The sequence below is a fragment of the Nostoc sp. T09 genome (genome assembly GCF_002154695.1).
Taxonomy (GTDB): domain Bacteria; phylum Cyanobacteriota; class Cyanobacteriia; order Cyanobacteriales; family Nostocaceae; genus Aulosira.
The window spans coordinates 1-57,671 of sequence record NZ_MTAV01000027.1; the positions used below are offsets into that span (position 1 = coordinate 1).

Annotated in this window: 42 protein-coding genes and 3 pseudogenes (1 of these 45 running past the window's edge); 28 read left to right on the top strand and 17 right to left on the bottom strand. The window is 41.6% G+C overall.

Annotated features, from left to right (window positions below; all coding sequences use genetic code 11):
• A partial coding sequence (locus tag BV372_RS37045; RefSeq protein ID WP_218776692.1) for a hypothetical protein occupies nt 1-210 on the top strand: 210 nt, incomplete at its 5' end.
• Nucleotides 211-573: 363 nt separating this feature from the next.
• Here the strand turns inward: BV372_RS37045 and BV372_RS07700 are convergent.
• A complete protein-coding gene (locus BV372_RS07700) occupies nt 574-2,364 on the bottom strand; it encodes an ABC transporter substrate-binding protein (protein ID WP_086685515.1) in 1,791 nt (596 codons plus the stop codon).
• 520 nt (nt 2,365-2,884) lie between these two features.
• Here BV372_RS07700 and BV372_RS07705 point away from each other — a divergent pair.
• Nucleotides 2,885-3,721, top strand: coding sequence for a PEP-CTERM sorting domain-containing protein (locus BV372_RS07705; protein WP_086685518.1), 837 nt, complete (start codon nt 2,885-2,887; stop codon nt 3,719-3,721).
• 131 nt (nt 3,722-3,852) lie between these two features.
• Entirely contained in the window at nt 3,853-4,038 is a 186-nt protein-coding gene (locus BV372_RS35095) for a hypothetical protein (protein WP_143845018.1), read from the top strand.
• A gap of 70 nt (nt 4,039-4,108) precedes the next feature.
• Here the strand turns inward: BV372_RS35095 and BV372_RS38320 are convergent.
• The 4 genes and pseudogenes from BV372_RS38320 to treZ all read right to left on the bottom strand — a co-directional run.
• Nucleotides 4,109-4,207, bottom strand: a pseudogene (locus tag BV372_RS38320) (transposase); the annotation flags it as partial.
• Between the two features lie 167 nt (nt 4,208-4,374).
• Entirely contained in the window at nt 4,375-5,895 is a 1,521-nt protein-coding gene (locus tag BV372_RS07715; RefSeq protein ID WP_086685520.1) for a trehalase family glycosidase, read from the bottom strand.
• Nucleotides 5,896-6,029: 134 nt separating this feature from the next.
• A complete protein-coding gene (gene treY, locus BV372_RS07720; RefSeq protein WP_086685522.1) occupies nt 6,030-8,822 on the bottom strand; it encodes a malto-oligosyltrehalose synthase in 2,793 nt (930 codons plus the stop codon).
• 122 nt (nt 8,823-8,944) lie between these two features.
• A complete protein-coding gene (treZ, locus tag BV372_RS07725; RefSeq protein ID WP_086685524.1) occupies nt 8,945-10,792 on the bottom strand; it encodes a malto-oligosyltrehalose trehalohydrolase in 1,848 nt (615 codons plus the stop codon).
• Nucleotides 10,793-11,039: 247 nt separating this feature from the next.
• Here treZ and BV372_RS07730 point away from each other — a divergent pair, with 247 nt between their 5' ends.
• Nucleotides 11,040-11,975, top strand: a complete 936-nt coding sequence (locus tag BV372_RS07730) for an SMP-30/gluconolactonase/LRE family protein (protein WP_256973112.1) — start codon at nt 11,040-11,042, stop codon at nt 11,973-11,975.
• Nucleotides 11,976-12,085: 110 nt separating this feature from the next.
• Here BV372_RS07730 and BV372_RS07735 read toward each other — a convergent pair whose 3' ends face one another.
• The 3 genes from BV372_RS07735 to BV372_RS07745 all read right to left on the bottom strand — a co-directional run bounded on the left by BV372_RS07735 (nt 12,086) and on the right by BV372_RS07745 (nt 17,769).
• Entirely contained in the window at nt 12,086-14,842 is a 2,757-nt protein-coding gene (locus tag BV372_RS07735) for a toll/interleukin-1 receptor domain-containing protein (protein ID WP_086685528.1), read from the bottom strand.
• A gap of 82 nt (nt 14,843-14,924) precedes the next feature.
• On the bottom strand, nt 14,925-17,162 hold the full coding sequence (locus tag BV372_RS07740) for a TRAFs-binding domain-containing protein (protein WP_086685530.1): 2,238 nt from the start codon (nt 17,160-17,162) through the stop codon (nt 14,925-14,927).
• A 196-nt stretch (nt 17,163-17,358) separates the two neighbouring features.
• The gene (locus BV372_RS07745) at nt 17,359-17,769 is read right to left on the bottom strand and encodes a thiol-disulfide oxidoreductase DCC family protein (protein WP_086685532.1); all 411 of its coding nucleotides are present in this window, start codon (nt 17,767-17,769) and stop codon (nt 17,359-17,361) included.
• A 160-nt stretch (nt 17,770-17,929) separates the two neighbouring features.
• On the opposite strand from BV372_RS07745, the gene BV372_RS07750 reads away from it, so the two are divergent.
• From BV372_RS07750 to BV372_RS07775, 6 genes are all read left to right on the top strand, one after another.
• Nucleotides 17,930-18,841: a helix-turn-helix domain-containing protein gene (locus BV372_RS07750; RefSeq protein WP_086685534.1), complete on the top strand. Its 912-nt coding sequence runs from the start codon at nt 17,930-17,932 to the stop codon at nt 18,839-18,841.
• Nucleotides 18,842-18,996: 155 nt separating this feature from the next.
• Nucleotides 18,997-19,878, top strand: a complete 882-nt coding sequence (locus BV372_RS07755) for a UTP--glucose-1-phosphate uridylyltransferase (protein WP_086685536.1) — start codon at nt 18,997-18,999, stop codon at nt 19,876-19,878.
• Nucleotides 19,879-19,939: 61 nt separating this feature from the next.
• Nucleotides 19,940-20,089: an aldo/keto reductase gene (locus tag BV372_RS38325; protein WP_373270750.1), complete on the top strand. Its 150-nt coding sequence runs from the start codon at nt 19,940-19,942 to the stop codon at nt 20,087-20,089.
• A 285-nt stretch (nt 20,090-20,374) separates the two neighbouring features.
• Complete coding sequence (dps, locus tag BV372_RS07765; protein ID WP_086685538.1) at nt 20,375-20,944, top strand: DNA starvation/stationary phase protection protein Dps; 570 nt, start codon at nt 20,375-20,377, stop codon at nt 20,942-20,944.
• A gap of 427 nt (nt 20,945-21,371) precedes the next feature.
• On the top strand, nt 21,372-22,088 hold the full coding sequence (locus tag BV372_RS07770; protein WP_086685539.1) for a pirin family protein: 717 nt from the start codon (nt 21,372-21,374) through the stop codon (nt 22,086-22,088).
• 260 nt (nt 22,089-22,348) lie between these two features.
• Entirely contained in the window at nt 22,349-22,585 is a 237-nt protein-coding gene (locus BV372_RS07775; RefSeq protein WP_086685541.1) for a hypothetical protein, read from the top strand.
• 164 nt (nt 22,586-22,749) lie between these two features.
• Here the strand turns inward: BV372_RS07775 and BV372_RS07780 are convergent, their stop codons facing one another.
• Nucleotides 22,750-23,307, bottom strand: coding sequence for a YidH family protein (locus BV372_RS07780; protein ID WP_218776693.1), 558 nt, complete (start codon nt 23,305-23,307; stop codon nt 22,750-22,752).
• A gap of 243 nt (nt 23,308-23,550) precedes the next feature.
• Entirely contained in the window at nt 23,551-24,210 is a 660-nt protein-coding gene (locus BV372_RS07785) for a hypothetical protein (protein WP_086685544.1), read from the bottom strand.
• A gap of 530 nt (nt 24,211-24,740) precedes the next feature.
• Here BV372_RS07785 and BV372_RS07790 point away from each other — a divergent pair.
• From BV372_RS07790 to BV372_RS07815, 5 genes are all read left to right on the top strand, one after another.
• Complete coding sequence (locus tag BV372_RS07790) at nt 24,741-25,715, top strand: LysR substrate-binding domain-containing protein (protein WP_086685546.1); 975 nt, start codon at nt 24,741-24,743, stop codon at nt 25,713-25,715.
• A gap of 463 nt (nt 25,716-26,178) precedes the next feature.
• On the top strand, nt 26,179-27,489 hold the full coding sequence (locus BV372_RS07795; protein ID WP_086685548.1) for an efflux RND transporter periplasmic adaptor subunit: 1,311 nt from the start codon (nt 26,179-26,181) through the stop codon (nt 27,487-27,489).
• 102 nt (nt 27,490-27,591) lie between these two features.
• Nucleotides 27,592-30,768: an efflux RND transporter permease subunit gene (locus BV372_RS07800; protein WP_086685550.1), complete on the top strand. Its 3,177-nt coding sequence runs from the start codon at nt 27,592-27,594 to the stop codon at nt 30,766-30,768.
• Nucleotides 30,769-31,163: 395 nt separating this feature from the next.
• Nucleotides 31,164-31,877 (top strand): rubrerythrin family protein, encoded by a 714-nt coding sequence (locus BV372_RS38185; protein WP_086685553.1) that lies wholly within the window; start codon nt 31,164-31,166, stop codon nt 31,875-31,877.
• Between the two features lie 364 nt (nt 31,878-32,241).
• Nucleotides 32,242-32,499: a hypothetical protein gene (locus BV372_RS07815; RefSeq protein WP_086685555.1), complete on the top strand. Its 258-nt coding sequence runs from the start codon at nt 32,242-32,244 to the stop codon at nt 32,497-32,499.
• A gap of 544 nt (nt 32,500-33,043) precedes the next feature.
• Here the strand turns inward: BV372_RS07815 and bchE are convergent.
• The 3 genes and pseudogenes from bchE to BV372_RS07830 form a co-directional block, all read right to left on the bottom strand.
• Complete coding sequence (gene bchE, locus BV372_RS07820) at nt 33,044-34,657, bottom strand: magnesium-protoporphyrin IX monomethyl ester anaerobic oxidative cyclase (RefSeq protein ID WP_086685557.1); 1,614 nt, start codon at nt 34,655-34,657, stop codon at nt 33,044-33,046.
• A gap of 35 nt (nt 34,658-34,692) precedes the next feature.
• Nucleotides 34,693-35,109, bottom strand: a pseudogene (locus BV372_RS07825) (coproporphyrinogen III oxidase); the annotation flags it as partial.
• Nucleotides 35,110-35,302: 193 nt separating this feature from the next.
• Nucleotides 35,303-36,028, bottom strand: coding sequence for a heme oxygenase (biliverdin-producing) (locus BV372_RS07830; protein WP_086685559.1), 726 nt, complete (start codon nt 36,026-36,028; stop codon nt 35,303-35,305).
• A 419-nt stretch (nt 36,029-36,447) separates the two neighbouring features.
• Between BV372_RS07830 and BV372_RS07835 the strand changes: the two genes are divergently transcribed.
• The gene (locus BV372_RS07835; RefSeq protein WP_086685561.1) at nt 36,448-36,843 is read left to right on the top strand and encodes a VOC family protein; all 396 of its coding nucleotides are present in this window, start codon (nt 36,448-36,450) and stop codon (nt 36,841-36,843) included.
• Between the two features lie 156 nt (nt 36,844-36,999).
• Here BV372_RS07835 and BV372_RS07840 read toward each other — a convergent pair.
• A pseudogene (locus BV372_RS07840) lies at nt 37,000-37,167 on the bottom strand (helix-turn-helix domain-containing protein); the annotation flags it as partial.
• A 284-nt stretch (nt 37,168-37,451) separates the two neighbouring features.
• On the opposite strand from BV372_RS07840, the gene BV372_RS07845 reads away from it, so the two are divergent.
• The 5 genes from BV372_RS07845 to BV372_RS07865 all read left to right on the top strand — a co-directional run bounded on the left by BV372_RS07845 (nt 37,452) and on the right by BV372_RS07865 (nt 46,530).
• The gene (locus tag BV372_RS07845; protein WP_086685659.1) at nt 37,452-38,306 is read left to right on the top strand and encodes a DUF72 domain-containing protein; all 855 of its coding nucleotides are present in this window, start codon (nt 37,452-37,454) and stop codon (nt 38,304-38,306) included.
• 440 nt (nt 38,307-38,746) lie between these two features.
• Nucleotides 38,747-39,187 (top strand): hypothetical protein, encoded by a 441-nt coding sequence (locus BV372_RS07850; RefSeq protein WP_086685565.1) that lies wholly within the window; start codon nt 38,747-38,749, stop codon nt 39,185-39,187.
• Nucleotides 39,188-39,925: 738 nt separating this feature from the next.
• Nucleotides 39,926-43,291, top strand: coding sequence for a PAS domain S-box protein (locus BV372_RS07855; protein WP_086685567.1), 3,366 nt, complete (start codon nt 39,926-39,928; stop codon nt 43,289-43,291).
• A gap of 5 nt (nt 43,292-43,296) precedes the next feature.
• Entirely contained in the window at nt 43,297-44,625 is a 1,329-nt protein-coding gene (locus BV372_RS07860; protein WP_086685569.1) for a sensor histidine kinase, read from the top strand.
• A gap of 966 nt (nt 44,626-45,591) precedes the next feature.
• Complete coding sequence (locus BV372_RS07865; RefSeq protein WP_086685571.1) at nt 45,592-46,530, top strand: geranylgeranylglycerol-phosphate geranylgeranyltransferase; 939 nt, start codon at nt 45,592-45,594, stop codon at nt 46,528-46,530.
• A 308-nt stretch (nt 46,531-46,838) separates the two neighbouring features.
• Here the strand turns inward: BV372_RS07865 and BV372_RS07870 are convergent, their stop codons facing one another.
• Nucleotides 46,839-47,705: a lysophospholipid acyltransferase family protein gene (locus BV372_RS07870; protein ID WP_086685573.1), complete on the bottom strand. Its 867-nt coding sequence runs from the start codon at nt 47,703-47,705 to the stop codon at nt 46,839-46,841.
• A gap of 511 nt (nt 47,706-48,216) precedes the next feature.
• Between BV372_RS07870 and BV372_RS07875 the strand changes: the two genes are divergently transcribed.
• The 3 genes from BV372_RS07875 (at nt 48,217) to BV372_RS07885 (ending at nt 51,440) form a co-directional block, all read left to right on the top strand.
• Nucleotides 48,217-50,280 carry a hypothetical protein gene (locus BV372_RS07875; protein ID WP_256973113.1) on the top strand — a complete coding sequence of 688 codons (2,064 nt, stop codon included), beginning with the start codon at nt 48,217-48,219 and terminating at the stop codon, nt 50,278-50,280.
• A gap of 12 nt (nt 50,281-50,292) precedes the next feature.
• Nucleotides 50,293-50,532, top strand: coding sequence for a hypothetical protein (locus BV372_RS07880; RefSeq protein WP_086685575.1), 240 nt, complete (start codon nt 50,293-50,295; stop codon nt 50,530-50,532).
• A gap of 89 nt (nt 50,533-50,621) precedes the next feature.
• Nucleotides 50,622-51,440: an SDR family oxidoreductase gene (locus BV372_RS07885; protein WP_086685577.1), complete on the top strand. Its 819-nt coding sequence runs from the start codon at nt 50,622-50,624 to the stop codon at nt 51,438-51,440.
• Between the two features lie 134 nt (nt 51,441-51,574).
• On the opposite strand, the gene BV372_RS07890 is transcribed toward BV372_RS07885, so the two are convergent.
• Nucleotides 51,575-51,838 (bottom strand): hypothetical protein, encoded by a 264-nt coding sequence (locus BV372_RS07890; protein WP_086685664.1) that lies wholly within the window; start codon nt 51,836-51,838, stop codon nt 51,575-51,577.
• 25 nt (nt 51,839-51,863) lie between these two features.
• On the bottom strand, nt 51,864-52,100 hold the full coding sequence (locus tag BV372_RS07895) for a hypothetical protein (protein WP_086685578.1): 237 nt from the start codon (nt 52,098-52,100) through the stop codon (nt 51,864-51,866).
• Between the two features lie 167 nt (nt 52,101-52,267).
• Here BV372_RS07895 and BV372_RS07900 point away from each other — a divergent pair, with 167 nt between their 5' ends.
• The 4 genes from BV372_RS07900 to BV372_RS07915 all read left to right on the top strand — a co-directional run.
• Nucleotides 52,268-52,582, top strand: a complete 315-nt coding sequence (locus BV372_RS07900; protein WP_143845020.1) for a hypothetical protein — start codon at nt 52,268-52,270, stop codon at nt 52,580-52,582.
• A 52-nt stretch (nt 52,583-52,634) separates the two neighbouring features.
• On the top strand, nt 52,635-55,955 hold the full coding sequence (gene dpdE / locus BV372_RS07905; protein ID WP_086685582.1) for a protein DpdE: 3,321 nt from the start codon (nt 52,635-52,637) through the stop codon (nt 55,953-55,955).
• 544 nt (nt 55,956-56,499) lie between these two features.
• Complete coding sequence (locus BV372_RS07910; protein WP_256973114.1) at nt 56,500-56,640, top strand: hypothetical protein; 141 nt, start codon at nt 56,500-56,502, stop codon at nt 56,638-56,640.
• A 172-nt stretch (nt 56,641-56,812) separates the two neighbouring features.
• On the top strand, nt 56,813-57,671 hold the beginning of the coding sequence (locus tag BV372_RS07915; protein WP_086685587.1) for a glycoside hydrolase family 2 protein. It continues 1,004 nt past the right edge of the window; 859 of the gene's 1,863 nt are visible here — the first part of the coding sequence; the start codon lies at nt 56,813-56,815; its stop codon lies beyond the right edge, outside the window.

Sequence of the window (57,671 nt, forward strand, 5' to 3'; positions counted from 1 at the left end):
GGAAGAAGGAATAAAACTGTACTGAGTTTTTTTCAAAAATCAAATATGAGTCCTATATATTGCCTCATCTTGAATTTCAGCATTTTACAAGTTAATGCTGTGATTATTAAAACCAAAAAAATGTCTTCTAAAAAAATGAATTTGAATGTTAAATTTCCAAAAAATATTGTGTATTCTTATAATGGTTGTTTGAATCGTTACTCAGCTTGAAATTTAGTTATTTCATTCTGACCCATTTTCTAAAAATAGTAGTTATTTTTACTACATCTTTACGGAAAATTAAAACTTTAGAGCCAATTTGCAATGTGAATATTAAGTAATTAGCGAAAACCTAATTGATATAGACGTAGGGAACACATAGACATAGAGATTGATGTGTTAAAAAATTTTATATTAGTATAATTTTTTACCTATGACATAGAACATTGGTCAATACGGTTGGCAGAAGCCCACAACCTCAAGCCTAGATGGCATTTTAAGTTGGAGAACTTTAAGAACGCACTGCCTCGGCTCTATTATCAGTAATTGTATTCAATAAGTCTTGGGCAATGGAAAAGGGCGATCGCGTTTTGATTATTTGTCTGTAATCTGCCATTCATCAATGTTCCAGAAGACAGAACTTAAGCCAGAGTACTTGATATTTACGACGCGATCGCGTATTGCTTGCAAAGATATAGGATTTACTAAGAAAAATACGGGTAACTGTTCCGCAACTATTTGCTGAAATCGTCCATAAATCGCCTGACGCTTTTTCTCATCGAGTTCTTGGACACCTGCGTTGAACAGACTGTCAATCGCTTTCTCCCAATCAGAAACCACCCATCCCTGAATTGGCGGCGCACCTGGTTGCGGCCCTTGGTTGAATTGATGAAATGAGCCTCGACTAGACCAAAACAGTTTGAGAAGGTGAGGTTCCACGTCTGCGCCAGTAGCACCAAATGCACCAACGTAACAATCCCAATCGCGACGAGACAATAACCTTCGCAGCACAACATTAAAGCTAACTACCTGCAAATTCGCTTTGATTCCAATCTGGCTTAGGTCTTGTTGGATTTGGATAGCTGCATCTATTCTTGACTGATCCTCAGATTTTACCAGCATTTCAAATTCAACTCGCTTGCCATTGCGATCTAGTAGTTCTTTTTGGGAATTATACTGAAAACCTGCCGATAACAGCATTTCCCTAGCTTTATTGGGATTATAGTTGTAAACTTTTAACCCTGCTTGCGGAGATAAATAATAAGGACTTTGAACAGCAATTGGTGAATGTTGTACTTCACCCAATCCTCGATAGATGTTAGTTTTAATTCTGTTACGGTCAATGGCATAGGCGACTGCTTGTCTAAAAGCCAAGTTATTAAACCACTGAGATTTGATTGGGTCTACAAAAGGTTTTCCTTGGGCATTACGAGCTTGATTAAGATTAAAACCAATAAACGAAAATCCACTACTAGTCCCGCCGTTATAGATACTATATTTTCCGCGCTTTTCTTCTCGCTTCAACAGCCCAAAATTTGATGGTGTCACATTCAAGCTATCTAATTCCCCAGAACGAAATCTCAGTAATTGGTTATCCGTAGAGGAAATAATTTGCCAGATAATGCGTTCAATGTAAGGCTGAGAATTACCCTGAGCATCTTTGCGCCAATAGTAAGGGTTGCGTCGGAATGTAACTCGTTGTGCAGGAGTGTAGCTTTCAATCGTGTAAGAACCATTACAGATAATTTTTTGCGGATCTGTATTAGTTCCCCACATAGACAGAAATTGGGGATTGCCATTAGCGTCGTTGGAGAACACAGCAGAACGCAAAGCATGGGCTGGCAGAATTGCTAATCTTTCTGTATATCTCAAAAAAGGGGCAAAGGGTGCTGGTAAAGTGAACTCAACTCTTTGTTCATCGAGTTTTCGCACTGATGGGAAAGTACCCGTATCACCAATACGCAATAAATCTCTATATGTAGTGGGAATTTTTTTGTTGAGGTAAATATCCCGATAGCTAAAGATGACATCATCTGCTGTCAGCGGTTCGCCATCTGACCATTTTAGCCCTTTTCTCAGGGTAAAGATAATGCGCTTTTTATCTGGGAAAATAGACCAAGATTCTGCTAGTCCTGGCTTTAATTTACTAGTGATGCCATCTTCATCAAGTAATCCCTTGTAGATGAAGGGGAATACACTATAAGGCGAGTCATTAATAGCATAGTTAAAAGTAGCTGGTTCACTGAGAGATACTAAAACTAATTGAGATACTTCTTGAGCCGCTCTAGTTTGAAACTTCGTAGGTTGACAACCTACGATAATAAGAAAACAAGCCAGTACTAAAGTAAGTAACCGCTTCGGATGTCGAAGAATAGCAAATATCATCTCTGGGCAGATTGCATAATTTAACTCAGTAACAGGATGATTGGAAATTCCCTTAGGATATTTGTTATCGTCCTGAAACTAAGCTTAGTTTACATATATGTGGTATATCGAAAAAAGTTCATAATTTATCTGTTTTTGTCATATTTAATCAGAATAAAAGAATTCTGTAACCACAGATACACACGGATTAACATAGATGAATATCGGTATTTATTGGTGTTTACAGCCTTTCTCTAAAGAAATGTAAAGAGAGCGAAGTCGGATAATCGCTACAAATGAAAATTGATTGTGAAACAATAGACTAGTGATTTCAACAATGAAACGCGAAGCATATCGCAGTGTCTAATTTGCCAACAGCATTTGTTGATGTAATGGATAGGGGATTTGCTGGTTTAAAACTTATTCGATAATTATTGCAAAAAAAAATAAAGATTTTATTTTGCGATTTAGTTTGCACCCTTTTCAATGGTATTGTGTTCACTGTAACCAGATAAAATCCTTCTTAACTATTTCTTAATTTATGCAAAGATTCATTCGCCATAGTGATAAGTTTAGCGATCGCAATCTCATGCAAAGAGCTCGTCAATTACTGCTCACTCCCTTAGCTATTACCTTAGGCAGCTTCGCTATTCAATCTGCTCCAGTCCAAGCAAGTACGCTTACTTTTGAACCAACGACTTATAATCTATATAATCTATTGGATAGTTCGTTGGATTATGGTCAGTTCTACCCAGGAGTAATTACCACCTATCCGAATAATGGTCCTCAAGAATATCTAAAAATTCTGATTAATCCCCTAATCGATCAAGGTACTCCTAGCCGAACTTTAGATGCACCTTATGGGCTAACAGACTTCTTTGGTTCGGTTTACTTGTACGATGTTTTTGTTCCCGATCCTAATAATCCTGGTAAGTATATTTACGAGTCTTCAACAGGTAATACAGATCCCCAAGCTTTTCCTTACCTCAAGGAAAACTATCCAGAACTACCACCTGGATATTTAACTCTAAAAGGAAGTAATGGTAATAAATTGTTTGGTAGCGAAGTAGCTAATATTACACAGAGGACGGAGAATGGTGTAATATACATAACAAATAAAGGAACTATTAATATTACTGGAGGGGAAGGACTATTTGCAGGGGCGACTGGTACGCTTAGTTATTTGGAAAATGGTATCAGTGGTCTTCCTTATTTAGGTAATATCACAATACAAGGAACTATTAATACCCGTGATGTACCTGAACCTAGTACTATAGCTGGTGTACTTCTGAGCGGAGTTGGTTTGGTTAGTTTTAAAATAAGTAGAAGAAAGAAGGGACTGACGAAAAAAAATAACGGGCTTCCTGCAAGCAGCTAAGCTGTAGAACAAGCTTACTGAGAGCGAGTTTCCAGCCGTGGAAGAGAAATACAAATTGACGGAACGCGGAATTTGCCCTTAGTCACAGCCTCGCTAGTTCTACGCCTTCAAGTCGGTAGAGCCGACGACACTTGCTTCAACGCGACGGCACTTCCTACCATTCTTCTGCAAAGACGCTACGCGTAGCTTGCTTAACCGTAGGCGAACCAGTCGGCAAAGCCGCCCAACGGAGTGCCTTGGGAACCAGCGCAACGCAGTGTCTCCCCAACGAACAGGCTCCCTTTTTTCTGCTGTCTTCACCGATCAACTATCGATGATGGCAGCAGTTGGGTTTTCTGCTTTATTAACTTGTTCACGAACCTGATGTCGCAGTTGCGTATAGATTATTTACCACACTCCCAAACGCTGCCAGTGCCGAAAATAGTTGTAAACTGTTTGCCACGGTGGTAAGTCATGGGGTAGCCCACGCCAAGTACATCCCTGTCGTAATACATTGAGATAAGATGCACAACTTTTACATCGCGCATCTCATCTCAATGTTGTCATAATTGGTTTGATGTTAAAGCTTCTCGCAGAACCTCAGAAGCTGGCTTCATAATCGTTTACAAATAGCTTTTTACCTGTGGTTATTTTTGATGAGGATTTACGCAGTCTCAAACCAAAGTTGCGAGGAGTTCTAGTACAACACCATTAGTCCAGCCGAAGCCGATTTCGTTGGAACTGTATCCAAAGCAGATTTCGTCAGAAACGTTGGCAGAACAGCGTTCTACATCGTATTTTTCGACCAAGATGCCGCGACGCTCAAATTCCTTAATTACCATAGCTAGGAAGTTGCGAGCAATGCGATCGCCTTCTTGATGATAGCCATAACGGTGAAGTCCTTGAACTGCAATCAAGGTTAGCGGTGCCCAACCAAAGGGAGCATCCCACTGGTTACCTGTAACGCGGGTACTGGTAAATATTCCGCCTGGTGCTTCAAACAAAGAGAGATTTTCGGCAACGCTTTTGGCTTGTGCTTCGGAGGCGATTCCCATCCACAAGGGATAGAAGGTGGTAGCAAATTCGTAATAGCGACGTTTTCCAGTTTGGAAATGATAGTCAAGATATAACCCTTGCTTCTCATCCCAGAGATACTGATCGATGCGATCGCGGCGACTATCTGCGCGATCGCGCCATTGCTGCGCTAGTTGTTCGTTTCCTAAAATATCGTTAATCTGCGCCAAATCTTGTTCCATTTGATAAAGCAAACTGTTGAGGCACACAGGCGCATAGTGGATAATATCGATACTAAAAGGGCCAAACCGATTGCTGATATCAAAGCCAGACTCGCGCATCGTGCGATCGCCTTTGTAAAAGAGATTGCTTAGTTCATCATTTTCCCTGTCGTAGTAAAGACTGACATCATAGTCCTCAATCTCAAACCTTTGATAGTATTCCTTGACCCGTTCATAGTGGTTTTTCCCCTCCTCATCTCGTTCGGAGAACAAGACTTCTGGCGCAGGGCCTTCACCCAAGGCATAATAGCGCGATAAACCAGTTGCAGGATTGAGATGGGGCGGTACTACCCAGTAATAGTAAAATTGCTCTAAAAGCGGTACAGATGACCTCAGCCACTCTTCATCCTGGGTATGCTGGAACATTGCCAAAACCATTAGGCTAAGAACTGGCGGTTGCGATCGCGACAGCATATAAGTACGGTTGGAATTGAGGATAGTACCGTAATGCTGCACTTGGTAAAGTAGCTGATCGACTTGACTTAGGGCTAAATCCCATTCCCCATCCCGTAACAAACCTAGCAAAATAAAGTAGCTATCCCAGCCATACATTTCGTTGAAGCGTCCACCAGGAACAACGTAAGACCCTGGTAGGTAGAGCAATCCATGCTCTGTTATTGCTTCGACTTCGGGGGGTAGAGTGCGAATTTCGATTTGTCGCATATCTTCTTTAGACAGCGATCGCTCTAACACAGACTGAATGTTAGGATTATCTTCTCTGGGCGAAATGTAAATAATCCAGGGAGTACCTGGTTTGTGCTCCAACTTGGTATCTTTGATAGATTGCAATAAATGTGCGTGCGATCGCGTTAATGTTTTCCAGGTTTTTTTGATGTAGGTTCGCACGGCGTCAATTTGCGTGCTAGTGAAGAGAGATTGAGTGGAAGATTGAGTAGTCATAACATCTTTTCAAAATTCAAAATTAATTGAAACCACAGATGAACACCGATGCACACAGATAATTCATCGGTGTTTATCTGTGTTTATCTGTGATTTAATTTTTCTAAAATCAACTTTCGCAACAGGTTTAATGGCTAATCACTCACCAACAAAGCAACTGGAAAGTGGGCTAGGGCTGCGCCAATCGATAATGTTCCTGTAGCTTCTAAAGTTTGCTGAGTTAGAAGGTTTTTCCAGGTGGAGGAAGTTCCTTTGGGTAATTGTAGGCGGGTATCTTGCCACACCGATTCACCTAGAGGATATTCTCCAGGTTGGATTAGGCGAGTGAGAAAGCGAGGGGCGATCGCGATCGCTGTTTGATTTTCCTGCTGTCTGGCAAAGGCGATGATGCGATCGGCGTGGGTTCCGTGAATTTCTAATGGCAGATATTCACCGTCTTGGAATAATTCGAGATAGTCTATTCTGGCTTTGAGGGCTTGTACTGTTAAAAATAGTTTGATTCTGCCATCGGTTTTGTGGGTGAGTAATTCTTGAATTAAGCCGAGAATGTCGGTCTTAATCTGCTCTTTTATTGCACTAAAATAAGTGCGTCGCTGCTCAAAATCTACAGGGCGGCGGTTATCTGGATCGACTAAGCTGAGTTCCCAAAGTTCGGTTCCTTGGTAAAAGTCGGGTACGCCAGGGGCGGCAATTTTTAATAGAGTTTGAGAAAGGGAGTTGAAAATTCCATAATCTGCAATTCGCTGTTGAAAAACGCGAAAATCTGCAAGAAATTCCTTTGAAATGGAAGGGTCTAGCACTTTCTCCACAAAAGAAGTACAAGCCTCTTCATACTCGCTATCAGGACGTAACCATGCTGTATGCACTTTCGCTTCCCGAATGGATTTAATGATGTATTCCTTCACCCGTTCCACAAAAGATGATTGTTCGTGTTCCGCGAAAGGAAAAGCCCCAACTAGGGTTTGATAAAGAAAATATTCATCGTTGCGATCGGGCATTGCCGAACCATTGCGATCGCTTTTATGCCCTTGATTCATGCTACTCCAGGTATTAACCTGTTGCTCCCACTCATCTGGAATTTCTGACAACACATTCAACCTGGCGCGTACATCTTCACCGCGCTTGGTGTCGTGGGTGGCTGTGGTGTTCATTGTATGAGGCCAGTTGACTTGGTGCTTTTGGTTAAAGGTATGGAAGTCGGTTAGGGAGATACCAAAGTGGCTAGGATTTCCGCCGACTTCATTCAGCGACAGAAAACGGTTGTAAGCATATAACGTGGTATCTTCTACGCCTTTCGCCATCAAGGGGCCTGTATATTGCTGCATCCGCAGAACAAAATATAGCCATTGTTCGCGTTCTGTTTGCGTGAGGGAATCATCAAACTCTAGCAGCATCAGCTTTTCAATAAAGTCCATCTCGTGCTGCAATAGTGGTGCTTGTTCCTTGGCTTGGCGGATTACTTCCTCAATGTAGACGCGATCGCTATCATGGATGCCATCAGGTGTAATGTAGGTGCGGTAAATAGGGAATAGGGTAAGAACTTCCGCGATCGCTCGTTTTAATCCATTAACTGTAAAGTCATTACCATAGCGATATTTGCTGGAAATATTCTTCAAAAGAGTAGCTAGATTATCAACATCACCTGCCAAATTCTTTTCGAGAATAAGGTGCTTATTAGCCTTGACTAGAGATGCATAATCTACTTTTGAACTAATAAAGCTATGGTAAATTTTATCGAAATACCATTCATTTTCTGCTTGACAGAATATACCATTTATATAATTTAAAAAGTCATATCCAGATGTACCTTCAATTCTCCAATTTTCTGGTAAATCTTCTGTAGTCTCCAAGATTTTTTCCACTGTGATGTAAACATCACCCATCTTTTCTTGGAGTCGTTCTAAATATTGCGTGGGGTTATAAAGTCCATCAATATGGTCAATTCGTAAGCCAGTAAATTTGCCTTCTTCTACTAGCTTTTGAATTAAGCTATGAGTGTTATTAAAAACTCTTAGTTCTTCAACTTTCACTGAAATCAGTTCGTTGACAGTAAAAAAGCGGCGGTAGTTCATTTCCTCCGCCCCGACTTTCCAAAAAGCAAGACGATAAAATTGGTCTTTGAGTATATCATCTAGTAGGTTAAAGCTATCTGAATTACCTACTTCTCCATTAAAAGTTTTGAGGTTTTCATCAATGAACTCGCGGATATCATCGTTGCTGGTGTAAAGTTCCCAAACCAGACCTTTGATAAAAGCTATTTGGTCTTGTCGCTGTTTACCAGCCACTTCTGAAGGCACATTTTTGAGGATGTAGAGAATCCCCAAGAGTTTGATGAAATCGGGATGGTTGCGTCCTAATGTGCGGGTGAGTTTGCCCAAATTATAGGTGAGGAATTTGGTGTAGGACTCTAACCGCAAAGGCAATTTTAGGCTGTAATAATTGACAGTTAAACCGTTTTGCTCATATTGCAGTTGGATATCTCCTTTTTCTAGAGAAACACCATAAAAGTCTCCTAGTAGGGGAGCGAGAATTCGCTGTTCGCGATCGCCAAAGGGAGCATTCCAACACAAATCGAAGTAGTCTGTATAGCTAGAATCTGGACCGTGTTCTAATACGTCCATTAAGTAGGCGTTTTCGCTACTATAAGCCATGTGATTGGGCACGATGTCTTGCAACCAGCCCATACCAAGGGATTGAAGTTCGCTAACTAAAGCTTCAAAGGACTCAGTGCTACCCAATTCAGGATTTAATTGGGTAGCATCTACGACATCGTAGCCATGTGTACTTCCGGATCTTGCCTTGAAGATGGGGGAGGCGTATAAATCAGAAATGCCTAAATCTGCTAGATAAGATGCGATCGCTTTTGCGTTTTCAAAGCCAAATTGAGATGTAAATTGAATTCGATAAGTAGCCTTGGGAATTCGCATAGGATTGTTGTTTTGACTGGGAAATGAAGGGAATTTTTTTACGAACCGCAGAGACGCAGAGGACGCAGAGAAGAGTGTATTACATATTACAGCCTTCTTCCTTCTGCCTCCTACCTTCTGCCTTAAGGCTCTAATTCATACAGCACGAGACTTGTAGGTTGCAGTTGCAATTCTTGTCCTACAGACATCTCTTCTGGTGCTTGTGAACCAGGCCCAGCCCAAGAAGTATCGGCGGAGTCTAATCGTTTGTACGCATGACGCTGAATTGGCAGAGTCACTGTAACTGGAGATTGATTGAAATTCAACGCAAATATCACTTCACTCGATTCATTCCAACGACGCACTATGACTAATTGTTTATCTTCGTCGCTAGTTGCTTGAATGCAGTTGCGGTCTTGCTTCAATAGTGCGGGATGTGCTTTGCGCCAATCAATTAACTGGCGATACCAATCTAGTAATACTTTGTGCTGGCCTTGGTTGCGTAATTGCCAGTTGAGTTTACAACGCAAAAAGGTTTCTGCTGATTCTGGATCTGGTGGATCTTCGTCATAGTGAAAGGCTTCAAATTCTTGTCGGCGTCCGGCTCGTACTGCTTGAATTAAATCAGGGTCGGAGTGACTGACAAAGTACATGAAGGGCGCGGTTTCACCGTATTCTTCACCCATGAACAACAAAGGTAAGTTCGGTGACAATAAGACAGCGCCAGCAGCTAACTTCAATCCTTCAAAGGAGATCCGCTGCCAAAGGCGTTCGCCTTTCATTTGGTTGCCGATTTGGTCGTGATTTTGGATGCAGACGGAAAATTGTGATGGCGGGCGATCGCGGCAAGATATACCATGAAATCGTTTGCGATGAGGCGCGTATTTCCAATCGTAGACAAAGGTATCTTCATAAGCTTTGGCTAGTTGGGCGCATTGTCCGTAGTCTTGATAATATCCTTGGCGATCGCCTGTTAACAATGCGTGCAGTGCATGGTGAAAGTCATCACTCCATTGAGCATCAAGTCCGTAGCCACCCAGTTCCGGCGGACGAACGATTTGGGGATTATTTAGGTCACTTTCGGCAATTAAGTAGCGTTTGCGTCCCCCATCTTGAGAAAAGCTATGCACTGCTTCTGCTAATTCCCATAAAAAATGTTTGGCACCTAAATCGTAGATTGCCTGAATCGCATCCAGCCGCAATGCATCAATATGGAAATCTCCCAACCAATACAGCGCATTCTGAATGAAATAGTGACGCACACCCTGAGTATGGGCATCGTCAAAATTCATTGCATTGCCCCAAGGCGTCTTATAGGTTTTAGTAAAGTAAGGTGCAAACTGACCCATGTAGTTACCTTCTGGGCCAAAGTGGTTATAGACCACATCTAGCACTACAGCAATACCGTGCTGGTGGCAAGCATTCACTAACTGCTTCAAATCGGCTGGTGTGCCATAGGAATTTTGCACAGCAAACGGGTAAACGCCATCATAACCCCAGTTGCGGTATGCCAGAGAAGGTTCAATATGGGTGTCGCCGGGGAACTGGGCGATGGGCATAATTTCAATAGCATTAATCCCCAGTTCTTTTAAATCTGCTAGGCGGGGAATTATAGCGGTGAAGGTGCCTTCGGGTGTAAATGTGCCAACGTGAAGTTCATAGAAAATCATCGATTCCAAAGGAACGCCAGTCCACTCGTCATCTGTCCACTCAAACTGATGATCGATAACTTGCGACGGCCCGTGAACTCCTTCAGGTTGATACTGCGATACTGGATCGGCAAAGGCGTTTTCTCCATCCAGGACATAGCGATAAAGTGTGCCTGGATAGACATCATTTACTTTCGTCTGCCAATAACCCTCTGCCTGGGGTTTTAGCGGAATCACTTGCTGTTGTGGCGTCAAAATTTGCACCGCGACACTATTTAGTGTTGGCGACCAGACTGTAAATTCACACTCTCCGTTACCCAAGTAATGAGCACCCGTTCTCACGCAGTATCCTCCCGTTAGATAATGTGTGCCGAATTGTGGCATGATCATCAACGCGAACCCGAAGGGGGTAGCCGCACGACATCGCGCCAGATAGCATCATGTAGGGTTTAGCAAACAATTTTCTAGTATCGGCAGGCGGATTTTTTTAACAGTAAACGTCTGTCTATTAACCCAAGGGAAGATTAGGTGAAAAAACTCTGTCAATTTTGTTAGTATCCTCTTTATTTTGGCGAAGGTATTGTTGATTGTGAAAAAATTTATTTTCCAAATAGCAGCGTGCAATTTGTTACTAAGTTTGTTGATGGTGCAGCACAGCAGTGGAAATACCTTCAGTAGCATACAAGCTGTTATGGAAACTAACGCCAAAGTAGAAAAGTTGGCTGGTGGTTTAAAATTTACAGAAGGGCCAGTTTGGCATCCCAGAGGCTTTTTACTCTTCAGTGATATCCCCGCTGATACTATCTATAAGTTGACAACTGACGGTAAAGTTTCCGTATTTCGTCGTCCTGCTGGCAATCCCAACGGTAATACTTTTGATACACAAGGGCGGTTAATTACCGCTGAACATAACCGCCGTCTTGTACGCACAGAAAAAAATGGTCAAATAAAAGTTTTGGCGGAACGCTATCAGGGCAAACTTCTCAACAGCCCGAACGATGTTGTAGTTAAGTCAGATGGGAGCATTTATTTTACTGACCCACCCTACGGCATCAGCAAGGAAAAGGAAGAACTTGGCTTTTATGGCATCTATCGCTGGCAACCGAATGGAACTCTGAGTTTGCTCAATAAACAAATGCTACGTCCCAATGGAATCGCATTTTCAACTGATGAGAAAAAACTCTATGTTAGTGACTCTGAACAAGGATATATCCGCATTTTCGACGTTAAATCAGATGGCACTTTAACTAACAGCAGGGTTTTTGCGGAGTTGAAAGAACCCAAGGACAAAGGCGTACCCGATGGCTTGAAGATAGATATTAAAGGCAATATCTACTGTAGCGGGCCCGAAGGAGTCTGGATTTTTTCTCCAACAGGTCAACTACTAGGCAAAATTTTTATGCCAGAGGTCGTCACAAATTTGGCTTGGGGCAATAAAGACTACAAAACTCTTTACATAACCGCAGGTCAGGGTGTTTATCGCATCCACTTAAAAGTTGCGGGGAAGCAACCAGGAAGGATATAAGCGGTTCGATCAATTAAGCTTTGTGGCAATTTTTGCGTAAGTCCTGAGGAAAAAGGATGATCTAGTAGTATGTGAGAACAGCATCAACCTCAAGGCGATCGCACGACTCCTTACTTCCGACTTTCTATCCCTTGGCAAATCTGGCGATCGCGTTCACTAAGGTCAGTATTATACTGCAAATAGTTGTGTAACCACTGACAACCGCGTGTCAACAGTTGATCTAAATCTGCATTCTCAAAGGGCATGAATTTGATAATGCCACCTTCACCTGCGATCGCAATTTGATGACCGTTAGGATTAAAAGCTACATTCCAAACTTCACCTTGATAATCTCTAATTTTAGCGATTTGCTGCCCGGAGATAGTCCACAAGCGGACAGTACCATCCTCTCCCGCAGTCGCAATTTGTTGACCATCAAGGCTGAACCGAGCATCAAAAACTTGCCCCTCGTGCCCTCTCAGCAAAGCTAGCTGTTGTCCTGCAAGATTCCATACCCGGGCAGTACCATCTTTCCCAGCGGTAACAATGAACTGACCGTCTGGGCTAAAGGTCGCTTTAAAGACAATATCCTGATGCCCTTTGAATTCTGCAAGTTGCTTTCCAGAGAGATTCCAAAGATGAAATGTACCGCGATCGCCAGTGGTAACGATTGTTTTACCATCAGGACTGAACTTGACACTCCAAATTTGACCGTCATTCGTCTTAAAACTCCCAGTTTGTTGCCCTGAAGTCCACAAACGAATCATGCCATTTTCTCCAGATGTGACAATGCTTCTACCATTCGGGCTAAAGCTGGCGCGATAAATTCCTTGCCCATGACCTCCAAATTCAGCAATCTGCTGTCCCTTCAGGTTCCACAACCGGGCAGGTTCATCTCCGGCAGTGAGAATTTTTGTCCCATCTGGGCTGAAGCTCAAACTCCAAACCGATTTTTGATGTCCCTTAAACTCGGCTATTTGTTGCCCTGTCAGATTCCACAGGCGAACCACTCCATCAACTCCAGCCGCAGCGATCTTGGTTCCATCTGGGCTAAAATTCAAGCTCCAAATCCACCCTTGGCTGGCTTTAAATTCAGTAATCTGGCGCTTTGAAATGTTCCATAATCGAGCAGTACCATCGCCGCCAGCGGTAATCAGTTGTTGAGCATCTGGGCTAAAACTGACGCTGTTAATCCAGAGTGTCGCTTTAAACTGAGCCAACTGATGCCCTGCGAGATCCCACACACGGATGGTGCTATCTCTTCCAGACGTAGCAATCCGCGTTCCATCAGGACTAAAACTCACCCCTAAGACTGCGCCTAAATGCCCTTTGAATTCAGCAAGGGTTTTACCCGCCAAATTCCACAACCTTGCTGTGCCATCATCGGCAGCCGTAACAATGGTTTTGCCATCAGGGCTAAAACTGACTTCACTGACGCTACTTTGATGTCCTTTAAATTCGGCGATTTGCTGTCCTGTCAGGCTCCATAGTCGCGCCGTGCGATCGCCTCCAACTGTCACTAGTTGCCGCCCATTTGGGCTAAACCGGACATAGGCAACCTGTCCCTGATGAGCTTTAAATTCAACGAGTTGTTGTCCTGTCAAGCTCCACAACCGAGCGGTGCCATCAACGCTGGCTGTAGCAAGTCGTTGACCATCAGGGCTAAAACTCACACTCCAGATTAATCCCTGGTGTCCTTTGAATTCAGCCAATTGTTGTCCTGAAAGATTCCATAATCGAGCAGTGCGATCGCTACCAGCAGTCGCAATTGTTTTACCATCTGGGCTAAAGGTGGCATCCAAGACTTGTCCCCAATGCCCTTTAAACTCAGCCAATTGTTGTCCTGTGGCAGTCCATAGCTTTACAGTCCCGCGATCGTCAACCGTGACAATTTTGCTACCATCGGGGTTAAACCGGGCGCTGGAAACGTTGCTCTGATCTGCTCGAATGCGATTCTGTTCTTGGATGTTTTCCAGCAGCGTTCTCAGGGCAAACAGCGGGCTGGTGGTGGGATATTGGGCGATGGGACGGCCATCTCTTACCAATGTTTGCAACGCTTTACCACTCTGTACTGCTGCCAAGAGCGCACCTAACTGATCTGAGTTAAATTGCTGCAAGGCAGTTGCTCCTTCCCGTTCTAGCTGCGTTGCAGTTTTCGCTTCTTGCAGTTCTTGCAGCGCCCGAATGGTCATTGCACTGACGATAGCCGCCGCACATATTGCCACACCCAGCACTGCTGACCCAACCTGCACCATCCGCTTTGACTTTTGTCCTGCCTGAATCAACCTTTGGTAAGCATCTTCAGCTTCGCGGCTTTTACTGATGTAGTTGACTTGCTGTTCGGTGGGTTTTGGTTCTTTGCTAGCTCCCCGCTGTAACCATTGTTCTGCTTCTTGCAAATCGCTACCGCGCAACAAAAAGCTATCGTTGCGTGCTTTTTCTTCCCACTCTCGAGCATGTACAAGCAGGCGCGTGTGAGCATATACATAGTCCAAATCAGTGTTAATCGCCTTCAGCAAAGACTGAAAGGCATGATCAAAATTATCTTGCTCTCGAAAAAAAACCCAGTTGTGCCTTGCCACCGCTTCATGCAGCTGCTCGATCTCAAAACCTTCTCGCCACAAAATGGGTATTAAACGCTTGCTAGTTTTAACGCTATGCTCAACCTCTTGGCGGCACACCTTAGAGGCAACTGAGTCCGGGCTGATAATAAAAATAAAAGTATGTGCCCCTGCGATGCCGCGCTGGATCTCATGCCACCAGTCTGCGGTGAGGGGAATATCCTGCCAGTCAACCCATGCATCACAATTCGCTCCTTCCAATGCAGCATGGAGTTTCTCCACAAATACCCTATCTTTACGTGAGTAGGAGATAAAAATATCAGCCATGATGCGCTTTTTGGTATGACTTCAATTACAAGGTGCGATCGCAGTTGTATCATGACATCACTAGGAAGCTTTGTCCCCATTCTCAATCGATGATTTGACGGCGTAAATGATAAGTGGGAAATGTGCCATATCCTTTAGCAAAAGGGATCTGTCCTACATAATCGCAAGTAAAATCTTCAACCCCCAAGGTGCAAGCTAGGGCAGCAAAAGCTTGGCTTGTATAAACTTTACCTGGTGGGGTTATCGGTTCAATTCTGGCAGCATAGTTAACATGAGTACCGATGTAGCTTGTATCTTTAGTCACGGGGTTAACATATTGGTAAACTGGCCCTGCATGTAAGGAAATCCGCAAATTGAGATTCTCTGGCAGACCCTTTTCTAACCAATTAATCTGTTGAATGAGATCGCATAAATCAAGGGCAAAGTTACCAGCATCGCTGATACTGGGAAAGACATAATATAAAGCATCTCCCCAAGTATTTTTCACTAATGGCTTATAACTTGATTTAGCTTCTAGTTCAGCAACAGAACCGAGAAAATATTCGACATATTGAGGAATTTGTTCTTCAGTTAAGTTTGAGTACTTAACAACATCAGCAAACAAAAGCGCCATAACTTCTCTAGATTCGCCATTATTGCTTGCTTCTTGAATAATATTTATTTCTGGTTGCCAATCTTGAGATGAATGGTTATTTGTCAGTGACGCTTTTCTCATCGATTCCAAGTCGATGATTTCTACTTCATAGCCCCATGCTTGCCAAGTCTTAATCGCCCAAGCCGTACCACCAGTTCCATCACCAGCTTTGCCATCCCAAACCGCAAGGTGAATCAGTTCTGTATCGAGTAATTCGGCTCGCATTTTACCTAAACCGTGGACAACACAATTGGCATATTCATATAAAACTTGGCTATTTTCTAATTTGCGATTAGAGCAGGTAATGACTTCATTAGCTTTATCCAATAATTTTTCGCATCTTTGCTTCCAGTTACTATGAGGAATTATATCGACTGAATACTTAATAAATTCTTCTCGATCGTAAGGCAGTACTATATGAATATCTCCATTGAGTTCCAGAATTGCTTCTAAAAACAAAATATCGGCACCACAAGCAGCGGAAGCATATCCTATTTTGGCATCGAGAGCCGAGAGGCGATCGCGAATAGCTCGATAAACTTGTTCTTCTAATTCCGGGGGAAACCTAGGGATATTTCTCCCTGGCCGATCAATCATGTGTCCGCTAAAGACTACCGCGCGCGGTAGTTTAAACCATTCCTGAAAGCGCTGGGTATCTCCTTCTAAATATTCCAGCAGGAGTTTTGCATTGCGGCGGGTAGAACTGATATCCCCAAGCCGTCCTTTTCCAACTTCTATTGCTCGTTTATACCATTTTTCGGCTTCTGGCCAATCTCGCAAAATTAGGGCAGCTTCACCCAGAGTTGCTAATTGCCAATAATCTTTTTCTGGTTGTTGCAAACATTGCTCTCGTACTTGAGCCGCAATTTCTCTTGCTGTTACTTCGTCTCCCCTTAACAAATTCATGGTAGCAGCATTAATTCCTGGATAGTAATTGCCACTTAATTGATAGGCTTGTTGATATCTTTGGGCTGCTAATTCTAGATGGCGTTGTTTTTCTTGAGGGGTAGTTGCTCGCAGGTAAAGGTCTTTATGAGTTCTAGCAAGAATAGAGATAGTTTCTCGATCTGATTCTCCTGCTGACACCAATTCTAATAGAAGCGAATTAGCTCGTAATATTGCACCACTGCGCGCCAATGCCAAAGCTAAAAGTTGCTTTAATCTAATATTGTTTTCCCAGTGTTTTAGTCCTTCAGTGATGACATCATAAGCCATTAAAGGTTCGCCTATTTGCAGAATTGTTTCTCCCAGGACAATATAAATATCCGGTGAATGAGGTCTAATCTTAATGGTTTCTCTTTGAATCGCCAATAAAGAACTTAAATTTAATTCTGACGATTCTTGGAGATTTTTTAGCATTCCAGCCAATTGTTGCTCTTGTTGCTCATCTGCTAAGGACGTTGCTTGTCCTTCAATGCGGTAGCCTAATGCTAAGAGCATCTTGATAACTCCTAGGGCTGTATTGCGATCGTACTGTTTCTCTGATTCTGATAATTCTTCATAGGAAACTAGCCCTGGATGTTCTTTGCGAATATCGTCTCTTTGGTGGCCATATTTCCATCCTTCTGCTATACGCTGCTGTGCCCAGATTTCATGTGTATTTTTAGCTAGTAATTCAGTCAATTTGAGGTGTTCGGTATTGATGATTACTTTTGCAGTATCTATTGGCTCTGGTTTATAGTTCATTTTGACTGATTAGATTTATTAGTGACAAAATGCTAAATTCTCATTCAATAATTCGCTGAATTTTTACTGATGTGTTCTGATAAAGACCATGAGTTTAATGGCGTAACGTAATAAGTACAAAATCAAATACGTTATGCTAATTACTTGAAAACTCAAAAAGCTCAGCTTGTTGAGTTTTGAATTCTAAGGCGCGTTGCTAGCTATCTACTTTGCAACTACCATCGACACAGAATGAGGATTGATAGGTACTGGAACGCTTGCCAAAGATGGTATAGCGATTATCGCGGATTTGTTCGTAAAAGCGATCGCCTACCCACTTCACTCCAGGTAATGCTCGGTAAGCATCGACAAATATGCTTCCTAAGGGCATTAACCGCCCAATTTCTTCAGCTGCATCACTACCTTGCCAGCGTCTTTGGGGCGTATTCGCATCAATTAAAATCATTCCTTGTTCACAATTTTGGGGAGTAATCCCAAATTGAGCGATTGTTTGTTCATCTTGCATCGGGCTGTAGCGAAACAGCTTTCCTTGGTCTAAGCTCTCTAATAATTGCACCAAAGTAACGCAGAGATTGCATTTCCCGTCGTAAATCACGTAGTAATTCATCAGCTTTGCTTATGCCCCCAGGCAGAAATATAGTTTCTATGAGATTATAGATTTCTGTATGTAAACTTAACTTACCTATACTCCAAAAAAGTAGCTAGGGTAGTTAAGAAGGTAAGTATAGCGTTACACCTAAATCCGAATGCTTGCTGGGGTGCGAACAATGCCAGAAGAGAAAATCTTAACTGTTGATTTTGCTCAACGAGATGCTTGTTCAGAAATTCTACCGCGATCGCCCCTGCTATCGAGTTACGATGCCAACTGGGATGGTGTTCGCCTAGATCATCATCGACAGCCTGGCTATGAAACCCCCGAACACTACTGCCAACAGCATATTATTACTATTAGCCTAGACCAAAGTGTCCACAAGACTGAGCGGGTTTTTAACGGCAGGCTTCAGAGTGAGCGCATCGGCTATGGAGATGTGGTCATACTTCCAGTAAATACCAATCACTTATCACGTTGGGAATTAGAAGCAGAATTTTTAGTCATTAGCCTGGAACCCGCTTTGTTTACTCGTGCTGCTTTTGAGGCAGGAGATCTACAAAGTTTCGAGATTGTACCACGCTATGCGGCACCAGATCCCTTAATTCAACAGATTGGGCTGGCACTTCAGTCAGAGCTTAAATCAGATGGCATGGGTAGTCGTATTTACATAGAATCTCTCACAACTACACTCTGCATTCACTTGCTCAAACATTACTCTGTATCCAATGAGACAATTACGACCTACTCTCAAGCGCAAGGTCTTTCACAACTGAAATTGCGCAAAGCCATCTCATATATTCAAGAAAATCTAGAGCAAGATTTAACCTTAGCTGAGATTTCAGCAGTGGTGGGAATGAGTATGTATCATTTTTCCCGGTTATTTAAACAGTCAACGGGTTTTGCTCCTCATCAGTATGTGATGAATTGCAGAATTGAAAAAGCAAAAAAGCTCTTAACTCGCACTGAACAAACTATAGATCAAATCTGCCAGCAAGTAGGTTTCCAGAATCAAAGCCACTTCACAAATGTTTTCCGCAAATTGATGGGTACAACGCCTAGAGTCTATAGAGAAAAAGTAAAAATTTAATGGGGAAATTTACCAAAAATAAGCGTTAGCTGCCGGATTTCAAATACACTTAGTTAAGCCTATAAAAACAGAGGCATTATTAATGCAATATCAGAAGTTTTAGCTACAGCAGCCTTAGAATATAGTTATATTTCTATACAAAATTAAATTTATTTATGCAAATAAATCAAGTAAGAAAAGCGGTAATTCCGGCTGCTGGCTTTGGTACTAGATTATTTCCTGCTACTAAAGTTGTCAAAAAAGAACTTTTCCCAATTATTGACCGAGATGGGAGAGCTAAACCCGTAATCTTAGCAATTGTAGAAGAAGCAATTAGCGCGGGTATTACAGAAGTAGGCATTGTTGTACAACCTGATGATCTAGGAGTTTTTGCAGATTTATTTAAAAATCCACCCACACCAGAACTTTGGCAAAAGCTTTCGTCGTCCAATCAAGAATATAGTGAATATCTGCAAGAATTGGGTAAGAAAGTTGTGCTATTAACCCAACAACAACAAGAAGGATATGGTCATGCAGTATTTTGTGCTAAAGAATGGGTACAAAACGAGCCATTTCTGTTAATGTTGGGCGATCATGTTTATAAATCTGATATTAATAAATCTTGTGCGCAACAAATTGTTGAACTTTATGCACAAGTTAATCAAAGTGTAATCAGTTTAACTACAATGCCAGCTGCAATCATCGACAAAGCGGGATGTGTAACAGGACTGTGGCAAGAGTTCAATTCGCTGTTGACAATAACACAACTGGCAGAAAAACCCAGTATTGATTATGCACGCCAGCATCTACAAGTAGAAGGCATGGCAGAAGATGAATTCTTATGTGTATTTGGTTTATATGTATTGACACCAAAAATTTTTGATTATTTGGCAGACAGCATTCAGAAAAATTTCCGCTATCGTGGTGAATTTCAATTAACAACTTGTTTGGATCAATTATGTCAGGCAGAAGGAATGACAGGTTATGTAATGAAAGGTAAATGTTTTGATACAGGTTTACCAGATACCTATCGTCAGACATTAATTGATTTTAAGTGAGATTCAGATTGTATAGCTCTCCTCTTCCAAAGTGAAAGCTTGTGGATATGGCAGCAATATTTTGATATTGTTAGCAAAAACTGACTACATCGATTTATTTTGGTTGCACGCTTGGGATTTTACTACACCTGTAGAGGAAGTTATGCGATCGCTTGATGATATGGTTCGTCAAGGTAAGCTCGTAAGCTCAGTCAGTTTCAAGATAACTTAGCGGCTTTGGATGTCACTTTATCACCAGAACATCTGCATCGCCTGAATGAAGTTAGTCAATTGAGCTTGGTTTCCCCCATGATTTCTTGCAGAATGATATAATCCGCGATCGCCTTTTTGGTGGCACATTTAGTGCTCTAGATAACTATAGAGCCTGAGTGAGCTATTTTGCTTATGAAGAAGATAATAACTGATGGATGCCGAAATTCCCTCTATCTCTAGGAAGTTCCAAAGACTAAGGCAATATTTGTAGACTTATTGTGATGATCCAAGCAGATACAACATCATGAGCGACAATAAACTTGCATCTCGTCTTTTTCCCACCCGCATTGATATTCCTGCCGAAGCGCGATCGCAAATCGTGGTACTTCTCAATCAAACACTAGCAGCCACTTTAGACTTGAAAACCCAAGTAAAACAGGCCCATTGGAACGTTAAAGGCACTGATTTCTACCAGCTGCATGAATTGTTTGATGAAATTGCTACTGAACTTGAAGAATACGTCGATATGGTTGCTGAACGCGTTACCGCTTTAGGTGGCTACGCTGTAGGAACAGCCCGCGCCGCAGCTAGCAATTCAATTTTGCCAGAATATCCTTTTGAGATTTTAGATGGTAAAGACCATGTGACCGCTTTGGCAGATCGCTTTGCACCTTATGCTAAACATCTCCGGGAAGCGATCGCCAAAACCGATGACTTGGGCGATCTTGACACTGCTGACCTTTATACTGAAGTTTCTCGCACCATTGATAAACGTCTGTGGTTCTTAGAGGCGCATCTCCAAGTAGCAGAAATCAAAGGCGAGAATGGCGCATCTACTGTGAAAGCAACTAAACAGCCGGTTGGTGTGAAGTAAGAACTTTTGAGATTTTCACTTCTAGCAGTCCTATCTGATTTGTCAAATCTTCGTAGGTAGGGCATTGCCCAGGGTATGATTAATTATTCACAAATGATCTAGGATTGCTATAACAGTAACCTTTTGGTAAGTACGTCACTTTTAAGTGCGTACTTTTCATTTTGTATTTAAATACATTACTATTTAAATAGTTCAAAAATAAATTTAATACTAAGTTGCGTTCAATGAGCACAATCAAAATGCAAAAGAGCACAGAGCAAGTAATCAACACAGAAAATTAGCTGTTTAAATGCAACTTAATTAGTAATTCACTGAAACTTAATATTTAAGTTCACCTGTTAGGCAATAAAAGCTGGAAATAATGATTGCTTAACTTACAGTACTCAATTTGTGAATCAAAAAAATCAACTAAAAACGAGGTAGATTCATGTCTCAAAATACCAAAACTCTCCTAATTCATGACAGCAACTCACGCGGTCATACTAAAATTAGTTGGCTCAACAGTTACCACACGTTTTCCTTTGGTAATTTTTACGATCCCAACTACATGGGATTTCGCTCTTTACGAGTGATCAACGATGATACAGTTGTTCCTGGTGCTGGCTTTGGAACCCACGGTCATCGAGATATGGAAATCCTTACTTATGTGTTATCAGGCGCTTTAGAGCATAAAGATAGCCTAGGCACAGGTTCGGTGATTCGTCCCGGTGACGCACAGATTATGAGTGCTGGTACTGGTATTACCCACAGTGAATATAATCATTCGCAAACTGAGCCAGTTCACTTTCTGCAAATCTGGATGATACCTAACAAGCTAGGATTAGCGCCAAGGTACGACCAAAAAACCTTTCCGCCAGAAGAGAAGCTTGGCAAACTACGTTTAATTGCTGCTAAAGATGGGCGTGATGGCGCTGTGACAGTTCATCAAGATCTCGATCTGTACGCATCTATTCTGGAAAAGGGTGATGTTGTTAATTATGAGGTCAAGAGCGATCGCTATGCCTGGTTACACGTAGCTCAAGGTGTCGCAACTCTCAATGGCGCGGAACTCAAAGCAGGCGATGGCGTACAAATCAGCGGCGAAGAAAAACTTGAAATCAGCACAAACGCCAGTGCAGAAATCTTGTTGTTTGATTTAGCTTAATCGCTAGTTGGGACGCTACAAGGCAGTAGATTTTAGGTTGACTGCGTTCTAGAAGACAATACGCTCGCTTAATTGGCTCTGTGAATTATTCACAGAGCTATTTTTTTGAAAGATTAAGTTGCTTTAAGATATAAGGAGTTTTATTAAAGAATTTAAAAGAAACCTTAAGTTAATTCCTTTATCTATCTAGGGTAAGAAGTAATTAGTTCACAAATTTTAGAAATTAGAGTAAAGAGGAGCAGTTTATATATCATACTATAATGACTTATTTTAAAGATAGATACAAATCGTTACCGAAAGAACAGCAATTTTGGCACACAGAATTAGTTAGATATGGCGTAGACTACCATCAAGCTGCTAAAGTCGCTAAGATTTTAGCCGATAAAAAGCCAGATGAGCTTTTGAGCGAGGAAGAGATCAGGCTGACTAAAGAAGTTTGTGAAGTTTGGTTAAGACAACGCAACCGTTTGGCCTCCATTTCCAGGGCACTTGAGTAAGATTCTCTTTTGAGAAAGACTTATAGGTGAGGCGGACGCGGGGACGCAAAGAGATTCTAATAATAGATGTGAGTCTGGGAAAAATCAGGGTAATTTACAGTTTAAATGGCAAAATTTGGAGATTTAATCAGGGTGATATATCGCTAGCACTTTATAGCTGACTACTACTCAGGTATGATTGGACTCATTGGGTTTAAAGGGGCGGTAAAGACATAATATATGACACCTGAACCCAAAATCATAATAGCAAGGCTGAAAAGGAGTACCCAGCGGTCTGTCGGTTCGTAAGTATCTTCTTCAATATCACGACGAACGGCGAAATAGTGGCCAGTGGAAAGCCACACCGTGATTAAACCGACTAGGGAGAACACCAAGCCTAACTTCCAACCATTACCAGGATGAGGTAACAAAGGTACTTGAAAGGCGCGCAGACGGACGATAACAACACCAAAACCTAAAAGAGCGATCGCGGTTCGCATCCAAGCAAGGTAAGTGCGCTCGTTAGCTAGGTGATCCCGGATGCGTGACGGATTTAGTCTACCCGGCTTTTTTTTCTCTTCAACTTCTTCACTACTTTTTGACTTTAACTGCATCAATAACGCCCTCATCCCCAAAAAGAATCTTCTCCAAAAAATGCCAAAATAATAGCAAATCTCCTTGTAGGTAATTTGCATTTTGTGCGATAGTCGCACCGCCAAAATATTCTTGATTTGCTTGGGCATTTCTTTTAACCTTATTTTAATGCAGATATATAGATAAAATCAAGCCTAAACATTGTTTCATCCCTGGAAAAATTCAAAGTTTAAAAAATCAATTTTGAATTATCCCCAAGGAGGTTGACATGATTACATACCCAAATAAAACAGCCAAAGGTAGAGAGCGTTTCACCTGTGCTTTCTCTACTTTTGGCTGCAACTCTATTTAAATTGAGAAAGTTTATGCAAACCGCGATCGCTCGCTATACCTCAAGAGTTTTCGCTAGTAGGCACATTAGGAACGCGTGTATCTATAAACGCCTGAGATACGTTAGGGATAAACCACTTCACTTCCTTAGCTTTGACTACTTTAGCGTTAGGAACATTCAATTCAATTGCGGCAGTATCGGGATTAGTTTTAATCACTAAGTGGCTACCATCAGCTATCTTGACAGCAACTGGTCCTGGGGATTCTTTAGCTTGTCCATCACTACTCGAACTGGCAATTGTGGCATCGTTCGGAAGATAGAAGCCATCACAATCCCATTCATTTCTAGTAGACTGACCATCTGCTAAAAAATACAAGCCATTGTCGTATAAAGCATCATCATCCTGTTCTTGACTTGGGTCTTTACCGTAGACAGCTATGGTTTTACCTGTTTGATTAGTGCATTGACCCCAGTTAATACCTGTTTCTAAAGCATATTTTTGAAAGGTTAATTCATCAATTTTTTGCTGAATTTCTTCTGGAGTGACAGTCTCGTTGAGGGTTTTTGCTTCTTTTGCTTTAGAAAGTGCTTTAATCGCTTTTGTAACTTCTACATAGTCAGGGTTCTTGCTGACTTTTGGTTTATCAGCAAAGGAAGGTTGAGCAAAAGCGAAATTTAGCAAAATCATCAAGACAACTAACAGAGATTTGAAAAGATTCATAAGTTCTATCCTTTGGGAAGTACTAGCTTTTTTGAGAAAATCTTAATGTACAGTCTGTTAACTAATTAAACTTTTATCCTCTTTAGTTAATGGCTGATTATGCATAACTAAAATCATCGATAAAAAATAGCATAGCAATTACAGAAATCAGAATAAAAGTAACATTTTCATTGATACAAGACACGAGGCACAAAATTATTGCCGTGTTCAGTCAAAAAATGGGCGATCGCTGTCGCTATAGCTGACGTGAATAGCTTCAATGGCTCACTTGCCGTATATTTTGGGATAACGTCGTTTTTGACATACACAATCTCCTATAACTGCTGAGCGATCGCGTCATATCGCGATCAACGTATCGCTACTTCGCTCGATGGGAATTTGCAAACTTTGCCTCAGTTGCTTGGGCCCGGCGTCCAAGGCTTTGATTTATACTTTAGGCAAACTAAACGATAGGGTCAAATGCTTTTTTTTGTCAAAATGATAAATACAAGTGATTAAAAATTTGACATTACATTTTAGGGATAGTTGACATGGCAGGCATGACGCTCGATCAGCTACGCATCTTTCTGGCTGTGGCGGAGAATCTACACTTTACTCGTGCAGCAGAAGAGCTTTATATTACTCAGCCTGCTGTCAGTGCTGCGATCCAAAGCTTAGAGCAGGAATACCGAGTCAAGCTGTTTCATCGGATTGGTCGCCATATCGAGATTGCGGAGGCTGGAAAGTTACTAAAAGTGGAGGCGCAAAAAATTCTTGACCAAGTTAGCTTGACGGAACGAGGGTTACGGGAACTGAACAATCTCCAACGTGGGGAATTAAAACTAGGAGCGAGTTTAACAATCGGTAACTATTGGCTTCCGAGTAAGATTAGCGAGTTTAAAAGCCAATATCCTGGCATCTCTGTTAATTGTACACTCGCCAATGCAGAAACAATTGGTGTCGGGACAGCAATGGGACAATTTGATTTGGGTTTGGTGGAAGGAGATGTCAAGCCAGAACTGCAAAATACGATGGAGTATGAAATCGTAGGAAGCGATCGCTTACAAATTGTTGTGGGCAAAACACACCCTTGGTTTGAGCGTGGCGAAATTTATCTAACAGAACTGACTCAAACTCCTTGGGTGATGCGAGAACCGGGTTCTGGAACACAACAAAGATTTGAGGAAGCCTTGCAAAACTGGGGAATCAATCTTAGCGAATTGGATGTCATGTTAGTGTTCACCAGTGGTGAGATGGCAAAAGCCGCAGTGGAAAGCGGTGTAGGAGCCACAGGAATTTCCGAGTTAATGGTAAAAAAAGAAATCTTGCTTGGGACTTTACGTGCAATGCGAGTTATTGATAACAGAGATGGATCTAGTGTAAGTGTAGAAATAGTACGACCCTTTTTCAAACTCAAACATCGCCAGCGTTTCCAAACAGCACTCTCAAAAGCTTTTGAACAGATGTTGATTTCATCTCTGGTAGATAATTCATCTCAAAATTCATCAACATTTGTCATCAAATAACAACTGTCTTAGCGAGATTGTATATCTTTGAGAATGTTATTGGATATACATTATCAGCAAATAGCTTTCTCAATCAATACCCCTCCAAATGCTTATTGTTGGAGGGTTTTATATTTTATTTACTAAAGTAATTTAAGTGTAAAAAATAAAATTTTAACAGTATATAAACACAATAATAAACTACATTTGTTACCACCTATATCTAGGAAGCGATCGCCTGTTAGCAAAAACAGAACATTTTTCGCAAGAATTTAAAAGACAGCCGCATCACCATATTTGTAAACTGGATTTTAGCACTCACCTTTCGGTAGATTAGCGCAAGTTATAAAGGGAGTATATTTAAGTTGGGATATCACATAATTTTTCATCAAGCCTCATGCTAAATCAGTAAATTAAATTTCAATCAACTGTATTTCTTCTAACTCATTAGTAGTTAATTTTTTTTTTAGGTTCTCTGCATACCATGACATCCCCTGAACATCAAACTGATTTTGAAGAACGCCTTCCAGAGTCATCATTTGAGCCACCTCCAAAACAACGGCGGTGGCTTCGGTTATTGTTAGCTGCACTATTATTGCTTGGCGGTGCAGCTATAGTTTGGCGTTTGGTAACTCCTCAACATCAAGCAGCTGCACCAACTAATGCTCCTCCGGGAGTAAGAGTTAAGTTAGCGCCAGTACAAGCAGGCACAATTGAGGAGAGTTCCGATTTTATTGCTAACCTAGAATCCCGGCGCTCAGTTAAGTTACAACCGAGAATTCAAGGACAAGTAACGCAAATATTTGTGCGATCGGGAGATACCGTTGCTCAAGGAACGCCAATTGTTCAAGTAGACCCAAGACAGCAACAAGCAGCAGTTAGTGGATTAAATGCTGGGTCCCAAGCGGCCAGAGCACAACTACAAAATGCCATAGCTACCCTTAAATCTCTACAAGCCGATCGCTTATCTAATGTTGCTGATGTGCGATTGAACCAGCAAGATTATGACAGGTATACTAGCCTCGCCGACCAAGGAGCAGTATCCCGACAGACTAGAGATCAATATGCCAATCGGCTAGCTACAGCCAAAGCTCAACTCAACGCCATAGATTCCAAGATTCAAGCACAGCAAGCGAGCGTATCCCAAGCAGAAAAAGCTTTGCAGCAAGCTGAGGCAAATACTAAGCAACAAGTAGTCGAACTTCAGTACTACAAAATTGCTGCTCCTTTTCCGGGGACAGTTGGTGATATTCCCGTAAAAGTCGGTGATTTTGTGAATACTTCCACACAATTAGCTACCATCACTCAAAACCAACCTTTAGAAGTCAACATCTCTGTACCCCTTGAGCGGGGACCGCAATTGCGTAAAGGATTACCAATCGAAGTAATGGACGCCCAAGGACAACCTTTGGGTAGAAGTCAAGTATTTTTCATTTCTCCAACCATCGGTAATGGTACTCAATCAATCCAAGTCAAGGCACTCTTGAATAACTCGCAACGTAAGTTGCGGGCAGATCAATTAGTGCGGGCTAGAGTGATTTGGAATCGGAAATCTGGAGTTTTAATTCCGACAACAGCAGTGTCTCGTGTAGCAGGGGAAACTTTTGTTTATGTAGCGCAAACAGAAAATAACCCACAAGGTAATTCCCAATTAGTAGCTCGGCAAAAGCGGGTGAAGTTAGGCAATATTCAAGGCAATAATTACCAGGTTATTGAAGGATTACAGCCAGAAGAAAAAATTATCGTCTCCGGGTTGCTGAATCTCAGAGACGGTGTTCCTGTCATTCCAGAGTAGGAACTAGGGGCTAGAAGCAGGACAAGTCAGACAGGGGGAAATAACCAATGCTCCATGCCCCATTTCCAATACCCCATTTCCAATACTTGAGCAACGATTCCCATGTTTGTTGACTTCTTTATCAGGCGACCTGTATTTACAAGTGTCTGCTCCATCATCATCCTTTTGGTAGGAGCAATTAGCATCCCAACACTGCCCACAGACCGCTATCCCGAAATCAGCCCGACGCAAATTAACGTTACTGCTAATTATGTGGGGGCGAGTGCTGAAGTTGTCGAAAACACCGTTACAACTGTTTTAGAGCGCCAAATTAACGGGGTTGAGGGCATTAAATACATGACCTCAAACAGTAGTAACAACGGTACTAGTACGATTACAGTCACATTTGATGCAGCGCGCAACAAAGATATTGCGGCGGTAGATGTGCAAAATCGGGTTTCTGTTGCTCAACCGTTGTTACCAGACGCCGTGCAGCGAACTGGAGTCACTGTTAGCAAACAATCCAACAACATCCTCTTAGCGATGGGGTTGTATGCCGAAAAACAGGCTTTTGACAACGTCTTTTTAAGCAACTACGCCGACCTATATCTAGTAGATGCCCTCAAAAGAATTAAAGGTGTGAGTGAGGCGCGAATTTTTGGTGAACGCCGCTACGCTATGCGTTTGTGGCTCGATCCCAACCGTCTTGCTAGTCGTAACCTTACCGCCCAAGATGTAATTGATGCACTTAACGAACAAAACTTACAGGTGGGTGCTGGGCAAATTGGACAGCAGCCAACAGCTAAGGATCAAAATTACCAAATAGACTTGACAGCAGTTAGTAGGCTGACAGATGTCTCAGAATTTGACAATGTAGTTCTCAAAACCGCTGCTGATGGCTCGCTGATCACACTCAAGGATGTGGGTCGGGCGGAACTAGGAGCAGAAAACTATAACTCGTTTCTGCGATTTAGAGGTAACGAAGGTGTCGGTATAGGGATATTTCCGACCCCCGGGAGTAACGCCTTGGATGTTGCTAAGGCGGTGAAAGTAGAAATGGTGAAACTTGCACAAAGCTTTCCGCCAGGGATGAAATATCAAGTGGCTTTTGATACCACATCATTCGTGGAAGCTTCACTAGCAGAAGTTTTGAAGACGTTGGTGGAAGCGATCGCTCTTGTCGTCCTGGTAATTTTTATCTTCTTACAGGACTGGCGCACGACGTTGATTCCGGTGATTGTGATTCCCCTGGCGTTGGTCGGTACATTCGCCTTTATCAAGGCATTTGGGTTTTCGATCAACACCTTGACGATGTTTGGCATCACCTTAGCAACAGGGTTAGTGGTTGATGACGCAATCATCGTCGTGGAGAATATCTCCCGCTTGATTGAAGAAGAGGGAATGTCACCGCGCCAAGCGGCTTCTGAATCAATGCGCGAGTTGTTTGGGGCGGTACTGGCAACTTCTTTGGTATTGATGGCTGTATTTGTTCCCGTGGCATTCTTTCCTGGTTCCACAGGGCAGATTTATAAACAGTTTGCGCTGACGATCGCCTTTTCGATTGCCATTTCTACCTTTTTGGCTCTGACCCTGACGCCTTCGCTCTCCGCCTTATTACTGCGTCCCGGACAAAAACCTCGTGGTTGGTTAGGCAAGATTTTCAATCAAGTAAATAGATTTATTGATTGGATGCGTAGAGGGTACGAGCGATCGCTTTTTCGTCTCAACCGCGTCGCTGCGATCGTTGTCTTATTATTTGTCCTGTCCTTGGGTTTGACAGCCTGGGTTTACACCCGCGTACCCACAGCATTTATTCCTGAAGAAGACCAAGGCTATTTCATCACCATTATCCAAGGGCCAGAAGGAGTTTCGCTCAACTACACCAGCAACGTTATGGCGAAGGTAGAAAAAGAAATCCTGAAATTGCCAGAGGTAGTTGGTACTTTCGCCATTGGTGGCTTTGGTTTTAGTGGTAACACTGCTAACAGTGGTGCAATTTTTACCACCCTCAAACCTTGGAATGAGCGCACTGGTGAGGAGCAATCCGCACAAGGCATTATGAATAAACTGCGGGGAGTGCTATCGGCAATCCCAGAAGCGAGAATTTTACCAGTTAACCCACCAGCGATTCAGGGTTTAGGTAGTTTTGGCGGTTTCCAATTTGAGCTACAAGACAGAGCTGGTAATAATGGCTTGGGTACAATGACGCAAGTTATGGGTCAGTTACTCCAACGCGGTAATCAAACACCAGGATTGCAAGCTGTGTTTAGCACATTTAGTGCCAATACACCGCAGATGGTAATTGAAGTAGACCGCAGCAAAGCCAAAGCCCTGCAAGTTAAAGTCAACGATATCTTTAACACCTTACAGAGTTATTTGGGTTCACGGTATGTCAACGACTTTAATTTGTTACAGCGGACTTACCGAGTCTATGTGCAAGCAGACGCACAGTTTCGTTCTAACCCTGAAGATATTGGTAAGTTGTACGTGCGCTCTGCCAATAATCAGATGATACCTCTGAGTAATTTGGTAAAAGTTACTCCCACGACTGGGGCGCAAACCATTACTCACTACAACTTGTTCCGCTCAATTGAAATCAACGGTGGTGCTGCTCCCGGGTTTAGTTCCGGACAAGCAACCAAAGCAATGGAGCAATTGGCTAAAGAGGTTTTACCAGCCAGCATGGGTTACGAATGGTCGGGGATTACCGCCGAAGAACAACAATCTGGGGGTTTAGCACCTTTAATTTTTGGATTGGGACTTGTCTTCGTATTTTTGGTACTGGCTGCTCAATACGAGAACTATGTTGATCCACTGATTATTATGTTTGCCGTTCCCCTAGCTATCTTAGGGGCATTATCGGCTCAGTCACTACGGGGTCTAGCCAACGATGTATTTTGTCAAGTTGGTTTGGTAATGTTGATTGGTCTGGCTAGTAAAAACGCCATTTTGATTGTGGAATTTGCTAACCAACTCCGAGAACGCGGTGTTCCTCTGGTCAAAGCAGCAATCCAAGCATCTGAGGAGCGCTTGCGACCGATTCTGATGACATCCTTCGCTTTCATCCTCGGTCTTTTGCCCTTGGTAGAAGCCGAAGGTGCAGGTGCAGCCAGCAGACAATCTCTTGGTACAGCTGTTGCTGGTGGGATGATTGTTTCTACTTTATTGAGTCTGTTTGTCGTACCGATTTTGTATATCGTAGTCAGCAGAATCCGCGATCGCTTTCGCCCCCACAAGCAGCAGCCGCTACTCCCAGAACCCAGCCAGGATGGCAAAGTTCCGCATTCAACCCATTTTTAAGCTTGGTAAAAAGGCAGAGGGTAGAAGGGAAGATAAAAGTTTTTTGGTTCTCTTTCTGCTTTGCCCAAAATAGATTCAAGCCCGCCTGTTTTGGGCAGAATCTTTTTATTTTGGCAAGGGTGAAACTGAGTGAAATTGCAGTCTACCCTTCTATTGCTTCTGCCCTCTGCCTTTGTTTGTAAGATCAGCACTAATAAATTAAAACTAGAATTTGCCGACTGCAAAACTTTTCAGTTTTATAATTGTCCTGGTGCAGCTAACAAAACGGGTAAATTACTGTAGCATAAAAAACGTTGTATAAAACGTTTCTGAATCATTAGAGTATCTTCTCATTTACCCGGTTTTAAAGTCTGTATTTTCCAAGCAAAATATCACGTTACAAGTATCCAATAATTATGGATTTGTCTAACTTTACTACACTCCAAAACTTAGAAGCTGCCTTCGGTGGTGAATCGATGGCGAATCGGAAGTATCTTTTCTTTGCTGAAGTGGCGCGTAAACTTGGGTTTACAGATTTGGCGAAACTTTTTAAAGAAACAGCAGAACAAGAAACAGAACATGCTTTTGCACATTTTGTTTTGCTACACCCAGAATTAGCTATCAATGATCCATCAGCTTTAACTGATGAACAAAAGCGGGAAATTGTATCTCGTTGTTTATCATTGGCCATTGAAGGCGAAACTTATGAATACACTACAATGTATCCAGAATTTGCCTCTGCTGCCCAACGCGATCGCGATAATTCTGCTGCGGAAGAATTCCTTAAGCAAGCTAAAGAATCTACCGATCATGCCAATACATTTCGAGAAGCAGCACATCGTTTTGGCTTGCTAAAATTTATCGAAAATTACCACGCCGATCGCTACGCTGAAGCTTTAGAAGTCCTGAACGGTGGACAAGCAGCAACTAGAGTTGCAGGTGATGATCCTAAAACTCGTAAATGGATTTGCAGACAATGCAGTATGATTTACGATCCCGTTGCTGGCGATCCTGATTCTGGTATTGCACCTGGAACACCATTTGAAGAAATTCCTGATGACTGGAAGTGTCCAATCTGCGGTGCTAGCAAAAAGACTTTTAAACCACTTGAGGAAAAAGTCGCTGCCTAAGATTGTAATGTGGCGGTTCTCGTGAGGATGAATGGTGTCTAATTAAGCTCAAACTCATAGCGCAGAAACTTTTTACTCAACACGTCATTTGCTACCCTGGGAGAAGTTTTCTTCTCACAGGTGTAGGTTTTTATTTATTAGCATTTCATTAGTAAAAAATAAACCTATATATATTGGCTAGTAAATCCAAGAGCTGTTTGCCCGATCAAGTAAACAGCTTAATATCAAGCTGGTTATGATTCACATCCAAGAAGTAGACACAAAAAAAGTTCTAATAAATCTCAGTTTTTATACGGATGAGCAATGTTTTTGTAAGTATATCTGGGATGAAGCGACATGAAATACTAATCTACGAGGTGGCGTCATGAAATTTGTTTCTTGGAATACTCTTGCCAGAACTGCTTTAAATGGTTTTTATGCACATGGAAGAGGTGCTGTGTACTTCTCTAAAGATGGCAATGTACATTATTGCTGGGAAGGTCAGATATCTTTAGCTGTTTTGTTTTATGATCCAGAAACTGAGTTTGTACTGGTAAAAGAGTGGGTTAACCCTGACACTCAAACCACTCATTTTGCTACTGCCATTATGCCTTTAGGGTCAAATGTTGTTTTACAGTTTTAACATAAATAGAGCTTACTCTTTCTGGGTGTGACATCAAGCAAAGCCACCAGGAGAAGTTTTAGAAATTGATGTGGGACTAAAAAGTGTCGTTGCTACCTTCAATAGTCTTTGTGTAAAGCGTTCAAGGTTTTGTAGATACTGAACCTCAGCTTAAATGATCGCAACAGTGTGTTTCCCTAAAACAAAAAGGCTCGAATAATTATCACAAAGTACAACGACAACCCTTGTAAAGTAAAAATCCCACGCCTATAAGTAAAGGTGTGGGAAAGTCAAAGTAATTTGTAATTGATAGTTCATATCATGTCCGGTTGAACAGTTGTCATTGCGACCGGAGGGAAGCAATCGCAAAGGTGTTGGGATTGCTTCGTTGCACTCGTGGCGGACATATCGCAACTAATTTAGCGGATATGATATCATCATTCGTAATTACAATTAATGCTTGCTCTGAACCTGCCGCTAATTGACGACCACTAAATTTTAAATTTAGCGATTGCTTTGTCTCTCTTAATTACGAATTACGAATTAGTAATTATCTTCTCATTCCTTATATTTTCATGCTCGGCACATCCTGATCGTCACCTTGATATTCCGGAAGATCGTTGGGTGCGCCGCAAGCGGAAATATTGCCAGTAAAATTCACATCTGCTGTCAATTCTGGATGCTGTTCTTTACGTTGGGCGATTTGTTCGGGAGTGAGAATTTTGGACTCGTCAAAACCTAACTCAATTTCTGTATGCAGTCCTTTGTATTTCACCCGTTTGAGATTATAAAAGCGTTTATTGAGGGTAGTTTGGGCAAAAGCCTTCAAGCAACCTAAAAGATATTTCCGCTTAAAGGGATCTTTGACAAACCAATACTCAATCGTTTTGCGTAGATAAAAACGGGCGTAGTTCCGCAGCACTCCTTTAAGAACATCCTCCCGTTCCATTGCGTTCGGCTTCATGATCGGGGTGACAAAGTTATATTGCGAATAATCCCGCACCTCGACGCGATCGCCTAATTCTTGAAATAATTCCGAAAATGGCCAAGGGGTAAACATATTCCAGTTCACCATGTCTGCTTTCCAGTCCAGTGCCATTTTATAGGTTTGTTCAATTGTTTCTGGGGTTTCGTTCTCTAAACCCATGATGAATTGAGCTTCGGCAACGATACCATTTTGCTTTAACAGTTGGATCGCCCGCTTATTTTGTTCAATTGTCGTTTCTTTGCGGAACAAATTTAACTTTAACTGGGCGGCGGCTTCTGTACCTAAAGAAACATGAACTAGTCCGGCTTTGCGGTAAAGGGGTAATTCTTGCTCATCTCGCAAAATATCTGTGACGCGTGTATTAATTCCCCAATGTACGCCCAAATTACGTTCGATTAATTCGTTACACAACGCAATAAATTTGGGCTTGTTGATTGTCGGTTCTTCGTCAGCAAGAATGAAAAAGCCAACTTTATGTTTTTTCACCAAAATTTCAATCTCATCGACAAAGCGCTTGGGAGAACCGGAACGGTATTTACGCCAGAACTTCCACTGGGAGCAAAAACGACAGGTAAATGGACATCCTCTAGCATAGTTGGGGACAGCTACCCGCACGTTGAGAGGGGTGTAGATATATTTGCTCCAGTCTAAGAGATCCCAATCTGGGGTGAGGGTATCCAGATCAGCAATTGGGGGATGGGCTGGTGTAGCAAGCACTTGACCATCTTCGAGAAAGGCGATACCTAAAATATTACGGCGATCGCTTCCATCTGTACCATTGGCGATCGCGTTTAGTAAATTAACTGTAATCTCTTCTCCTTCGCCGCGGATAATGTAATCTACCCAAGGTGCTTCATTCAGCACTTCATTGTACATATAGGTAGGATGAACCCCGCCCATAATTGTCTTTGCTTGCGGGCAAACTTCTTTAACAATTTTCAGAGTTATCTGCGATTGGTAAATCATCGGCGTAATCGCCGTTGCTAATACAACATCCGGCTGATACTTAGCGATCATCTCCGCTAAAACATCATTAGGAATATAGTCTGTCATCGCATCAACAAAGCGGATATTGGTAAAACCAGCCTGCTTTAAAGCTCCACCAACATAAGGAACCCAACTTGGTGGCCAATTCCCAGCAATTTCCGCACCCCCAGAATGATAGTTGGGTTGAATCATCATGATACGCATAATTTTCTTCCTGCTGCTTGAAAGATGATTAGCAATTAAATTGCTTTAGAAAAAGCTGCATTTTTTCGCTTTCTAGTATGAGCATCGAAGATGGATGCAATATTACGGATGAGTAATCTGCCACTCGGTGTTACCTCAATACCATTGGGTATTATCCGAATTAGTCCATCAGCTTCTAGCAATTTCAACTCAGATAATTCTCTGGCAAAATATTCATTAAAATCCGTATCAAAAGCTATATGATATTTTTCTTCTATATCATTAATTGAAAGTTTGAACTGACACATCAATTCCATAATCACAGCGCGGCGGAGAATATCATCTCGATTCAGACTTACTCCTTTTTCAATCGGCATGATGCCTGTATCAATTGCTTGGTAGTAACTTTTGAGATGCTTAATATTTTGAACGTAAACGTCATGCAGCATACTAATGGAAGTAATCCCAAAGCCAATAAAAATTACGCCTGCTGAGTACACATCGTAGGCATCGCCCATCAAAGTCTCAGATGATGGACATTTGAAGTACTGAGTGACTTACTCTTTCATCAGTGCAGGTATCCAATTTGTAGAGAGAAGATACCTACACTCAAAAAAAACGCCAAAATCAAGAGTTTCCCTAAATTTTACTTTTGAAGTTTGATGCTTATTCAGCTGCAACTAATTCTGTGCTGCCAGGTTGATCTTGGCGGGTAATCAAATCAAAAACGCGATCGCCAATTGCAGCTTTCACATCAGGTTCTAACTCCTGGACAACATTGCGATTGAGTTCAAAAGCATAATTTGCCTCTGCAATAATTTTTTCAGCTAAAGCATCATCTACTGGTAATGAATTCAAAGCATCACGATATTGAGCTTTAAATGCTCTGATGGCTTCAACAGTAGGTAGAGCCTCAAATTCATGCAGTCCAGTTCCTTGATTCGGTGGTAAGTCCATCGCTGAACGCACAATTTTTTTCAAACTCTGACCCCCAGACAAATCCCCCATATAGCGAACATAAGCATGAGCAACTAGTAATGCAGGTTCTGTGTTTGCTACTTTTTGAATTCGAGCAACATAAGCTTTACCTGCTTCTAGCGCCAATATTTGCTCGCACCAGTCCTCACCGTAGTAAAAAGCGAGGTCTTTCTCTAAATTTGCCTTACGGTTTAACAGCCCAAAATAAATCAGACTGATTACAGGATGAGTGCTATGACGCTGAAGTTCTGCTTCTAACGCACTATAGACCAAATACAAATTCGCTGTCAGTTTACGGAACGGCTCTTTTTCCACAATTCCTTTCAGGAAACACTTCATAAACGCCGTATTTTCCGCCATTGTATGGGAGTGTTTCGTTCCTTCCCTTAACTTGGTTGCTAGATCGCTACTCATACCCGATTCCTAATATTTTAATGCCTATATAACTTTATGGCTATATAAATACTAAACAAACTAAACTTTTCAAAAATTAACCTGAGGTAGGCACAGTACTCTATTTATGTCTGTGACATCAAAGATAGTTGCGCCTCTTAAGCCAGCATCGGCAATTTATCGTTGAAATCAGCCCCACTTAAGTCAGTCTTGAGGAGAACTACACCGCCGAAGTCGGCATAACTGAGGCCCGATCCACATAAACCAGTTTCTTTGAGAGCGGTAAAAAAATTATCCTGCTAGATTCCCGAACTCGAATTTGCTCTACAGAGATTGCCTTGATCTAGGTCTGGTTGACAGAGAAAAGCTAGACTGAGTTTAGCATAGCTTAAATCTGCACCCTTTCAACCAGTTTTTATTAGATCTGTTTAATCTATCTTATGTGCGATCGCCCGCCCATTGAACAGCAAATTACCTTTTTGTATACCCAGGATCTTGAAACTTCAACACAGTTTTATGAAGACAAGCTTGGTTTTCAGTTGTGGCTGGATCAAGGAAAATGCCGGATTTATCATGTTACTGGTTCTGGGTACTTAGGGTTATGCCAAGACAGCGAAGCGTTCATCCCAAAAACCAACAACAAACAATCAAGTATCATTTTTACCTTGGTAACTCAGCAGGTAGACGAATGGTTTGAGTACCTCCAAAAGCGCGGTGTTGAATTTGAAAAGCCACCGACACTCAATGAAAAGTACAGGATTTACCATTGTTTTTTACGCGATCCTAATGGGTATTTGATTGAGATCCAACGATTTGAATCTCCTCCACTTCCTTAATGAATCAAGCATCAAAAGTCAATAGATCAAAATCTCTAAATGGAGACTCTATTAGCAAGTGCATCTAAAATCTTAGGCAAACAAAATCTCGTAGTGTGGGCAATGCCCACCTACAATTACCAAAAATTGCGATGAATATTTTTAAATTAATTTATTCTTGTAAGCTTCCTTCCAGCTTGTTATTGAACTAATGGATAGATCTAAAATTGTCTGGATTTCCTCATACTTGTAGCCTTGATAAACCAGTTTCACCGCCAAAGCTTTTCTTACCTCACGGGCATCTAGGCGACTATCTATAAATTCTTGTACTTCTGCGTTAGCGTTCGCGCAGCGTCTCGAAGAGAAGCTTACCGAAGGTATCGCCATTTCTAGATGCTAGTTTTTCATGGTTCGTTATTAGACAGATATCTCTATCCGTATTAGCTCGCGGCCTTTTTCAGAAATCAAATATGATACCCATAGCTAAGTAATTTTCGCTCTTAGATCTATTTTTGGTGAAGATAGAACTCAAGAGGGTTTTTTGTCTTTGGCTGCGATCGCTCCCTCCAGATACATTACCTACTTGTACAATTGAGTATGAAACATCAAAGCTTTTAGGCGCAAAGCTTGTGAACTTTTTTATTGGATGTGCAGTTTGGGCATTTAAAGGATGGGTGGGCGAACTCTATCCCCAAGGTACTCGCACAACTGAGTTTCTTTCCCTTTACAGTCGGCGCTTTACGACTGTTGAGGGTAATACCACTTTCTACGCCATCCCTAATCAAGAAACTGTGACTCGTTGGGCAACAGAAACGCCTCCAGGATTTGAATTTTGCTTGAAATTGCCGCGAGATATCACCCATCAAGGTTTGCTGCAACCGTATATTCCGGCTGCTTTAAAATTTCTTGAGGGGATGCGTCCTTTAGGTAGGCATCTAGGCCCCATATTTGCCCAATTACCACCAAGTTACGCACCTATATTAATAGAAGATTTGGCGAGCTTTTTAGAAGCTTGGCCGCGTACTGTAGCGCCCCTAGCTCTAGAAGTTCGCCATCAGGATTGGTTTAAAGAACCCCATGCTAGTAATTTGACAGCGCTGTTAGAGAGGCTAAATGTAGGCAGAGTACTGTTAGATTCACGCCCTATCTATACAGGAGATGATGATCCCCAACTACACTCGGAACGACGCAAACCCAAATTACCAGTGCAATTTAGTGTCACAGCGCCTTTTAGCCTGATTAGATTCATCTCTCACCCCAATTTAGCTGTGAATCAACCTTTTATGGAAGAGTGGGTGACGCAGATTCAACAGTGGTTACAGGCGGGAGTGCGGATTTATTTCTTTGTTCATTGTCCGATGGAAGAGCGATCGCCCAGTACAGCACGTCACTTCCAAAAGTTACTAGAACAGCATGGTGTCGCAGTTCCGCCTCTACCTTGGAATAACCTCGATCATCCGCCCAACCAGCTCAGCTTATGGTGAGCATCCTCATTTGTTAGCCATTTCAACTGATTGATATTTTTCTCAAAAGCCAAAAATCAGCTTATTAAAGATGTATCTGCTTACATTCTGCTGATTACTCTTGTTTATGCATTATATAGATATTTCACTATCAAACTTTCCCGTCTCTGTCTCTGATGGAGAAACTATAAGGAGATTTCACTCAATCCAATTCAGGATTTTTGACTTTTGCAATATATCTAATACCTAATAATTTCAAAAAGAGTGATAATTGTAATTGCATACTTTTCTGGTATGCCTCTTTTATTTATATTCTCCTAAAAAAAGGGGGGATAGCCCTCTTTGCAAAAAGATAAAGTGGATATATAGCTTCCACTAATAACTAACAGTAATATGTCACCTGTTAGTATGGAGAAAATTGAGGCATATCTCAGGCAGCACTTACACCAAAGGAGGTTGAGATGAGTCGTCTTCTTTATGAAAGCTCATTGTCATATAAAGGATATCTCATCATTCCATTTGTTTTTGGCAAAGCCGATAATTACGAAATTTATTCATATAAATTATTGGCAGAAGTTGGACATAAAAGCCAATTTCATAAAACAGAGAATCCAGCGGGAATCTATGGCAGTAGTATCAGTAATATCATTGATATTGCCAAAGAACATATTGATCAACAGTCCGACTTTGTGAGCTACGGCGATAGTTTTAAATCTCGCTATATTTACCGCCACAACTTAATTATTGTCTGCCAACAGGAGGGTAAATATTTTTACGACCATTACCCACCAGACTTATTGAATAATATTGCAGCGCCAAAATTATTCAAATCAGAATATGACTGTTTAAGTTGGATTAAGCAAGGTCTGGATGGGCGCTATACGCGGCAAAGAGCAAGATAAAGTTGAGGAGACGCCCAGACAAAGCAACGCAAAGATGCAGGTAAACCCATAAATAAATTCAGGGGATTTTAACAAGGAATTGTTTTTTGTCTCCATGAATAAATTTTGGAGCTTTCAACCATTTGCTCCTTTGCGGTGTCGTCTTTACGGGTGAATCCTACGGATACGCTATGCGAGCGCCAGTTGCCGAATGAGAAACACTCCTTCGGCACTGTACTCTTTGCCTGTTCTTCGGTAATGATTGTTGATTGTGTCTGCTAGCGCTGTTTATTCAGAGTGCAACAGTGCAAGCCCTGCGACAGGGAGTTGATGATCGCTACCCCAGGAATACAGAAATCTATATTTAAGTAAATAGCGAAGGCAATATACCAAACTTAGTAGCAATTGCTACTTTTTTCCTAAAAAACTGTTTAGCTAAATTATAAGCAGGAAAAAACTTGTTTTATTACTATAGCAAGCATTGCAGGCGATTTTTTCGAGCTAATTAATAATTAAGCATTGTAAAGTTATATTTCCGTTTTTCTTCGGATCTCGGCTTTACAACTATTGGATTCAATAGAGATAGAGGAGTCAGAAATAGATTTACCTCGCTCGTGTCTCCAATTTAACAATCTACTTTTATAAACATCTATATATAACTATATGAGTAATTCTCAATTAAAAAGCTCAGATGTGGAGCTAATCCGACCCGCGATCGCATAAAAGCCCGATAATCCCCCCTGGAATTTAGGACTGACCATGAGCCAACGATTCCCATCTGAAAACCCCCAGACAAATGTTGGAGCGAAAACTGGTGTGATTGGAAATAACCAGGCAGAAATCGCTCTATGTGAGAGCGCAGCATATTTGCAGCAAGCAATTGACTATGCTTCTGTGGCAATCGCCATATTGGATCGAGAAATGCGCTATCTAAGTGTGAGTCGCAAATGGTTAGAGGAACATAAGGTAACTGATAACATTATCGGACGCTCTCACTACGACATATTTCCTGACATTCCACCGGAGTGGAGGCAGATTCACCAACAGTGTTTAGTAGGAGCGATCGCACAACGCGATGAAGAGCCCTATCCACGAGCCGATGGATCTATGGAGTGGGTAAGCTGGTCTATACGTCCTTGGCATACCGCTAGCGGTGAAATTGGCGGCATTACATTGTTTAGCGAAAACATTACTCAGCGCAAGCAAACAGAGTTAGAGCTACAAGAACGTGAAGAACAATTCCGCTTAACTTTTGAACAAGCGGCCATAGGCATTTGTCATTTAAGTTTGGCTGGACGTTGGCTGCTAGTAAATCAATGCTTCTGTGACATTGTAGGGTATGAGCGTGAGGAACTATTAGCACTAACGTTTCAAGATATTACTCATCCCGACGACTTGGAAGCGGATTTAGATTTTGTCCAAAAGTTGCTTAGAGGTATAATTCCTCGCTACTCAATGGAGAAGCGATACATCCATAAGAACGGTTCTATCATCTGGATTAACCTTGATGTTTCGTTGCTACGTCAAGCCTCTGGGGAACCTGTCTACTTTATTTCCACAATTCAGGATATTGGCGATCGCAAACAAGCTCAAATAGCACTTCAGCAAAGCGAAGAACGTTACCGTTCGTTGATTGCTGCAACTTCTCAAATAGTCTGGACAGCGGATACTGAAGGGCGATCGCCAGATATGCCGAGTATGAGAGCTTACACAGGACTAACCGAATCAGAGATAATTAATTTGGGTTGGTTGAATGCAATTCATCCAGAAGATCGCGAAAAAACGACTCAGGCATGGATGCAGGCAGTACAGACTACTAGCTTGTATGAAGTAGAATATCGCATTCGAGGCGTGGATGGTAACTACCGCTATTTTCAAGGTCGAGGTGTTCCCATCCTCAATGAGAATGGCACTATCCGGGAGTGGGTAGGCACTTGCACTGACATCCACGATCGCAAACAAGCTGAAGAAGCCTTAAAAGAAAGTAACATTCTCTTACGTTCTATTTTGGAAAGTACACCAGACATCATTGTCGTCAAAGATCGTGTAGGGCGTTATGTTGCTCTCAACTCTAATACGGCAAACTTTCTTGGAAAAACAATTGAGGACATTCTCGGCAAAGACGATTCTGAAGTATTTCCGCCTGAAATTGCGCGTGAAATGATGGCAAAAGACCGCCAGATTATCAGCACAGGTATTACTGAGGCTTATGAAGAATATCTCTCCAATGGTGTCACCAACTGCACCTTTATAACGACAAAGGCTCCTTGGCGTGATGCTGCTGGCAACATTCTTGGCATCGTTGCCACAACAAGAGATATTAGCGATCGCAAACAAGCAGAACTAGCGCTGCAAAAGAGTGAAGAACGATTCCGTTCGCTAATTGAAGCGACATCTCAAATTGTTTGGAGTACTGATCCTGAAGGTGCATTTATCACCGACCAACCACAATGGCGAGCTTTCACAGGACAAACAGTTGAAGAACTCTGGGGTTGGGGATGGCTAAATACAGTACATCCTGAAGATAAAGCTGACACTACCGAGGTCTGGTTAGCAGCACTTGCTAACCGCACTGTTTATGAAGCCGATCTACGGATTCAGCGTGATGACGGTGAGTATCGCTACTTCAGTGCGCGTGGTGTACCAATTTTGAATGCAGATAGTACTATTCGAGAGTGGGTAGGTGCTAACACTGATATTACTGAACGCAAACAAGCAGAAATCGCCCTTGCTAAAGCCAAAGAAGCAGCAGAAGCAGCGAGTTACGCCAAAAGCGAATTTCTGGCCAACATGAGCCACGAGTTGCGGACACCCCTCAACGGTATCTTGGGATATGCCCAAATTCTTCAGCGTTCCAAACATTTACATGAAGAAGAGCGATCGCGTATAGATGTGATTTACCAATGCGGTTCTCATTTGCTGACCTTAATTAATGACATCTTAGATTTGTCAAAAATAGAGGCGCAGAAAGTAGAACTCATGCCTAGTGATTTTCACCTCCCAGCATTCTTGCAAGGCGTAGCCGAGATGTGCCGCATCCGCGCTGAACTGAAAAATATTAGCTTCCAATATCAATTAGCCTCAGAATTACCTATTGGCATTCGTGCTGATGAAAAACGCTTGCGGCAAGTGTTAATCAACCTTCTAAGCAACGCCATCAAGTTTACCGATGCAGGCAGTGTCACCTTTACAATCAGCTATGGCAGTGAAGGAAAAATTCGCTTTGAAATCCGCGATACAGGTATTGGTGTCCCCCAAGATAAACTCCAAGCAATTTTTCAACCCTTTGAGCAAGCGGGAGATGGCCGCCGCCAAACTGAGGGTACTGGGTTGGGATTGGCAATCAGCCAAAGAATTGTGGAATTGATGAACAGCACCATTCACGTTCAAAGCGAGATGGGGGTTGGTAGTATTTTCTGGTTTGATGTCAACCTGCCCGAAGCTGATGAATGGGTGAAAACATCTCAAGCTGACGAGAAAGGACAAATTATTGGGATCAAAGACTGGCATCCCAAGGTTCTAGTTGTTGATGACAAATGGGCAAATCGCTCAGTCATTGCTAACTTGCTCAGTCCCATCGGCTTTGAGATCGCGGAAGCGATCAATGGGCAAGAGGGTTGGGAGAAAGTTTGGGAATTTCAACCAGATCTCGTTCTCACAGACTTGTTAATGCCAGAACTCGATGGATTTGGCCTGATCAAGCGCATTCGCGAATCAGATCAATTCAAAGACATTGCGATCATTGTTTCCTCAGCCAGTGTGTTTGAAACCGATCAACATCGCAGCTTAGAAGTCGGTGGGAATGATTTTCTTCCCAAACCGATACAGGCAATAGATTTATTCCAGAAATTGCGAAAATATCTTCATCTGGAATGGGTTTATGAAGAAGAGAAGACCGTAACTCAGCCAGCGCGAGACAATACTAAGCTAGTCGCGCCACCTCAAGCAGAAATAAAAACTCTGTATGAGTTAGCTATGAAAGGTAACTTTAAAGGAATTATTAAACAAGCTGCATTAATAGCAGAAATGGATGAAAAATACATCCCGGTTGCACAAAAGCTGCACCAACTGGCAAAGAATTTCCAAGACCAAGACATTCTCGCACTGATTAAATCTTACAAATAAAAACTATGAATCTTGTAACTGAACAATCTGCAACAGTTCTGATTGTTGATGATAATCCTGCCAATTTAGGTGTCTTGTCTGATGCCCTCGATCAGGCTGGCTTAGAAGTTTGGGTAGCGAAATCTGGGAAGGTAGCTCTAGAAAGAGTTACATATGCTCTACCCGAGTTAATTTTGTTGGATGTGATGATGCCAGAGATGGACGGTTTTGAAACTTGTCGTCAATTGAAGGCAAATCCGGCAACTAAAGATATTCCGGTCATCTTTATGACTGCGCTCTCTGATACTGCCAACAAAGTTGAAGGTTTTGAAGTTGGCGCTGTGGATTACATCACCAAACCTTTCCAGCAAGAAGAAGTTTTATCACGGGTTAAATTGCACTTAAAAATCTATGATTTAGCACAGAAATTGGAGCAAAAAAATACTTTACTAGAGCATAAAGTTGCAGAAGTCAGCCTTGCCTATGACGACCTACAACAAATGCAAATCAAGTTAATTCAAAGCGAGAAGCTATCTAGCTTAGGACAGATGGTAGCTGGAATTGCTCATGAAATTAACAACCCCGTGAATTTCATTTATGGCAATCTTAGTCATGCCAATGAATATACCCAAGAAGTCCTGAATCTCCTGCATCTTTATCAAGAAGAATATCCCAATCCCACCCCTCGCATTCAAAAAGAACTGGAAGCGACTGATTTAGATTTTATCGAGGATGATTTGTTAAAGCTGCTCAACTCAATGAATATCGGTGCAAAACGTATTCGTGAAATTGTACAGTCTATGCGGATTTTCTCTCGCTTAGATGAAGTCAACATGAAACCAATGAATATCCATGAGGGTATTGATAGTACACTTACGATTTTGAATTATCGCTTAAAAGCAAGACCAGAACATCCTGGTATTGAAATAGTTAAAGAGTATGGTCAGTTACCGTTAGTTGAGTGCTGCGCTGGACAAATCAATCAAGTATTTATGAATGTGCTCGCCAATGCCATTGATGCCTTAGATGAATACAATCAACAGCGTTCATTTGAGGAGATTCAAAAGCAACCAAGCCGCATTAAGATTCGCACCACCATGATGGGGGATGATTGGATCGGCATTTACATTACTGATAATGGTCCAGGAATTTGCGAACATGTCAAAGCCAAGTTGTTTGATCCCTTCTTTACAACCAAACCTTCTGGAAAAGGCACCGGATTAGGGTTATCAATCAGCCACCAGATTGTTACAGAAAAGCATGGCGGTAGGCTCTCCTGTCAATGCATACCTGGAAAAGAAACGGAATTTGTCATTCAAATTCCAATTCAACAGCGAGTTGCCCAAGTTGCTTAAACAGTCAGTTGTTATTTAATGATGTCCGACAAATCAGCCTGATTATGTCATTGCGAGTGGAACGAAGTGAAACGACGCAATCGCTAGGTTATTGGGATTGCTTCCCTATGGTCGCAATGACGGTTATCTAAATAGAATTCAGGAGTCAGGAGTCAGAATGAGCGTATGAATTCTGTACGAGTAGCGGATGAATAAGTGGGTTTAAGACCCCCGCTAAATTAAAAATTTAGCGGTCTACAATTAGCGAAAAGTTCTGCGGGAGGGTTTCCCTCCGCAGGAAACTTTTCAAGACAGTGGCGGATCTGAATCCCCCACTAATTGATTCTGATTCCTGAATTCTGGCTTCTGGATTCTTCTTCAATTGAACGGACATGATATCATTGGTTACCGCAGACAACCTTGCTTGCATCGATTCGGTGCAACCTGGTTGTTATCCTGCGGCGATCGCTTATTAATTCTAAGCTTGAGATTTTCTTAGTTGTAATTGGCATGAAATTGTTGCGATTAACATCAGCATGGCACCGATGATTTGCATGATTACGCCCGCACTAAAACCATGCCAATACTACCGCGAGCGCTAAATAATACCAATTTAAAAAATCGTTTCTTTTCAATGTCTCGATAGCTAAAAGAAAAAGGCTAGAGAGATGAGAAGCTAAAGTTACCAAGCTCTACCGAGCTATATAGCAAATTGCAGATTTTTTTTTACAAACAGCTTGACAAAATCCCTACATACATATATATGAGATAAACTAAGTAAGTAGGTGGCAAAAAAACAAACTCATAAATAAATATCTAAAATTTGTTTTTCGCCTATATTGAATACCCTATAGCCTAGAGCTGAACGAGTCAAAGTTGATGCTCACGCAGCGACTGAGCAGAGATTTTTCGTAACTGTTCAGGGGTAATAGCTATGGGAATGAAATGGTGTTTGTGATTACCCACATAAAATATGTGAGGTTGGTGATGAGCGAACAATTGCATATTAACAAAAAAGCTGCTGCGTTCACTTCTGCGTCAGGAGAAAATGCTTTCCCTTCTCCTGAAAAAAGTAACAAAATCAGACTGATTCGTGATTTTGCTCAACTTTTTCGACTACCAGTTGCTATTGTTGCAGCTTTAGCAGGCTGTGCCACAATCTATGCGCTGAATTCAGCAGCTACATTACAGCAATATCTATTAACGGCAACTATTTTAGTTTGTACACACTCTGCGGCTTGTGCGATCAATGACTATTGGGATGTGGATAAAGATTGCATAGATCATCCCGAAAGACCACTCCCATCTGGCCGCCTTTCACCCGCTCAAGTTTGGTGGACGGCTTTGATTTTGTTTATCGGTGCGGCGATCGCGGCCATTCCTTTAGGAATCTCTTGCTTGCTTTTGGTAATTGTGAGTTCCATCTTGCTCTGGAATTACTCCCATATACTACTCCAAAGCGGTATTTTCGCGAATTTCATTGTGGCAACGATCACTGCGGCGATAATTTTTCTGGGTAGTTTGGTTGGAGATCGACCTTTAGCAATGCTTTACCCAATCTGGTTCCTATTCTTCTATATATTAGCTAAGGAAATTATCTGGGATTTACACGATACACCAGGCGATCGCAGTCAGGGAATTGTCACAATTGCCAATAGCTGGGGAAAGGAAACAGCTTTTTGGATTGCTTGGGGATTAATTACCACGTTGATTGTGTCCATTCCAATAGCACTGCTACTATTGCCGATGGCACATCCCCTCTTATTTTTAGCCTTCTCCACAGTGATGATGCTGATTGTAACCATCGCACTGTCACGCTATCAACAGCAAGATAGCGTGAGTGCTTACGAAGGATTTGTCTTTTGGGATCGTATTGGAATGCTCTTGGGAATATTAGGGCTGTTAGGGACGGCTCCAGCATTGTAACTTGAGGGGTATTGGGGTTACATGGGTTTGCCCTAACAGTCTCAAAAACCCAACTTTCTTAAGATGTCAGAGTAAACCAGGTCACAATTTTTATTCTAGGACTTACGCAAAAAACCTCTCAAACTCTTATTTGTCTGTGTCCTCTGTGGTACCCTACTCTTCGAGAACGGCTTCGCCGAACGGGAAGCCACTTCGTGTCTACGTTTTTCTGTTACCCAAGCGTAAGTCCTGTCTTCCTTTTTTGCTACAGCTTCTTACTTACGGGCTTTTTCTGCCGAAAACTAGATATTTTTTAAAAGACTGAGATTTTAGCTAGATTTTTGAGCATCCCTAACTAATTTATCTAACTCCTGTTGCATTTGGATATGAACTAATTCATAACAAGCATTCACATAGTCGCGATCTCTAGCTGCATCTTTGCCATATCGTTCAAAAATAATTGGTTGGCAGACACGAGTATGAATTTGCACAGGCAGAGGAATATTAGGTAGTGGACCAATAGACAAGCCCCAAGGTAAACCTAAGTATATTGGAAAGACTCCTGGGTCTATTTGATATAACCACGGCAATCCCCAATTATGCAATTGTTTTACTAAATCATAACAGTCAAATAAAACTATCAAGGTATCATGAGCGCCTACTGATATCAAAGGAATAATAGGAACTTCTTGTTTTAAAGCTAGCTTGATAAAGCCCTTATGACCTGCAAAATTAATTTTATAGCGTTGGCTGTGAGGGCGAAACATATCATATTGTCCGCCTGGATATACGAGAACGCTAGCACCTAGATCAAAAGCAGCACTAGCCATTTTTGGATGTGCGACAATGGCTCCTAGTTTCTGAGCTAGTTCGGCTATTTTGGGACTTACCTTCCAAGCGGAAGGATGCATTAAACCATAAACCAAACGCTTAGTTCCAAATCTAGAAAACCAATCGTACATCATCATTATCAGGTCGGGAGAAGCCATTCCCCCATTATGAGAGCCAACTAGTAGTACCTTTCCTTCTGTTGGTATATGATGCCATCCATCAGTTTTTACTTGAAAGTAGTAACGGTAAAACCATTCCCATACAGGCATTAACATCTCAATAAACTGAGCATCTCGCTGTGTTAATGACCAACCTGGTATACAGGCAGATACATTCTTCGACTTTCCAAACAAATCATTGGTCATATAGCCGTCCTTAAAAATTTAATTTACTCACAGACAATCCTAATTTTATTTGCATATTTATTTTATTAATGTAAAAGCTGAGATTTGGATTTTAGATAATATTTTAACTGGGATAAGTTGAAAGCGTTATTTTATAACTCCTGAGATAGATAAATATTATCCCAAGCGGTCGAGGAAAATTAGCTTCTAAGATGTAGTAATAGTTTTTGCTACTTTATTAAATCTGATACTAAGTACTTAGAGAAATTAAATCGCTTAAAAAGCAAATTACGGACGAAAAAGCCTGAAAGGCTTATCTGTTGATGTTGGTGCAGCAATCGCAATACTTTGGAATTGGTGAGATTGGACGTCGTAGCAAAGTAGATACAAAGCACTTTATTCAAAGCAGAATAAGTACCCTGTGGTTCAGCTATGAATGATGAAATCGTCTATAAGGATGAGGCTTTTACTTCAATGCTCCGCTTAAATGTAACTGCATTAACGTAAGAGTTGCAGCTATGACATCAAAACTATGAAAACTGAACCAAGTATCACTAAAGATTCCAATACGCCTAAAATGGAGTCTCAAAAAAATAGATGGCGGACTATTGGCATACTGTTATTTTTAGTTATTTTTGTTAGCTTCTTCGGCTACAGACTAGAATTTGTTTTAGGTAAAACTCCCAGTATAGATAAGACTTTTACACCTGTGACACAGGCTGCACCTCAAGAAGTTGGTTCTTATGATGTTTTGGGATATGCGATTAATAAGGAAGAGGCAACACGTTTACTAGAGACAGAAGATGGACGCAAACAACTATCTCCTGAAAATGGGGCGTTTGCTGTCACAGAAGAAACTTTAAAGCTGGGGCGGGATGCTTTTTACTCGGAAACTTTTGGTAATGAAATTTTCCAAACTGATGTAGTTGGAGCACTGAACGGCCCGATTAATCTGATCACCGTGGGTCAGGCGATCGCAAAACTTGGCGGTAAGCATACAACCAATCTCCAAATCCCCATCAATGAAGATGTGACAATTGGTGGACGCAATTTTAAAGCAGGCACATTGTTGAATACAGGATTAGACGTACCTGCAAATTCCCTTGTACCACTAGGTATGCGTGCCAGCCTGACTAAAGGTAAGTTGAGATTTGGTATTACCTGTGCTTTATGTCACGCCACAGTTGACAGGGAAAGTGGACGCATCTTAGAAGGCGCACCAAACAATGACGTGAATACAGGTTTGGTTCTGGCATTTGCCACTAATTCCGCAGCTATGTTTCGTCAAACAGATGTCAATCCTACTCAAATTCCGGTGGGAGAACATACTTACATCAACGCTGATGGTGAAGAATCCCGCTTACCAGATGCTAAAGCTGTAGAGGATGCAGTTGATGCCAAACTACTAACTTGGCCACCGGGAAACTTTGATTCTACTGGCACTTTAGTAAACAATCCCTCACAAAATCCCTCATCTTATACTTTTGATGCCTGGCCTTACGGTTGGAGTGGTCATTCGGCAATTGTTTGGTTTCATGGTTTGACTACCTTAAATAGCAACGTCCACGCCACTAATTCAGACGCGACAAATGGCGCTGATGGAAGTCAATCTTTATTAGGAATTGATAAAGAAACCTATTTAGGCATAATTCTGCAAAACGCAGCAAATCCAGGTTTTAGATTACCTGAAGGTGCAAAACCATCAGAATTTTTTGACAAAATCGATCCCACACCCGGAGAACCTGCAATTAATGAAGTGATTCGGATGCCTGGATATCCCAAAGGTTCGCCGTTCATGTTGGATGGATTAATGGCATCTTCCCCCGACTTCCCCGTTGGCGAACAGCTTAATGCGATGTCTGCTTGGCAGAATACTCTAGCTCCACCACCCATTCAAGTAAGTGATGTTGCTACTCTACAAAAAGGCGCTGCTGTATTTACTCGTGCTGGCTGCATTGAGTGTCATAGTGGACGCTACTTTACTAATCATGATGTGATTGCCCAAAACGAGATTGGGACTCAACCATCACGGGCCCCTACATTAGCACCATTCGCTAAGAACTTCATTACACCCGAAACTTATCCCAACAGTATCTCTGTGCCCTTACCGTCTAATCCTCCGGTGTTAGAAGTTTCTACAGATATTACGCCACAAAAAGCACAACAGTTAGCTTTTGGCATGAATAATCCCGCCGGCGGTTATAAAGTACCAAGCTTGATTGGGCTTTATTTAACTGCGCCTTATTTACATGATGGTGGGGTGGCTGCTAGTGCCGCAGCACTCAAGCAAGATGAGCAGGACGGACATTTTGTAGTCGCAAATCCTGAGCAACTTGGTATGGTTGGCACATTAATGCAAAATATTTTACCCGACCCAGAGGCAAGTTTACGCGTGTTGGTTGACCGCAATCTTCGTGAAGCGACAGTTGCAGCTAACCAAGCTAATTCAGATTTGCAAAAGTCAAATGTAGACGGTCGTGGACACGCTTATTGGGTAGATAAAGAAGCTGGCTTTACCACTCAAGAACAAACAGATTTAATACAATTCCTCCTCAGTTTGGACGATCAGCCAGAAGTTTTACCCAATTCACGTTAACTAACAATAGACATGGAAAGAGAAATTAGAGATTCAGATGGAATTACATGGACTTGTATTCAAGCATTTTCAGGCCTTTCTGATAACTCGGAAGCTCAAGATGCAGCTCAAGTTAAAGGAGAACCAGATACTTACTGGGTTGTCTGCACTCCCAGTGGCGGCGCACAGTCTGTTCGGCTGAAGTTAAAGGGTGACTGGGAAGAAGAATACTCTGATGAGGCGTTACTCAAGGAAATTAAAACCCACCAATAATTAACGTTGGGCATCTTGCCTCTCCGAAAAATTACGGTCAGATATGATGCTCATCTCGTATTTAAGCAACAGAGAACTAACACTGACATATGACTAACACAGTAATTATCACAGGCGCATCGCAAGGAATTGGCAAAGCTACAGCATTATTATTTGCCCGTCATAACTATGATGTTGTGCTGGCAGCTCGTCAACTTGACCGTTTAGAAGCTACCGCCGCAGAGATACGGGAACTTGGCCGAGAAGCGATCGCAATTTCTACAGATGTGAAAGATCCTTTACAAGTGAACAACCTGATCCAGAAGGCGATCGCTCATTTTGGTCACATAGATGTATTAATTAATAATGCAGGTATCTTTGGCTTGGGGCCTGTCGAGGATTTTAGTTTAGATGATTGGCATCAGATAATTGATACTAATTTGTGGGGTTACGTCCATACTATTAATGCCATCCTGCCCCATTTTTTAGAACGTCGCCAAGGAACCATTGTTAATGTCAGTTCTATTGGTGGTATAGAACCGATTCCTTACCAAATTCCTTATACAACCAGTAAATACGCCATAACTGGGTTGACAAAATCGCTACACGCAGAGTTATCACCTAAAGGCATTCACGTTAGCGGAATTTATCCCAGTTTTATTAGTACCCAACTGATGGAACGGGCAATCTTTCGCGGTCAGAACGAAGAAACAGCTCAGGCGCGTTCTGAATTGGTAGATAAAGCAGTTCAAACTCCTGTGCTAGAAAAGCCTGAAGATGTAGCAAAATCAATTTGGGATGCAGTCAAGAATCAGCATTCTGATGTCATGGTAGGCACAACAAACCTTTGGCAAGCAGTTTATCACTTGTCTCCTGGCTTGATGCAGTCACTTTTCCGGCGCGTCTTTGGTATGGAAGAACGAAGTTAAACCACGTCTACTTTGAAAACTATAGTTTTTTCTTGATCGGGCTTTGCGCCCAAATCTTATACTCTTCCCAGTTCCCCATGCTGCAAAAGACCGGAATACAATTCTTTTGACTTTTGACTTACTCGGCAGCAGTACTAGTCCTCAGATGAAACGTTCGCTTTAATTAAACGGTGAAACAGACGGCACGGCCAAATGCAGGCTCCACAAACAGTTACGGAGGCAATGGCAACAAAAACACGCCATTTCTCCTGAAGTCGATTAGCAGACTCTGAAGGTTGCTCTTGCTGATCTTTGGTTAATTCCGGCAATGAATGAGATAGCTGGCTCGCTGTACTTACCCCTTCAATCGCTGCTCCAATTAGATAAGCTACAAGGGCAATACCTAGCCAGTGATTCATCATATTGTATTGGTGAACTTTTGTATTAATGATTCTCTTGCCCTAAAGATAATCGCCCTTCAGCGGTATCTCGAATTAGAGGCAATTTAGATTTTATGTAAGTATTGAGGCTACTATCTGCCTGTGCGTCGAGTCCTTGCTTAGCTTTTAATTGCTGGAGGAGCAATTGTACTAAAGCTACGTCATCAAACTGGAGTAAGGTACTGACATGAGTAGACTCGATTACAGCCCAAAGCTGTTGCATCATTTTGGCAGTGATCATGAGCCTCTAACCTCTTAAGCTTTTCTTTATATTTGCACAATTTTCTTGTATCTGCCTAATTCTTGTTGAAGAATTGATCAATCAACACAATTACTCCAGAATAAATACTTGAATCGCTAGAAGATCTAACCAAAGCGGCTCGATCAAGAACTGTAACTCGATTAACGATGCGCTCGTTATTTCTGGGAATGTCGATAGTTTGGGCGATCGCAACTTCTTTGGACACCAGGCTTGTAAATCAGAACCACATCACCTCAACTATATATCTGTCTGCCGTGAGCGATCGCCGTTCTCTGCTTCTTTGGACTTCCCAAAAAAAGTTTTTTCCAACTGCGGGTGTGACATTCAGCTGTAGCTTGTGTGAAACAGTGCCACTTGAACTGTTGAGTGTGCTTTTTCTGGAGTTTCAAAAATTGTCGGCACTAGAATCGAACTCACAAAAACCAGTTACAATGAAAATTCTGCAAAATTTCCAGACATGAGTTTTTCAAACATTCTGGGAAATTATTTTAGGATGCTTAGGGGACTGAAACTATGATTAAGCTTGGCTCACTAGTAAAGTCCTCAAATAATGCTTTGGGGATTGGAAAGGTTGTTGACATGACTCATGGCGATATCCTTGTTGAGTATTTCTGCTCACCAGGGCAACGCCTACAAAAATCTTTACCTTTAAATTCACTGTCTCAAGTTAAACTACAGCACCAAACTCGATGCTATATCAAGCTAAAAAACCAGGATAAATGGATAATTGGCAGAATTTTTGCCTGGGACGAAGACATTGAAAAGTATCAGATCGATTTACCAGATAAAAAAACTGTAATTATTACAGAACAAGAAATTTACGTCCGTTGCAATCTAGCGATCAAAGATCCTATTGAAACTTTAGCGATCAAAGGTCACGAAACGCCTTACTTGCACGACAGAAGATTGGCTTTGCGTAAATGCTTAGTTAAGCAGCGCGCTGTTAGTCGTGGAATGACCGGATTGATTTCCGCAAATATTAATCTTTATCCGCATCAAGTTGAAGTTGTCCGACGTGTACTGGAAGATGTAACTCAACGCTACTTATTAGCAGATGAGGGAGGACTAGGAAAAACTATTGAAGCAGGTGTAATTCTACGTCAATATCTGCTTGATGAACCAAAAAAAGGTGCAGTGGTACTTGTTCCAGGAAATCTACTTCCACAATGGCGCAATGAATTAGAAAAGAAATTTTATATCTCTAATTTTCCCAAACGAGTAGTAGTGCTGGCGTTTGATGATGTACATAAAATCAACCCAAAAGCGAATATTGGCTTGCTGATTATAGATGAAGCTCGCCAAATTGCAGCAATGGCTAATTCTCAGGAAACAGCAGTACGCCAGCGTTTTGAGACTTACAAACATCTGGCCCATAGAAGCGAACGTTTACTTTTATTATCTGGCAGTCCTGTTCTCAGCCATGAACAAGATTTTCTTGTGATGCTGCACTTACTTGAACCAAAAACTTATAAACTTGATAATTTAGCGGATTTTCACGCTCAAACCCAAAGTCTCCAACTCCTTGGTCGAGTTATCCTCTCATTAAGAAAAGATACAAATCCTTCAAATATTAAAAGCAACTTAGAACAACTGCAAAATTTATTACCTGAAGATAAGTATTTACTAAATCTAATAGAGGCTTGTCAAAATTGTTTACAAACAAACTCTAGTGAACAAGATACAATTATTCAGGCAATTTGTACGCACATCAGTGATACTTATCGACTACACCGCCGAGTACTTTGTAACCGTCGTACTGGCGTAAAAGATGTCATATTTAATCGCCAGATTATACCTAAAGAAGAATACGATTTAGATGAGCGCTCTTTTGACATCCATGAACTGATTGAGAAATGGCGTACTGTCGCTCCTAAACAAGAGGATTATAGACGTATTTTTCTACTGTTATTCTTAGCTGCTGGTACCTGGTTAGGCATTTTAGAACAAGTAATTGCAGCACGTTTAAGTGGAATTCGTCATCCTGAACTTATCAAAGAGTTTGGCAATGATGATGTCAATATTTTGGCTCAAACTCCAAAGTTTACTGGAGAAGAAGAGATTTTGGCATCCTTGCGACAAATTATTGCCCAACCATCAGAAGATGGAGATCGCATTGAATTACTAAAAATTATCCTCCTATATCGTTTATCAGAAATTCTGGGACTGCAATCATTTCGTAGTAATATTAACCAACTAAGCGAGAGAATAAAACAGAGGATTCAAAGACCTATTCCAGGTGATTCTTGGCCAAAAATTGTGATATTCACTGGTTTTAAACAAAGTTGCCTAGAAATCGCTCGTTGCTTATCTATGACTTTTGGTGCAGCAAGTGTTGCTACTCATCAATCAGAACAAAGCCTTGCACAAGTTGAGAAAAATTTAAACCAGTTTCAAAGCAACCCTAATTGTTTTATATTAGTTTGCGACTCTTCAGGCGAGCAAGGTCATAACTTTCAATTTATTGATTGGATGATTAATTTTGACATCCCTTGGGCACCCAATCAGCTAGAACAAAGAATCGGCAGAATTGACCGGATTGGTCGTTCTACAGATGTTAATTTTACTGTCTTAGTTGGCGCTGATCTAGAAGACAGTCTTCATAGTGCTTGGTATCATCTCCTTAAAGACGGACTTATTATCTTCAATCAATCAATTGCCAGTTTCCAGTTTTATATTAGTAGGAAGTTACCAGAATTAGAAACTACTCTATTTCAATCAGGTGCCAGTGGGTTATTACAAGCTACAGCAACAATTCAACAAGAAATTTCTCAGGAGGAGATAAAACTAAGTGAAGAAAATGCTTTAGATGAGATTAATCCTCAGGAACATGGTAGTACCTATTTTCAAGAATTAGATGATTATGATAGTCAACATCTTGAAATCAAACGAGCTATGGAAGGTTGGATTACGCAGGCATTACACTTCAAATCAGTTTATAGTCCAGAATTGCAAGATGTAAATTCTTATCAAGCAACAAAGCAAACATTAATTAGTGTAGACGAATTTAAAACTCACTTTGCTAACAGTAATATAGACCAGTTTGGTACTTATAACCGCAGAGTAGCTAACCAGAATTCTGGCGTTAAGCTTTTAAGAATTGGCGAAGCATTGGTAGATTCACTCTTGAAGTATGTGGAATGGGATGACCGAGGTCAAGCTTTTGCTATTTGGCGTCAAGATGCATCTTGGGATACTCCTAAAGGAAAGGAGTGGTTTGGTTTTCAATGTAACTATTTAGTTCAAGGCAATCTCAAAGGCGCTGAAAAAATTTTAGCAGATTCTCAACTAGATAGTTTTCAATACAATATCTGGAAAAGGCGTGTCGATGCTTTATTTCCTCCTGTGATTAAAACTATCTTTATTGATGCTCGTTCTGAAGTTTTATGTGATGTTCAAGATGAATTACTCTTAAACATTCTACAACGTCCATATAGTAAAGATAAAAATAGCAAGGGAGCACAAGATTATAATCTGGCAAAGGAGCGTCTAGAGATTATTGACAATTTTGTTGCCGCTAATAATTGGCAAAACATTTGCTATCAAGTGCGTGATACGTCTAAGCAATTACTTACCGAACGTCTTGATTTTATTGAATTATGCGGACATTATGCTCAAGTTGCCGAGCAAAAATTAGCGCAGAGAGTAGAACAATTACGTTTACGCTTGAAGCGAGAAACTGGGAATAATACTCTAGCTGAAGAACTGAAAATAGAAACTGCTTTAAGTGCAGCCATTCTCAACGGAATTCGTCAACCGGAGATTCAACTTGATTCTGTTGGTTTCATTGTTGTATCTGGGCACCCTTTGTCTGGGAATTTCTCCAGTAGTTTTTAATGTTCTTTCATCAGCCTTGGAAAGCGAATTTTGCTTCAAGGTAAGCACACCAATCAAACTGTAGCTCTAGTAGCCCAAATCAGCCATACTCTCGATATTCTTGAGAGTGTCGCTGGTTTGGGTAAGCACAGTTTTTTTGAGAGCTTCAGCTGAAAGTCGGCTCAAATGCAGGAGAGAGTCTAGTCAGATGTTAATTTACATTAATTAAAAACATATCAACACCTAGAAAAATTCCGCCAATATTTTTGCTTTCACGAACTTAGCTTATTTACCTGGGATCAATCATTCAATTAGCTCATTATTCAGCATTTTTCTTTATATTTCTTTACAAAAAGTATTTTTACTTATATCTTCATCTGGTATAGTTCTATTCCTTTGGTAGAAGCCAAGCTAATCAAAATATTTTTATACTACTAACCAAGCAAACTTTTTGGGAACACACAAAGCGAAAGTTTGCCTGTGGTAATCAATTATGCAATTTCAAATTGAATGTAATAGCTTGGATCTTAACCAAATCTGCCTAATATGTAAGCAGCAGTTAAGGATGAGAGACGCAAGATTAATTATATCGAGCGATCGCGGTGATAGCTATGGAGATGTTTGTTATAACTGTATAGTTAGAGGTTCTACCTGGCTGAATAGCCAACTTCAAAAACTAGATAACAGAAGCAGCGTTTTAACATAGGAAAAGTAAGATTTAAGGTAATAATATTTCTCAAAATACATATTCGTATTTGATTAGAATCAATTTTGATTGTTTAATTGAAAAAAAATAAATAATGTCTTTCAAGAAATCTTGATTTTATTAATGTATAACATTTTAAATTTAATGTAATGCCAATAAAAAAGAGGGTTTAATGAAGTTATTAGATATTAATAATAGTGGAGTTGCGTTATCAGTTAAGAACAATGGCGAGAATGCTTTTGACTGGGAAGAAATAACACATCCACGTCCACAGTTACAGCGATCGCCTTGGCAAAGCCTAAATGGTTTGTGGAAGTTTGCATTTGATGACGAAGGAAAATGCGTTCAACCCAGCGATCTCAAGCAATGGACTCATCAGATAGAAGTTCCGTTTGCTCCTGAATCAAATAAAAGTGGGATAGGTGACACAAATTTTCACCCGAACTGTTGGTACGAGCGGGAATTTGCCACACCAGAAGGAGATGGTAGATTGCTGTTACACTTCGGTGCGGTGGACTACCGCGCTCGTGTTTGGGTTAACGATCAATATATAGCTGAACATGAAGGCGGACACACCAATTTCTCGCTCGATATTACCCACGTCTTGAATGACAGTGGCACCACAAAAGTAACAGTGTGGGCGCAAGATGATCCACAAGACCTCGCCAAACCTCGCGGTAAGCAAGATTGGCAATTGAAACCGCACAGTATTTGGTATCCTCGCACTAGCGGCATTTGGCAAACAGTCTGGGTTGAGTGGGTGGGTAAGACTTATCTAGGCCATCTGTGCTGGAATTCCGACTTTGAGCGATGGGAAGTTGGTTTTGAAGCGGCGCTGGCGGGTGAAGTACCTGCTTCTGGCGTACAAATCAAGATGAAATTGAGCATTGGCAATAAAGTGTTGGCAAATGATACCTTCGAATTATTGAACGGGGAAATTAACCGCCGTATAGCCCTTGCAGATCCTGGGATTGACGACTTCCGTAATGAATTATTGTGGAGTCCAGAAAAGCCAACGTTAATTGATGCGG

Bases quoted from the DNA above. Each gene is read 5' to 3' on its own strand.
- BV372_RS07700 (WP_086685515.1), bottom strand. From the start codon at position 2,364: ATGATATTTGCTATTCTTCGACATCCGAAGCGGTTACTTACTTTAGTA.
- BV372_RS07705 (WP_086685518.1), top strand. From the start codon at position 2,885: ATGCAAAGATTCATTCGCCATAGTGATAAGTTTAGCGATCGCAATCTC.
- BV372_RS07715 (WP_086685520.1), bottom strand. From the start codon at position 5,895: ATGACTACTCAATCTTCCACTCAATCTCTCTTCACTAGCACGCAAATT.
- treY (WP_086685522.1), bottom strand. From the start codon at position 8,822: ATGCGAATTCCCAAGGCTACTTATCGAATTCAATTTACATCTCAATTT.
- BV372_RS07735 (WP_086685528.1), bottom strand. From the start codon at position 14,842: ATGGCTGATATTTTTATCTCCTACTCACGTAAAGATAGGGTATTTGTG.
- BV372_RS07740 (WP_086685530.1), bottom strand. From the start codon at position 17,162: ATGAACTATAAACCAGAGCCAATAGATACTGCAAAAGTAATCATCAAT.
- BV372_RS07745 (WP_086685532.1), bottom strand. From the start codon at position 17,769: ATGAATTACTACGTGATTTACGACGGGAAATGCAATCTCTGCGTTACT.
- BV372_RS07750 (WP_086685534.1), top strand. From the start codon at position 17,930: ATGCCAGAAGAGAAAATCTTAACTGTTGATTTTGCTCAACGAGATGCT.
- BV372_RS07755 (WP_086685536.1), top strand. From the start codon at position 18,997: ATGCAAATAAATCAAGTAAGAAAAGCGGTAATTCCGGCTGCTGGCTTT.
- dps (WP_086685538.1), top strand. From the start codon at position 20,375: ATGAGCGACAATAAACTTGCATCTCGTCTTTTTCCCACCCGCATTGAT.
- BV372_RS07770 (WP_086685539.1), top strand. From the start codon at position 21,372: ATGTCTCAAAATACCAAAACTCTCCTAATTCATGACAGCAACTCACGC.
- BV372_RS07775 (WP_086685541.1), top strand. From the start codon at position 22,349: ATGACTTATTTTAAAGATAGATACAAATCGTTACCGAAAGAACAGCAA.
- BV372_RS07780 (WP_218776693.1), bottom strand. From the start codon at position 23,307: ATGCCCAAGCAAATCAAGAATATTTTGGCGGTGCGACTATCGCACAAA.
- BV372_RS07785 (WP_086685544.1), bottom strand. From the start codon at position 24,210: ATGAATCTTTTCAAATCTCTGTTAGTTGTCTTGATGATTTTGCTAAAT.
- BV372_RS07790 (WP_086685546.1), top strand. From the start codon at position 24,741: ATGGCAGGCATGACGCTCGATCAGCTACGCATCTTTCTGGCTGTGGCG.
- BV372_RS07795 (WP_086685548.1), top strand. From the start codon at position 26,179: ATGACATCCCCTGAACATCAAACTGATTTTGAAGAACGCCTTCCAGAG.
- BV372_RS07800 (WP_086685550.1), top strand. From the start codon at position 27,592: ATGTTTGTTGACTTCTTTATCAGGCGACCTGTATTTACAAGTGTCTGC.
- BV372_RS38185 (WP_086685553.1), top strand. From the start codon at position 31,164: ATGGATTTGTCTAACTTTACTACACTCCAAAACTTAGAAGCTGCCTTC.
- BV372_RS07815 (WP_086685555.1), top strand. From the start codon at position 32,242: ATGAAATTTGTTTCTTGGAATACTCTTGCCAGAACTGCTTTAAATGGT.
- bchE (WP_086685557.1), bottom strand. From the start codon at position 34,657: ATGCGTATCATGATGATTCAACCCAACTATCATTCTGGGGGTGCGGAA.
- BV372_RS07830 (WP_086685559.1), bottom strand. From the start codon at position 36,028: ATGAGTAGCGATCTAGCAACCAAGTTAAGGGAAGGAACGAAACACTCC.
- BV372_RS07835 (WP_086685561.1), top strand. From the start codon at position 36,448: ATGTGCGATCGCCCGCCCATTGAACAGCAAATTACCTTTTTGTATACC.
- BV372_RS07850 (WP_086685565.1), top strand. From the start codon at position 38,747: ATGAGTCGTCTTCTTTATGAAAGCTCATTGTCATATAAAGGATATCTC.
- BV372_RS07855 (WP_086685567.1), top strand. From the start codon at position 39,926: ATGAGCCAACGATTCCCATCTGAAAACCCCCAGACAAATGTTGGAGCG.
- BV372_RS07860 (WP_086685569.1), top strand. From the start codon at position 43,297: ATGAATCTTGTAACTGAACAATCTGCAACAGTTCTGATTGTTGATGAT.
- BV372_RS07865 (WP_086685571.1), top strand. From the start codon at position 45,592: ATGAGCGAACAATTGCATATTAACAAAAAAGCTGCTGCGTTCACTTCT.
- BV372_RS07870 (WP_086685573.1), bottom strand. From the start codon at position 47,705: ATGACCAATGATTTGTTTGGAAAGTCGAAGAATGTATCTGCCTGTATA.
- BV372_RS07875 (WP_256973113.1), top strand. From the start codon at position 48,217: ATGAAAACTGAACCAAGTATCACTAAAGATTCCAATACGCCTAAAATG.
- BV372_RS07880 (WP_086685575.1), top strand. From the start codon at position 50,293: ATGGAAAGAGAAATTAGAGATTCAGATGGAATTACATGGACTTGTATT.
- BV372_RS07885 (WP_086685577.1), top strand. From the start codon at position 50,622: ATGACTAACACAGTAATTATCACAGGCGCATCGCAAGGAATTGGCAAA.
- BV372_RS07890 (WP_086685664.1), bottom strand. From the start codon at position 51,838: ATGAATCACTGGCTAGGTATTGCCCTTGTAGCTTATCTAATTGGAGCA.
- BV372_RS07895 (WP_086685578.1), bottom strand. From the start codon at position 52,100: ATGATCACTGCCAAAATGATGCAACAGCTTTGGGCTGTAATCGAGTCT.
- BV372_RS07900 (WP_143845020.1), top strand. From the start codon at position 52,268: ATGCGCTCGTTATTTCTGGGAATGTCGATAGTTTGGGCGATCGCAACT.
- dpdE (WP_086685582.1), top strand. From the start codon at position 52,635: ATGATTAAGCTTGGCTCACTAGTAAAGTCCTCAAATAATGCTTTGGGG.
- BV372_RS07910 (WP_256973114.1), top strand. From the start codon at position 56,500: ATGAGAGACGCAAGATTAATTATATCGAGCGATCGCGGTGATAGCTAT.